This window comes from Luteibacter jiangsuensis, from assembly GCF_011742555.1.
GTDB classification, from domain to species: Bacteria; Pseudomonadota; Gammaproteobacteria; order Xanthomonadales; family Rhodanobacteraceae; genus Luteibacter; species Luteibacter jiangsuensis.
The window spans coordinates 114,150-157,663 of record NZ_JAAQQR010000009.1 but is presented as its reverse complement, the minus strand read 5'-3'; the positions used below and the strand labels follow the sequence as shown (position 1 = coordinate 157,663).

At 65.8% G+C, this 43,514-nt stretch carries 37 protein-coding genes (1 of these 37 only partly in view); 24 read left to right on the top strand and 13 right to left on the bottom strand.

The genetic code is table 11. The features are described 5' to 3' along the window. Positions 1-354: 354 nt before the first annotated feature. From fliN to HBF26_RS16805, 20 genes are all read left to right on the top strand, one after another. Positions 355-693, top strand: a complete 339-nt coding sequence (gene fliN / locus HBF26_RS16900; RefSeq protein WP_167129087.1) for a flagellar motor switch protein FliN — start codon at positions 355-357, stop codon at positions 691-693. A 5-nt stretch (positions 694-698) separates the two neighbouring features. Continuing rightward, positions 699-1,109, top strand: coding sequence for a flagellar biosynthetic protein FliO (fliO, locus tag HBF26_RS16895; RefSeq protein WP_240151399.1), 411 nt, complete (start codon positions 699-701; stop codon positions 1,107-1,109). Positions 1,110-1,234: 125 nt separating this feature from the next. Beyond that, positions 1,235-1,972 carry a flagellar type III secretion system pore protein FliP gene (gene fliP / locus HBF26_RS16890; protein ID WP_240151404.1) on the top strand — a complete coding sequence of 246 codons (738 nt, stop codon included), beginning with the start codon at positions 1,235-1,237 and terminating at the stop codon, positions 1,970-1,972. After that, complete coding sequence (gene fliQ / locus HBF26_RS16885; protein ID WP_167129083.1) at positions 1,969-2,238, top strand: flagellar biosynthesis protein FliQ; 270 nt, start codon at positions 1,969-1,971, stop codon at positions 2,236-2,238. The genes fliP and fliQ overlap by 4 nt, the downstream gene beginning before the upstream one ends. Beyond that, a complete protein-coding gene (gene fliR, locus HBF26_RS16880) occupies positions 2,238-3,005 on the top strand; it encodes a flagellar biosynthetic protein FliR (RefSeq protein ID WP_240151398.1) in 768 nt (255 codons plus the stop codon). The genes fliQ and fliR overlap by 1 nt, the downstream gene beginning before the upstream one ends. Before the next feature lie 4 nt (positions 3,006-3,009). Then, positions 3,010-4,152 (top strand): flagellar biosynthesis protein FlhB, encoded by a 1,143-nt coding sequence (flhB, locus tag HBF26_RS16875; RefSeq protein ID WP_167129080.1) that lies wholly within the window; start codon positions 3,010-3,012, stop codon positions 4,150-4,152. A 2-nt stretch (positions 4,153-4,154) separates the two neighbouring features. Beyond that, positions 4,155-6,266 (top strand): flagellar biosynthesis protein FlhA, encoded by a 2,112-nt coding sequence (gene flhA / locus HBF26_RS16870; RefSeq protein WP_167129078.1) that lies wholly within the window; start codon positions 4,155-4,157, stop codon positions 6,264-6,266. A gap of 90 nt (positions 6,267-6,356) precedes the next feature. Beyond that, on the top strand, positions 6,357-7,688 hold the full coding sequence (gene flhF, locus HBF26_RS16865) for a flagellar biosynthesis GTPase FlhF (protein ID WP_167129076.1): 1,332 nt from the start codon (positions 6,357-6,359) through the stop codon (positions 7,686-7,688). 47 nt (positions 7,689-7,735) lie between these two features. Next, a complete protein-coding gene (locus HBF26_RS16860; RefSeq protein WP_167129074.1) occupies positions 7,736-8,611 on the top strand; it encodes a P-loop NTPase in 876 nt (291 codons plus the stop codon). Then, positions 8,608-9,339 carry an RNA polymerase sigma factor FliA gene (locus HBF26_RS16855; protein WP_167129072.1) on the top strand — a complete coding sequence of 244 codons (732 nt, stop codon included), beginning with the start codon at positions 8,608-8,610 and terminating at the stop codon, positions 9,337-9,339. Before HBF26_RS16860 ends, HBF26_RS16855 begins: the two co-directional genes overlap by 4 nt. A gap of 31 nt (positions 9,340-9,370) precedes the next feature. Next, positions 9,371-9,772: a chemotaxis response regulator CheY gene (gene cheY, locus HBF26_RS16850; protein WP_167025309.1), complete on the top strand. Its 402-nt coding sequence runs from the start codon at positions 9,371-9,373 to the stop codon at positions 9,770-9,772. Between the two features lie 9 nt (positions 9,773-9,781). After that, positions 9,782-10,423 (top strand): protein phosphatase CheZ, encoded by a 642-nt coding sequence (locus HBF26_RS16845; protein WP_167129071.1) that lies wholly within the window; start codon positions 9,782-9,784, stop codon positions 10,421-10,423. Between the two features lie 7 nt (positions 10,424-10,430). Further along, on the top strand, positions 10,431-12,491 hold the full coding sequence (locus HBF26_RS16840) for a chemotaxis protein CheA (RefSeq protein ID WP_167129069.1): 2,061 nt from the start codon (positions 10,431-10,433) through the stop codon (positions 12,489-12,491). Between the two features lies 1 nt (position 12,492). Then, the gene (locus HBF26_RS16835) at positions 12,493-13,233 is read left to right on the top strand and encodes a flagellar motor protein (protein WP_167129068.1); all 741 of its coding nucleotides are present in this window, start codon (positions 12,493-12,495) and stop codon (positions 13,231-13,233) included. Then, positions 13,230-14,231 (top strand): flagellar motor protein MotD, encoded by a 1,002-nt coding sequence (gene motD, locus HBF26_RS16830; protein WP_167129066.1) that lies wholly within the window; start codon positions 13,230-13,232, stop codon positions 14,229-14,231. The genes HBF26_RS16835 and motD overlap by 4 nt, the downstream gene beginning before the upstream one ends. Continuing rightward, positions 14,231-15,019, top strand: coding sequence for a ParA family protein (locus HBF26_RS16825; RefSeq protein WP_167129064.1), 789 nt, complete (start codon positions 14,231-14,233; stop codon positions 15,017-15,019). Before motD ends, HBF26_RS16825 begins: the two co-directional genes overlap by 1 nt. Continuing rightward, positions 15,019-15,594: a chemotaxis protein CheW gene (locus tag HBF26_RS16820; protein ID WP_167129063.1), complete on the top strand. Its 576-nt coding sequence runs from the start codon at positions 15,019-15,021 to the stop codon at positions 15,592-15,594. The genes HBF26_RS16825 and HBF26_RS16820 overlap by 1 nt, the downstream gene beginning before the upstream one ends. After that, on the top strand, positions 15,591-16,040 hold the full coding sequence (locus HBF26_RS16815; protein WP_167129061.1) for a chemotaxis protein CheW: 450 nt from the start codon (positions 15,591-15,593) through the stop codon (positions 16,038-16,040). The genes HBF26_RS16820 and HBF26_RS16815 overlap by 4 nt, the downstream gene beginning before the upstream one ends. A gap of 69 nt (positions 16,041-16,109) precedes the next feature. Continuing rightward, entirely contained in the window at positions 16,110-16,520 is a 411-nt protein-coding gene (locus HBF26_RS16810) for a DUF2802 domain-containing protein (RefSeq protein WP_167129060.1), read from the top strand. A gap of 59 nt (positions 16,521-16,579) precedes the next feature. Then, positions 16,580-17,116 (top strand): YaeQ family protein, encoded by a 537-nt coding sequence (locus HBF26_RS16805; RefSeq protein WP_167129058.1) that lies wholly within the window; start codon positions 16,580-16,582, stop codon positions 17,114-17,116. Positions 17,117-17,137: 21 nt separating this feature from the next. Here HBF26_RS16805 and HBF26_RS16800 read toward each other — a convergent pair whose 3' ends face one another. From HBF26_RS16800 to HBF26_RS16760, 9 genes are all read right to left on the bottom strand, one after another. After that, complete coding sequence (locus HBF26_RS16800) at positions 17,138-17,779, bottom strand: TMEM175 family protein (RefSeq protein ID WP_167129056.1); 642 nt, start codon at positions 17,777-17,779, stop codon at positions 17,138-17,140. 30 nt (positions 17,780-17,809) lie between these two features. Continuing rightward, on the bottom strand, positions 17,810-18,142 hold the full coding sequence (locus HBF26_RS19965; RefSeq protein ID WP_425483008.1) for a lipid-A-disaccharide synthase N-terminal domain-containing protein: 333 nt from the start codon (positions 18,140-18,142) through the stop codon (positions 17,810-17,812). Between the two features lie 800 nt (positions 18,143-18,942). Beyond that, complete coding sequence (locus tag HBF26_RS16790; RefSeq protein ID WP_167129052.1) at positions 18,943-21,087, bottom strand: cysteine peptidase family C39 domain-containing protein; 2,145 nt, start codon at positions 21,085-21,087, stop codon at positions 18,943-18,945. Beyond that, positions 21,084-22,355 carry an HlyD family secretion protein gene (locus tag HBF26_RS16785; protein ID WP_167129050.1) on the bottom strand — a complete coding sequence of 424 codons (1,272 nt, stop codon included), beginning with the start codon at positions 22,353-22,355 and terminating at the stop codon, positions 21,084-21,086. Before HBF26_RS16785 ends, HBF26_RS16790 begins: the two co-directional genes overlap by 4 nt. 166 nt (positions 22,356-22,521) lie before the next feature. After that, positions 22,522-22,743, bottom strand: coding sequence for a Blp family class II bacteriocin (locus HBF26_RS16780; protein WP_167129048.1), 222 nt, complete (start codon positions 22,741-22,743; stop codon positions 22,522-22,524). Positions 22,744-22,965: 222 nt separating this feature from the next. Beyond that, positions 22,966-26,712: a translocation/assembly module TamB domain-containing protein gene (locus tag HBF26_RS16775; protein WP_167129046.1), complete on the bottom strand. Its 3,747-nt coding sequence runs from the start codon at positions 26,710-26,712 to the stop codon at positions 22,966-22,968. An 11-nt stretch (positions 26,713-26,723) separates the two neighbouring features. Next, on the bottom strand, positions 26,724-28,490 hold the full coding sequence (locus HBF26_RS16770) for an autotransporter assembly complex protein TamA (RefSeq protein ID WP_167129045.1): 1,767 nt from the start codon (positions 28,488-28,490) through the stop codon (positions 26,724-26,726). Positions 28,491-28,634: 144 nt separating this feature from the next. Further along, positions 28,635-31,235 (bottom strand): glycosyltransferase, encoded by a 2,601-nt coding sequence (locus HBF26_RS16765; protein WP_167129043.1) that lies wholly within the window; start codon positions 31,233-31,235, stop codon positions 28,635-28,637. Positions 31,236-31,460: 225 nt separating this feature from the next. Then, positions 31,461-31,928: a Dps family protein gene (locus tag HBF26_RS16760; protein ID WP_167129041.1), complete on the bottom strand. Its 468-nt coding sequence runs from the start codon at positions 31,926-31,928 to the stop codon at positions 31,461-31,463. Positions 31,929-32,039: 111 nt separating this feature from the next. Here HBF26_RS16760 and hrpA point away from each other — a divergent pair, with 111 nt between their 5' ends. Together hrpA and HBF26_RS16750 are read left to right on the top strand one after the other, a co-directional pair. Further along, the gene (hrpA, locus tag HBF26_RS16755) at positions 32,040-35,966 is read left to right on the top strand and encodes an ATP-dependent RNA helicase HrpA (protein ID WP_167129039.1); all 3,927 of its coding nucleotides are present in this window, start codon (positions 32,040-32,042) and stop codon (positions 35,964-35,966) included. Then, a complete protein-coding gene (locus HBF26_RS16750) occupies positions 35,963-38,065 on the top strand; it encodes a bifunctional (p)ppGpp synthetase/guanosine-3',5'-bis(diphosphate) 3'-pyrophosphohydrolase (RefSeq protein ID WP_167129037.1) in 2,103 nt (700 codons plus the stop codon). Before hrpA ends, HBF26_RS16750 begins: the two co-directional genes overlap by 4 nt. A 101-nt stretch (positions 38,066-38,166) precedes the next feature. On the opposite strand, the gene HBF26_RS16745 is transcribed toward HBF26_RS16750, so the two are convergent. After that, a complete protein-coding gene (locus tag HBF26_RS16745) occupies positions 38,167-38,742 on the bottom strand; it encodes a YggT family protein (RefSeq protein WP_167129035.1) in 576 nt (191 codons plus the stop codon). Next, a complete protein-coding gene (gene proC, locus HBF26_RS16740; protein WP_167129033.1) occupies positions 38,739-39,563 on the bottom strand; it encodes a pyrroline-5-carboxylate reductase in 825 nt (274 codons plus the stop codon). The genes HBF26_RS16745 and proC overlap by 4 nt, the downstream gene beginning before the upstream one ends. 122 nt (positions 39,564-39,685) lie before the next feature. Here proC and HBF26_RS16735 point away from each other — a divergent pair, with 122 nt between their 5' ends. Together HBF26_RS16735 and HBF26_RS16730 are read left to right on the top strand one after the other, a co-directional pair. Further along, a complete protein-coding gene (locus HBF26_RS16735) occupies positions 39,686-40,723 on the top strand; it encodes a type IV pilus twitching motility protein PilT (protein ID WP_167129031.1) in 1,038 nt (345 codons plus the stop codon). 163 nt (positions 40,724-40,886) lie between these two features. Continuing rightward, positions 40,887-42,050, top strand: coding sequence for a PilT/PilU family type 4a pilus ATPase (locus tag HBF26_RS16730; RefSeq protein ID WP_167129029.1), 1,164 nt, complete (start codon positions 40,887-40,889; stop codon positions 42,048-42,050). A 67-nt stretch (positions 42,051-42,117) separates the two neighbouring features. Here the strand turns inward: HBF26_RS16730 and HBF26_RS16725 are convergent, their stop codons facing one another. Together HBF26_RS16725 and HBF26_RS16720 are read right to left on the bottom strand one after the other, a co-directional pair. Further along, on the bottom strand, positions 42,118-42,483 hold the full coding sequence (locus tag HBF26_RS16725; protein WP_167129027.1) for a BON domain-containing protein: 366 nt from the start codon (positions 42,481-42,483) through the stop codon (positions 42,118-42,120). A 210-nt stretch (positions 42,484-42,693) separates the two neighbouring features. Beyond that, positions 42,694-43,514 carry the end of a hypothetical protein gene (locus HBF26_RS16720; protein ID WP_167129025.1) on the bottom strand. Its footprint extends 928 nt past the window's final position, so only the last 821 of its 1,749 coding nucleotides appear in the window; its start codon lies beyond the right edge, outside the window; it ends in the stop codon at positions 42,694-42,696.

Below are 43,514 nucleotides of genomic sequence, written 5' to 3'. Positions count from 1 at the left end.
GGAGTGCGGCGGCCCTAGCTCCCACACGTGCTCGCAGCACCGCCGCTAAAACGGCTTGCCGCACTCCGCTCTCACCTCAAGCCTACCCCGACGCAAAGACACAAGCCGCTTCAGCGGCGATCCGCCGTCAGGCGGCACACCCGCGGGACTGTCAATGCCCCGTCACGGTGACTAACTGCCGTCGAGCGTCAGGTTTCCGTCTGACCTCCCGCGTCACTTCCCGTCCCCCTTCCTGCCTCCCTTTCCAAGTGGTTGATGCGACGTGAATTTGCCGTCGTCATGCGAAGGGAAATCCATGGCACGCGGCTTGCTTCATAGGCTTCGCACCTGGCAACGCCCCTTATTGGAACGGACATGAACGAACCCACCACCCTCGAAGATCCGGATACCGGCACCGACGCCTCGCTGGCATCCTCTATCGGCCTCGGCAGCGAAGTGAACCTCGACGTCATCCTGGACGTACCGGTCACCATGGCCATGGAAGTCGGCCGCACCAAGATCAGCATCCGCAACCTGCTGCAACTCAACCAGGGGTCGGTGGTCGAACTCGACCGCGCCGCCGGCGAACCCCTCGATGTCTTCGTCAACGGCACCCTGGTCGCCCATGGCGAGGTGGTCGTCATCAACGAGAAATTCGGTATCCGGCTGACCGACGTGATCAGCCCGGCCGAGCGCGTCCGCAAGCTGCGGTGATTCCCATGCGCCGTATCGCCGCCGTCCTCGCGGGCGGCTTCCTTCCCTGCGCCCTGATGGCAGCCCCGGCCGCCGCTCCGGCCGTCGATTCCGGGGCGGAGCTGTTTCGCGTGCTGGTCAGCCTGCTGGGCGTGGTCGCCCTGATCTTTTTCGTGGGCTGGCTGAGCCGTCGGGCCCAGGCGCGCGTGCGTCCGGGCGGCAGGAAGATCCGCGTCGTGGAGTCGATGCCCGTCGGCATCAAGGAAAAGATCATGCTGCTCGAAGTGGGCGGCACGCAGCTCCTCGTCGGTGCCTCGCCGACCGGCGGACTGCGTACGCTGCATGTGCTGGATACGCCCGTGAAGGACGATCCGACCGCTCCGGCCCAGCCGACGATCGGCGGCTTTCGCGACGTGCTGTCGCAGTGGAGACGTTGATGAAGCACCGGTCCTCCAGGTTACAGCGCCGTCGTTCCCGCGAAGGCGGGAACCCAGCGACTTCATCGGCGGGGCGGAAGTCGCCGGGCTCCTGCCTTCGCAGGGGCGACAAGTGGGTGACGCTTCTGTTTTTCCTGCTTTTGTTCCTGTTTCCCGTAGCCGCTTTCGCCGCCGATCCCGTCCAGCCGGGCATCCCGGTGCTGAACGTGCAGCCGGGGGCCAACGGCGGCCAGACCTGGTCGCTGTCGATCCAGATGCTGGCGCTGATGACGGCGCTGACGGCGCTGCCGGCGATCCTGCTGATGATGACGTCGTTCACGCGCATCGTCATCGTGCTGGGCTTCCTGCGCCAGGCACTCGGCACGAACAGCACGCCGCCGAATCAGGTGATCCTCGGCCTGTCGCTGTTCCTCACCCTGTTCGTGATGACGCCTGTGCTCAACAAGGCTTATGACGCGGGCATCAAGCCGTACATGGACGGCCAGATGAGCGTGCAGGACGCCCTGCCGCTGGCCGCCGCGCCGTTCCGCCACTTCATGCTGGAACAGACCCGCGAGCCGGACCTCCAGCTGTTCACGAAGCTGGCCGGCGAACAGCCCTACGCCGACAAGGACGCGGTGCCCTACCGGGTGGCGCTGCCCGCGTTTGTTACCAGCGAGCTGAAGACCGCCTTCCAGATGGGCTTCCTGCTCTTCATTCCCTTCCTCATCATCGACCTTGTCGTGGCCTCGGTGCTGATGTCGATGGGCATGATGATGGTCTCGCCGATGATCATCTCGCTGCCGTTCAAGATCATGCTGTTCGTGCTCGTCGACGGGTGGACGCTGCTGCTGGGCACTCTTGCCGGGAGCTTCTTCCAGTGACGCCGGAATCGGTCATCGGATTCGGCCAGCAGGCCCTGCACATCGCCATGCTGATCGGCGCGCCGCTGCTCCTCACGGCGCTGGCCGTGGGCCTGATCATCGGCATGGTGCAGGCGGCCACCCAGATCAACGAACAGACGCTGAGCTTCATTCCGAAGCTCATCTCCATGGCCCTCGTGATGATCATCACCGGCCCCTGGATGCTGCGCACGCTGGTGGAATTCACCCGCACGCTCATCGAGAGCCTGCCCCAGGCGGTGCGTTGATGCCGCTCGACCTCGGCCAGCTCGAAGCCTGGGTCGGCAGTGCATGCTGGGCGTTGTCCCGCATCGCCGGGTTGCTGCTCGTGGCACCGGTGCTTGGCGCGACCACCATTCCGGCGCGCATCCGCATCGGTCTGGCATTGCTGCTCACGATGGCGCTGGCGCCGTTGGCGCCGCTGGACATCCGCCCTCTGTCGGCACAGGGCGTGGCCACGCTGGCGCAGCAGATCCTGGTGGGCGCGTCGCTCGGGTTCATCCTGAAGCTCGTGTTCGAGGCCGTGGCGTTCGGCGGCCAGATCGTGTCGCAGGCGATGAGCCTCGGCTTCGCGGAAACGGTGAATCCCGGCGTCGGCGGCACCACGCCGGTGCTCAGCCAGTTCTACATGATGCTCGTGACCCTTCTGTTCCTGGTGATGAACGGGCACCTGCAACTCATCTCGTTGCTCGCCGACAGCTTTCGCACACTGCCGGTGGGCGAGCAGGGCGTCGGTGCGGACGGTGTGTGGGGCGTGCTCGGCTTCGCCGGCCACCTCTTTACCGGCGCCGTGCGCGTGGCTTTGCCCGCGCTGACGGCCACGCTGGTGGTGAACCTCGGGTTCGGTGCCATCAGCCGTTCGGCCCCCTCCATGAACCTGTTCGCGGTGGGTTTCCCCATCACGATCTGCCTGGGCCTGCTGGCCGTGTGGCTGGCGTTGCGCGCCCTGCCGGGTGCGTTCGATTCGCTGCAGACCGACGCGTGGGAAACCATGCGCGGCCTTATCGGGAGGTAGCGCCATGAGCGAGACCGATAAGGAAGACCGCACCGAAGCCCCTAGTGACAAACGCCTCCGCGAAGCCCGCGAGAAGGGCGATCTGCCGCGCTCGCGCGATCTTTCCACCGCGGTGGTGGTGCTCTCGGGCGTGGCCACGATCATCGCCTCGCGCGAGCAGATGGCCGTGCACGCCGCCAACATCATGCACGTGGGGCTGCGCTACTCGCGCGACGACCTGTTCGCCGCGAACGGCCTCACCCATGCGTTCATGACGGCCGCGGTGGAGGCCCTGAAGCTGCTGGGCCCAGTGTTCGCCGTGACCATGGTGGCCGCAATCGCGGCACCCGCCTTGATGGGCGGGCTCAATTTCTCGGGCCAGGCGCTGATACCCAAGTTCGACCGCCTCGATCCGATCAAGGGCTTTTCCCGCCTGGTATCGATGAACGGGCTGGTGGAGCTGGGCAAGTCGCTGCTCAAGCTGATCCTGATCGGTGGCGCGCTGGTGTGGTTCCTGCGCCGCTCCACCCTGGAGATGTACACGGCCGGTACCGGCCCCGTCGCCAACGGCATCGCCCACGCGCTGGGCATCCTCGGTCATGCCTCGCTCGTCTTCGCCTGCGCCCTTGGCGCCATCGCCCTCGTCGATGCGCCGTGGCAGAAGTTCAGCTTCACCAAGAAGATGAAAATGACCAAGCAGGAAGTGAAGGACGAGCACAAGGAGAACGAGGGCAGTCCCGAGCTGAAGTCGAAAATCCGTCAGATGCAGCATCAGATGGCGCGGCGCCGGATGATGGAAGACGTTCCGACGGCGGACGTGATCGTGACCAATCCCACCCATTTCGCGGTGGCCCTGAAATACGACGAAGACCGCATGGGCGCGCCGCGCGTGGTGGCCAAGGGCGTAGACGTGATCGCCCAGCAGATCCGCGACGTGGCGGGCGGTGCGAAGGTTCCGGTGGTCGAAGCCCCGCCGTTGGCACGCGCCTTGTATCACACGACGGAAATCGGACGCGAAATCCCCTCGGCGCTCTATATCGCCGTGGCCCAGATCCTGGCCTACGTGTTCCGGCTGAAGCAGGCGATCGCCATGGGCGACCTCCCTCCCGATCTCCCGAAGCAGGACATCGACCCTGATCTCATGGGTCCTTACCGGATGGACAACTGACGATGGCAGCCAGCACCACCACCCTCATGGGTACGTTCCGCCAGATCGGCCGCCGCGGCATCGCGGCGCCGCTGGCGATGCTGATCATGCTCGGCATGATGATGCTGCCCCTGCCGCCCTTCGTGCTGGACCTGCTTTTCACGTTCAACATCGCGCTGTCGCTGGTGATCCTGCTGGCGACGATGTACGTACTGCGTCCCCTGGAACTGGCGTCGTTCCCGACGGTGGTGCTGTTCGCTACCTTGCTCCGTCTGGCGTTGAACATCGCGTCCACCCGCGTGGTGCTGCTGCACGGCCACAACGGGCCGGGCGCGGCCGGCAAGGTCATCGAGGCCTTCGGCGAGTTCGTGATCGGCGGCAACTTCGCCGTCGGCTTCGTGGTGTTCGCCATCCTCACCATCATCAACTTCGTGGTGGTGACCAAGGGCGCCACCCGCGTGTCGGAAGTGACCGCCCGCTTCACCCTGGACGCCATGCCCGGCAAGCAGATGGCCATCGATGCCGACCTCAACGCCGGCCTGCTGACGCAGGAGCAGGCTCGCGAGCGGCGCCAGGAAGTGCGCGAGGAAGCGGATTTCTACGGCTCGATGGACGGTGCGTCGAAGTTCGTGCGCGGCGACGCCACTGCGGGCATGCTCATCCTCGCCATCAACATCATCGGCGGCTTTTTCATCGGGATGCTGCAGCACGGCCTCTCCGCTGCCGAAGCCGCCCGCACGTACACCCTGCTGACCATCGGCGACGGCCTTGTCGCCCAGGTGCCGGGTCTCATGCTTTCCATCGCCACCGCGGTGATCGTCACCCGCGTGTCGAAGTCGCAGGAGATGGGCAAGCACGTGATGGGGCAGCTGTTCGGCCAGCCGAAGGCGCTGGCTGTCGCGGCGGCCGTGCTGGGCACGATGGGGCTCATTCCCGGCATGCCGAACCTGCCGTTCCTCATCCTGGCTGCGATCGCCGGCTTCGGTGCGTGGAAGCTGCACCAGAACCAGCTGCTCGCGGCGGCGGGCCCGGCGGCCGGTGCCGGTGCCCCCGGCACGGAACTGGCGCTGGAGTCCGCGCCGCCCGCCGAGCGCCTGGAACTGTCGTGGGAAGACGTGGCCCAGGTGGACACCATCGGCCTGGAAGTGGGCTACCGGCTCATCCCGCTCGTGGACAAGGCCCAGGGTGGCGAACTCATGGCGCGCATCAAGTCCGTGCGCCGCAAGCTGTCGCAGGAGCTGGGCTTCCTGGTGCCGTCCGTGCACATCCGCGACAACCTCGACCTGGCGCCGCACGGCTACCGCATCTCGCTGATGGGTGTGCCCATGGGCGAGGCGGAGATCCACACCGAGCGCATGCTCGCGATCGATCCGGGCCGCGTGCACGGCACGATCAACGGCATCGCCACCCGCGATCCGGCATTCGGCCTCGACGCCGTGTGGATCGAGCCCGGCCTGCGCGAGCACGCGCAGACGCTGGGTTATACCGTGGTGGATCCGGCCACCGTGATCGCCACGCACCTCTCGCACATCCTGCAGAACCATGCGCACGAGCTCATCGGTCACCAGGACGTGCAGCAGCTGCTCGACCGCCTGGCCCAGCAGACGCCCAAGCTGGTGGAAGACCTGGTGCCGAAGCGCCTGTCGCTGGGCGTCGTGGTCAAGGTGTTGCAGAACCTGCTGGCCGAGCGCGTGCCCATCCGCAATTTCCGCGGCATCGTCGAGTCGCTGGCCGAGCATGCGGGCCAGAGCCAGGACCCGGGCGTCCTCGCCGCCGCCGTGCGCGTCACCCTCGGCCGGCAGATCGTGCAGGAAATCGCCGGTCTCGGCACGGAAGTGCCCGTCATTACTTTGGCGCCGGAACTCGAACAGATCCTGCTGCAGTCGCTGCAAGGCGGCGGCCCTGCCGGCGCGGCGGTCGAACCGGGGCTGGCGGATCGTCTTCAGCAGAGCGTGGCCGACGCTGCGCGTCGCCAGGAAGCGGCGGGCGAACCCGCGGTGTTGCTGGTGTCGCCGGCGCTTCGTCCGTGGCTTTCACGCTTCACGCGTCATGTGGCCCAAAACCTGCATGTACTTGCGTACAACGAGGTTCCGGACAACCGACGCGTCAAGCTGGTGACGGCCCTCGGGCGGTAAGCAAAAAGACCACGCGCCGATCGGGCGCGGAACCAACAGGCAAGCGGCGTCACGGGATGAGGGCGCCAGGACGAGGGAAGGATAGAAACGATGAAAATCAAGCGATTCGTTGCGCCGGACATGCGCCAGGCCATGCGCCAGGTGAGGGACGAGCAGGGTCCGGACGCCGTGATCCTCTCCACCCGCCGGCTCGATGACGGCATCGAGATCATTGCCGCCCTCGATTACGACGAAGCACTGGTGCGCGAGGCGGGTTTCGGCTTCGACCAGCCGAAGCGCGACGAGTCGCCGATGCGCGCCGTGCGCGACGAGGCCGAGCGTGCCGCCCGCATCGATCAGGCGCGTGCCGCGACGGCCGCCGCCGTGGAACGCGCGACGAAGTCGGGCGCGCCCGCCGCCGCGAACGCACCGCAGCGCCAGTCGAGCGCGGCGCTGGCCGCCAGCGTGGCCGACGTGGTTCGCGCCGCCACCGTCATGCCCAACAACGACGCCGCCGTGAACGGCGTACGCGCCGAGATCAACAATCTGCGCGAGATGCTCGAAGTCCAGCTTTCCACGCTCGCCTGGAACCAGATGGACCGCGAACAGCCGCTGCGCGCCCGCGTGCTGCGCGAGATGACCCGCCTTGGCATCGACGGCGACGTGGCGCGTGCACTGTGCGCCGAGCTGCCGCCCGGCATGACCTCCGACCAGGCGCGCTACCTCCCGTTGGGCCTGCTCTCGCGCAACATCCGCACGAGCGGCCGTAATTTCGACACGGTGGGTGGCGGCGTCACCGCGCTCGTGGGTACCACGGGCGTCGGCAAGACCACCACGATCGCCAAGCTCGCCGCGCGCGCCGTGCTGCGCCATGGGGCGTCGAACGTGGCACTCATCAGCGCCGACCAGTACCGCATCGGCGCCGGTGCCCAGCTCGAACACTACGGGCGCCTGCTCGGCGTTCGCGTGTTCAACGCGCACGACGCCACCAGCCTGCGCAACGTGCTGCTTCAGCTGCGCGGCCGGCACACCGTGCTGGTGGACACGGCCGGACTGGCCGGCAACGATCCCAAGCTGCAGCAGCAATTCGATACCTTGCGCGCCACGTCGGACGTGCGCGTGTGCCTGGTGCTGGCAGCCAATGCGCAGGCCCAGGCCATCGACGGCGCCATTCGCGCGTATGCGCCGCTGGCGCCGCAGAGCGCCATCCTCACCAAGCTCGACGAGGCACCGCTGATCGGCGGCGCACTCTCGGCCCTGATCCGCCACGACATGCCGCTGGACTACACGACGGACGGGCAGCGCGTGCCCGAGGACATCGCCACGGCGGACGCGCGCAAGCTGGTCTGCCTGGCCGCGCAGCTGCTGAAGCAGCGCAACGAAGAACCCGACGACGCCGTGCTGGCCGAACGTTTCGGCACGGCGACCCCGGCCCTGGCCTGACGGCCCCACGGAACACAGACAGAAACATACGGGCAGTGACTTCCTTCATGAGCACACACGTCGATTCCACGCAGGCCGCCGGTCTCAACTGGCTCGCCGATCGTCGCCCCACCCGCAGCATCGCGATCGCGGGCGGAAAGGGCGGCGTCGGCAAGACCACGGTGGCGGTCAACCTCGGCATGGCGCTCGCGATGGGCGGCCGTGACGTCCTCCTCCTGGACGCGGACCTCGCCATGGCGAACATCGACGTCCTGCTCGGCCTGCAGCCCACGCGCCACCTGGGCCACATGCTGGAAGGCGAATGCCGCATCGAGGACCTGATCCTCGAGGCCGCCCATGGACTCAAAGTGATCCCGGCCACCTCGGGCACGCGGCGCATGGCGCAGCTGCCGAACATCGAGCACGCCGCCGTCATCCGGGCGTTCGACGAATACCCCCTGGCCCCCGAATACCTGATCGTGGACACCGCCGCCGGCATTTCCGACAGCGTGTCGATGTTCGCGGCGGCCTCGGACGAGGTGGTGGTGGTGGTCTGCGACGAGCCGGCCTCGCTCACCGATGCCTACGCGCTGATCAAGGTCATGAGCCGCGAATTCGCGATCAACCGCTTCCGCATCGTGGCGAACATGGTTCGCCACGCCCAGGAGGGCCGCCAGCTGTTCGAGAAGCTGTCCCGGGTGACCAACCGCTTCCTCGACGTATCCCTGGATTTCATGGGCATGGTTCCGCACGACGAATACCTGCGCCAGGCCATCCGCCGCCAGTCGGCCGTGGTCGACGCCTGGCCGAGCAGCCGGTCCGCGGTCGGATTCAAGAATCTGGCCAGGTCGGTCGATACATGGGGTGAACCCGAGCCCCGGGCACAGGGCCGCATCGGCTTCTTCGCCGAACGGTCCCATCTGGGGGGAGGGCTGCCACTGTGAGCGTTGCGACCGAATATCTCGAGATCACGCGTATCCCGGCGGATCAACTGGTTAAGACCCACGCGCCGCTGGTGCGCCGTATCGCCTATCACCTGATGGGTCGGCTGCCGCCAAGCGTGGATGCGAACGACCTCATGCAGGCCGGAATGATCGGACTGCTCGAGGCCGCAAGAAATTACTCGCCGACTCGCGCGGCCAGCTTCGAAACCTATGCGGGCATCCGCATACGTGGCGCCATGCTGGACGAACTGCGCAAGACGGACTGGACCCCGCGCTCCGTCCACCGGAAGTTGCGCGAGGTCGCGGAGGTGACAAGGCAGATAGAAAACGAGACGGGTGGCGACGCCGAAGACGCGGAAGTGATGAAGCGCCTGGGCATCGACGCCATGGAATACAACCAGATCCTGGCGGACGCCGCGAGCGCGCGGTTGCTGAGCCTGACGGCGCCGGAAGGCGACGAGGGCGCGGCGATCGACGTGGCCGATCCGGACGCCGCGGGTCCGGACGGCATATTCGAGCAGGAAGGCCTGCGGGACGCGCTGGCGCAGTCGATCGACGGTCTGCCCGAGCGCGAAAAACTGGTCATGTCGCTGTACTACGATGAAGAGCTCAACCTGAAGGAAATCGGTGCGGTGCTGGGTGTGAGCGAATCCCGGGTGTGCCAGATCCATGGCCAGGCCCTCATTCGTCTCCGTGCACGCATGTCGGGTTGGAAAGACAAGCATTGACGAACGCGCAGCAGCAAGGCGGAGAGAAGTTTTGGACAAGAACATGAAGATCCTCGTGGTGGACGATTTCTCCACCATGCGACGCATCGTCAGGAACCTCCTGGTGGAACTGGGTTTCACCAACACCCTGATCCAGGAGGCCGAGGACGGCAACGCCGCGCTGGCATTGCTCCGTGCGCAACCGATCGACCTCGTGGTCACGGACTGGAACATGCCGAACATGACCGGCATCGACCTGCTCCGCGCCATCCGCGCCGACGCAGCCCTGAAGTCGCTGCCCGTGCTGATGGTCACGGCGGAAAACAATCGCGACCAGATCATCGCCGCCGCGCAGAGCGGCGTGAACGGCTACGTCGTCAAGCCGTTCACGGCGGTCACGCTGAAGGAAAAACTCGACAAGATCTTCGAACGACTCGCCGCGGCCGCGGGCTAAGGAACGACCATGAACACCATGCTTTCCACCGGCCACGACGTGGCACCCGAACTGCGCGAACTGCTCGACGCGGACGATCCGGTCGCCATCGAACAGGCCCTGGACAAGCTGTTGCGCACCCGCGAACAGCACCTCTTCCTCGCGCTCGGCCACCTCGCGCGCGATCTGCACGAGTCCGCGCGTCGCCTCGCAGCCGACATTTCGCACGACGGCGTGCCCGGCAACATGAGCGATGCGCGCAAGCACCTGCGCGACGTGCTGGAGATGAGCTCGCAGGCCGCGCACCGTACGCTCGACTTCAGCGAGAAGCTGCGTCCGCAAGCCCAGGCACTGGCCCGCCAGGCCGACGAGGTGCTGGTGCTCGACCACGCCGATCCCGCTTTCGCCGCCAATGCGACGGCCCTGGCCGTGCGCGTGGGCGACTTCGCGCAAAGCTGCGACATCGGCTTCGGTGAGATGGTGGAAGCCCAGTCGTGGCAAGACCTCTCCGGTCAGCGCGTCGCCCAGGTGGAAGCGTTCATGGCCAAGGTCGAATCCTCGCTCGTGGAACTCGTGCGTCTCACCGGTTCGCTGGCGGGCGGCGCGGCACCGGCCGCCGAGAAGGTCAGCCAGGACGAGGTGGATCGCCTCCTCAGCGAATTCGGCTTCTGAGCACCCTATGAGCGTGGAGCTGGACAACGAGCTGCTCAATGTCTTCCTGATCGAGGCACGCGAACTGCTCGAGAGCCTGGGCGAGCAGCTCGTGGATCTCGAGTCGTCGCCGGAAGACACCGACCTGCTGAACGCGGTGTTTCGCGCGTTCCACACGGTGAAGGGCGGGGCGGGTTTCCTGGGCCTCAACCCGATGGTCGAGTTGTGCCACCGCGCCGAAGACCTCCTGAACGAGGCGCGTAACGGCGCCATCGTGCTCAACGCGGGCTTCATGGACGCGTTGCTGGAGTCGCTCGACCTCCTCAACGACATGATGCGCGCGGCCGACGGCGGCTTGCCGATCGACCCGGCGCCGCGCTCGCTGCTCGACCGCCTGCTCATTCCGGGCCGCGCGGCGTCGGCGCCCCCGGTGGCGCTTGCCGCGCCGGTGGCCGCTCCCGTCGCCAGCGAAACGCGTTCGCGTCCGTACGATCCCATCGAAGACGAATTCGAAGCGATGCTCGACGCCGCGCGCAGCGAGCGCGAGCCCGCGCCGGCGTCGTCCGGAACGATCTCCGACGACGAATTCGAGGCACTGCTCGATTCTCTCTACGGTACAGGTGCGCCGGGTGCCGAGCCCGAGGCACCCGCTGCCGCCACGCCCGTGGCGGCGGCAGCGCCGGTGCCCGCCGCGCCCGATGCCGGCGGCATCAGCGACGACGAGTTCGAAGCACTGCTCGACAGCCTGCACGGCACGGCCGCGCCCGGCGCCAGCGGGGCGGGTGTCGCTGCGTCCACGCCCGCTCCGCCGCCGGCTCCCGCTCCGGCTCCGGCTCCGGTCGTCGAGACGCCACAGGTGGCGGCCACATCGAAACCCGCCGCCGCGACCTCGGGCGAGAAGCGACAGGCGTCCACTGCCGAAACCACCGTCCGCGTCGACACGCATCGTCTCGACGGCCTCGTCGACGCCGCCGGCGAACTGGTCCTGGTACGCAACCGCCTGACCAACCTCGCGCCGCGCGGCACGAACGATCCGATGGAACGTGCCATCGGCGAACTGGAACGCGTGGCCGAAGACCTGCAGAACGCCGTGCTGCGCATGCGCATGCAGCCGGTGGGCAAACTGTTCTCGCGCTTCCCGCGCATCGTCCGCGATCTTGCCCGTCAGCTCGGCAAGGACATCGAGCTGGTCACCGAAGGTGAAGATACCGACATCGACCGGACCGTGGTGGAGGCCCTGGCCGACCCGCTGGTGCACTTGCTCCGCAACGCGGTGGACCACGGCATCGAGATGCCCGACGTGCGCGTCAGCGAGGGCAAACCCCGCGGCGGCACCGTCCGGCTGGCCGCCGGCCAGTTCGGCGATCGCATCGTCATCACGGTCACCGACGACGGCAAGGGCATGGACCCGGAAGTCCTGCGCCGCAAGGCCGTCGAGAAGGGCCTGATGGACGCGGAACAGGCCGCGCGCCTCGACGAGCGCGAGTGCTACGAAATCGTGTTCCGCCCGGGCTTCTCCACGGCGAGCCAGGTTTCCGACATCTCCGGACGCGGCGTCGGCATGGACGTCGTCAAGACCAAGATCGTGGAACTCGGCGGCACGCTTTCCATCGATTCGCGCGTGGGCCATGGCAGCACGGTGCGGCTGTCCGTGCCGCTCACGCTCGCCATCCTGCGCGTACTCATGGTGCGGGTGGGCAACCGCCTGCTGTCGCTGCCGCTGTCGAACGTGGCCGAGGTTTTCGAGCTGGTGCCAGGGCAGATCCAGGAACTGGACGGCCGCATCGTTGCCTCGCACCGCCAGCGCGCACTACCCCTTGCCGACCTCGGCCGATGGGCGGGCGCGGCGGGGAAGGGCGGCCACGTCGTCGTCGTGCAGATCGGCCACCAGACCCTCGGTTGCCTCGTCGACGAGGTGCTCGGCCGCGAAGACGTCATGGCCAAGCCACTCGGTCCGTTCCTCAAGCACGTGCCCGGTGTCGCCGGCGCCACGATCACCGGCGACGGCCGCATCTCGCTCGTGCTCGACCTTGCAGGCCTGGCCGACGACGGCGGTCAGGTGCTGCCCAGCCTGAGGATGGCTGTCTGACATGGATATCGTGAGCGTCGTCGGAACGATCCTGGCCTTCGTGGTCATCATCCTGGGCACGATCCTCAAGGGATCGAGCCTCGACGCCCTGTGGAATCCCGCCGCGTTCGTCATCGTTTTTGTCGGTACGTTCGCGGCGCTGCTCGTGCAGACGCCGGGCGCGGTGCTCAAGCGTGCGTGGAGCATGCTGCCCTGGGTGTACCGTCCGCCGGACATCGAATCCGAAAACCTCGTCAGCCGCATCATCGGTTGGAGCGAGATCTCGCGGCGCACCGGCCTGCTGGGCCTGGAGCCCGCCATCGAGCGCGAAACGGATCCCTTCATTCGCAAGGGGCTGCAACTGCTCGTGGACGGCACCGAGCCCGACGCCATGCGCTCGGTGCTCGAGGTGGAAGTCTTCGCGCGCGAACACACCGACATCGAAGCCGCCAAGGTGTTCGAAAACGCGGGGGCCTATTCGCCCACCATGGGCATCATCGGCGCCGTGATGGGCCTGATGTCGGTCATGCAGAACCTGGCCGATCCGAGCAAGCTCGGCCACGGCATCGCCGCGGCGTTCGTTGCCACCATCTATGGCATCGGTCTCGCCAACCTGCTGGCCCTGCCCATGGCGTCGCGCCTCAAGGGGCTTGCGCGCCGCCGTTCGCAGATGCGCGAGATCCTCGTCGAGGGCCTGGTTTCCATTGCCCAGGGTGACAACCCGCGGCACATCGAAAGCAAGCTGCAGGGGTTCCTGTCGTGAAGCGGCGTCACCACGAGGAGCACATCAACCACGAGCGCTGGGCGATCCCGTATGGGGATCTCATCACGCTGCTGCTTGCGTTGTTCGTGGTGATGTACGCGGTGTCGGCCGTGAACGAGTCCAAGTTCCGCGTCATGGCCCAGTCCATCAACGAAGCCTTCAACGGCACCGGCAAGGTGATCGAGCCGATTCGCGAGGCGACGCCCGCGGCGCAGGTGCCACTGCCGAACCAGTCGCGCGCGCCCACGGCGGCGCCCATCGCCAAGATCGACGTGCCCATTCCCCCGCGCAACCTGCCGTTGCCCGGTCACGAAGGCGCGGCGCCCGTGCGGCAGGAAAGCGCCAGCATCAATACCGCCCCTGCGGCGAACACCTCCATCGGCAAGACGGAGGATGCCAGCCTCAGCCAGATTTCCGACGAAGTGCAGCGCGCGATGAAGCCGCTCATCGACAAGAGCCTGGTGAGCGTACGGCAGACGCCCGACTGGCTCGAGATCGAAGTGCGCACGGACATCCTGTTCCCCGTTGGCGTCGCGAAGCTGCAGGCGCCCGCAGAAGACGTGCTGCGCAAGCTCGCCGGCATCCTCGCGCCGTTTCCGAACGCCATGCGTATCGAGGGCTATACCGACAACACGCCCATCGCCACGACCACTTTCCCGTCCAATTGGGAACTGTCGGCCGCCCGTGCGGCCACCGTGGCACGGCTGCTTACGTTGAGCGGCGTCGATCCGCATCGGGTGGGCATCATCGGCTGGGGCGAGTTCCGCCCGACCGCGAACAACGCCACCGAAGACGGACGCAACCGGAATCGCCGGGTGCTCATCGTGGTGATGAGCGACAAGGCCGCACCTGCCCGCTTCTACAGCGACGCCGACCGCGTCGATCTGGCGGCGAAGCCCGCTGCGCCGGGCTCGGCAGCGCCGGTCGACGCCAGCCGGGGCATGGCGGCACCGACGGCCGGTGCGGCGCGTTTCGCTCCCGTCGCGGAGGCCCGCTGATGCGCGTCTGGGCGGTCTCCAACCAGAAGGGTGGCGTAGGAAAGACGACGACCACGGTCGCGCTCGGCAGCCTGCTTGCCCAGGCCGGTCGGCGGACGCTGCTCGTCGACATGGACCCGCACGCCTCGCTGTCCGGCTACGTCGGCGTCGAAAGCGGCGCGCATGGCAGCGTCTACGATCTCTTCGGCGTGGGCGGGAATCCGCTGCCGGTGCGCACGCTCGTGCACGCCACCCGATGGGATGACCTCAGCGTGCTGCCGGCGTCGGCGGCGATGATCACCCTGGATCGTCAACTCGGCACACGGCCCGGCATGGGCCTCGTGCTGAGCCAGGCGCTCGCGGAACTCGCACCGGATTTCGACCATGTGCTGCTCGACTGTCCGCCGACGCTCGGGGTGCTGATGGTCAACGCCCTGGCCGCCAGCGACCGCTTGCTCGTGCCCACGCAGACGGAGGCGCTGGCCCTTGCCGGTCTGGAGCGCATGTTGCGCAGCCTGTCCATGATCGAGCGGTCGCGCGGCAAGCCGTTGCCGCGCACGATCGTGCCGACGCTGTACGACGCGCGCACGCATGCCTCCCGCGCGTGCCTGGCGCAATTGCGCGAGCAATATGGCGACGGCGTGAGCCAGGCCGTCATTCCCACCGACACGCAGATTCGCGAAGCGAGCGCCGCGGGCGTTCCCCTTGCATCGTGGCCCGCGGCGCGCCGCGGCGGCCTCGCGTATCGTCAGCTGCTCGACGAACTGCTGGCGCTGCCTGTCGCTTCGGTGACGGACGCGGCTGCGTGATGCGTGCCATGCAAGACGCCGAACAGATCGTCGCCGATTACCTTGCCGAGCTCCTGACGCCGGCGATGCGCCCCGCCACGAAGGCGCCGGCCGCCGAGGTTACCGTGGTGGCCTTCCAGCCCGGACGTAACGCGCCTGCGCCGGTGCCGGTGCGCGATGCGGCGTGCCGCTACCTGCTGTGCGTGGCGGCGGGCGTGAAGCTGGCGGTGCCGATGGCCGACGTGACTCATGTGATACCGATGCCGCCGCTCAGCCCGCCGAATTCGAGCAATCCCATCTGTCTGGGGCGCTGGCGGCATCCTGGCGGCGAGGCGCGCGTCGCCGACCTCGCGGCGATCCTCTCGCCCGACCTCAGCGGTTCGCCGGTGACGACGCTGGTGATCCTGCGCGATCGCACGTGGGCACTGGCCTGCGTGGTCGACGAAGAGTCGGTCGAACTCCTGCCGGACGCGATCCAGTGGCGCCTTGGCGCCACGACACGCCCATGGCTGGCCGGCATGTCCCCCGAACCCAAGTGCGGCGTGGTCGATACCACGGCGCTGATCGAATGGCTGGAAAAGGAGCTGGGCCCATGACCCCAACCCAACTCGATGGCCAGGGCGCCTGGCTCGGCTTCTCCCTAAAGGGACAGCGCTACGCCGTGTCCCTGGGTAGCGTGCGCGAAGTGATCCGCCCCGGCGACATCACCCCGGTCCCCGGTGCTCCTGAGGACGTGCTCGGCATCGTGAACCTGCGCGGCCAGATCGTGCCGGTGCTCGACGGCCGGCGCCGCTTCGGCCTGGAAGGCGGCGTGGACGAAGGGGCGGAAGACTCGCGCCGCGTCATCGTGTTCGACGACAACGGCAGCGTGGTCGGCATGCGGATCGACGTCATCGGCGACATGCTCAGCTTCGACGCCGACGACGTGGCCCCACCGCCGCCGGGACGCGCCGAACGCCGCGACGATCCCGTCAGCGGCGTGATTACCCGCGACGACGGGTTCATCGCGCTGGTGGACGTGCAGAAGCTCTGCCGGGCCTAGGCGCATCGCCCCTGTCCTCAGGCAAGGCTATTGCGTTACCGTGTCCCGCGAACCAACGGAACCTCACGCATGAACGCTGCCATCGGATACGTGCTGATCGCCCTCGCGGTCCTCAACCTCGTCGGCCTGCTGCTCCTGTTCCGCCGCCTCGGCAACGCGACGTACCCGGCGTCCCAGAAGGAACCGGCGGCCCCTGCCACCGCGGCTCCCGCCCAGGCGCCGTCCGAGCCCGCGGTCTCCGCCGATGCACTGGCCAACATGCTTCGCCGGCTCGATCATCGCCTGGGAGACATCGAGGATCAGGTGAAGCGCAGCCCCTCCGTCGCGGTATCGAGCGATCAGGGCGCGACCACCGACCGTGCGCTCGCACTGGCCCAGCGCCTCGCGCGTCAGGGGTCCACGCCGCAGAACATCGCGGAAACGTGCGGCATTTCCCTCACCGAAGCAGAGCTGCTGCATCGTCTGCACGCGCCTCGTTGATCGGCTGACTGTTTCCTCGTGTACGCTCTGCGGTTGACAGAGATCACGAGCGGTACCCCATGGCACTCAAATCCACGGTCTTCAAGGCCGAGCTGCAGGTCAGCGACATGGACCGGCATTACTACCAGTCGCACGCGTTGACCATCGCCCAGCATCCGTCGGAAACGGACGACCGGATGATGGTGCGGGTGCTCGCGTTCGCCTTGAATGCCGACGATGCGCTCGTTTTCGGCAAGGGAATCAGTTCCGATGACGAACCGGATCTCTGGCGCAAGGAGCTGACCGGCGAGGTCGATCTGTGGATCGAGATCGGTCAACCGGACGAGCAGCGCATCCGGCGTGCGGCCGGCCGCGCGAATAGGGTGATCGTCTACAGCTACAGCGGACGCAGCGCGGAGGTCTGGTGGAAGAAGACGGCAGCTGCCGTGGCCCGCACGAAGAACGTTTCCGTCGTCGACATCGCACCTGCCACCGTCGAAGCCCTCGCGGCACTTACGCAACGCACGATGCAGATCCAGTTCATGGTGCAGGATGGCCACGCCCAGGTGATCAGCGGCGAGACCGTCGTGCCGGTGGAATTGACGACGCTGGCCTAGCGGCGCGGCGCCGTGCGCTGCTTATTCCGCTTCGGTCGCGGTCACAGGCTCGACCGAAACGGGCTTGGTCATGCGTGTGACCAGGAGCACGATCAGCGGCATGAGCATCAACGGAAGGTTGCTGGGGCCGGGCCACCAGGTGGCCAGTATCCCCGACAGCAGGGCCATGGCGGGCAGGGCCAGGGCCCGGCGGCGCAGAACGAGGATCATCTCCTCCGATACCCCTTCCTTGATGAAGGGAGGGCGGAGCACACGCTTCACGAGGCGATACTGAAGCAACCCGGCCACCAGCAAGGTGCCCGTGTAGAACCATTCCGGTACGCGTTCCGTGGGGTGTTCGCTCATCAATGCCGACGAGAACGGCATGAACGCGATGGCCATGAGCAGGAACAGGTTGGGCCACACGATGGCCGGATCGTAACGGCGAAGAAGTCCGAACACGCGGTGGTGGGCAGCCCAGAGGGCACCCACGACAACGAAGCTCAGGATGAACCCCACAAAATGCGGCGTGAGGTTGAGAAGCGCGATCAACCACGCTTCATTACTGCTGTCGGCCGGATGCGGCACGTGGATCTCGATCACCAGCAAGGTGATGGCGATGGCGAACACCGCGTCCGAAAAGAACGTCAGCCGTTCGAGCTGCTGATCCTGCGCGTGCGACATACGGTATCCCCCCTCTTATCCCCTCGCGAATCATCGCGCGAGCCGGCGCCCAGGGGAAGAGGTGGCCGGAGCCAAGCCTGCAATTCGGTTCCGCCGCTTATGCAGGAGCCAAAGGTTCCGGCCATGGAGAAAGGGCAGCGCCGCCTGGCCCAAGATGATCGGAAGCTTATCGAGGTGTATGGCGTATATCAGCGAGACGAGGCTTCCCCAGAAGCTGAGGTGCCAGAAGAGCGGCGGGACGGCCAGGCGTCCCTTGTGCTCGGAATAAAGCCATTGAACGAAGAACCGGGAACCAAATAGTGCGGTTCCGGCGAGCCCAACAGCTGTCCATGCAACGGAGTCCTTGTACAACCAGGGCGCCACGGACTCAAGGCAGGATTGCAGTAGCGTCGCCAATGAACTGTTCCCCTTGGATAACAGCACAAGAGTGGGGCGGGCGTAGCAGCCCGCCTCACTCTCCTTACATTCCTGACCTGAAGAAATTTCGAAGCCAGCGGTCCGCCCAGCTTCCCTCGACCTGCCCGTCGCCAGGAATGCACTTCATGACTCTACCGCCAGCGACACAGGTGATCTCATCCGACGACAAAACGCGCATATATTGCTCCGCTTGTTTGGGCGGGACAGTTTTGTATGCGGGGATCGTCACGGCTGTAGGCGAAACGCGCTGTGGCGCGTCCGGCCTCACCTTTCTTTCGGTCAATTTCCTACAACGTCGCACCACGCCAATGCGATCAGAACAAGGATGAATGCAACGCTGATCGCCTTCAGCACTGGAGACTTAGCCAGCACGCAACCCAGGCTTCCAACGCCGATCAGGGCGATCCATAGGTGACTGGACATGGTCTATTCGCAAAAATACGCACCTGCGGTGGCGCCCAGGGTACCCCCGATGCCGAATCCGCTGATTCCTCCCGCTGGACCGGTAGTCCCGAAACCGATGGCGCTGCCGAGTAACGCGCCGCCTAGGGTGAAGCCGGCAACACACCGGTTGTAGCTGCCGTTCCCGAGGAAGATGGGCCTCAGGCCGCCAGATATTTGGGAAATCTCGTTAGCGCTCAATTCGTACATGACTTTCCTTCCTTGAATTGCGTGGCCGTAGCGATCAGCCTGCCGGTGGCCACTTCCGGCAGCGGTAGAAGCGAGGTGGCAACATTCCCACCGGCTCAACTCGATTGCACCGGTCGGAGTTCCACAAATTGGCCGTCGACCAGCGAAAAAACACGGTCAGCAGCACGAACTGTCTCCGGGCGATGAGCGATCGTGATGCGGGTCATCTTCAATTCCTTCAGATGCGCCGCCACTTCGCTTTCCGTGATCAGGTCGAGATGGCTCGTCGCCTCGTCCAAGACGAGCACCGATGGTTTTCGATAAAGGGCGCGAGCAAGGACGATGCGTTGCTTCTGTCCTCCCGAGAGTACAGACCCCATGTCGCCGACGAGGGTGCGGTAGCCCATTGGCATATTGCAGATATCGTCGTGAATTCTGGCAAGTGACGCAGCGGCGTAGATGTCGTTCATGGCTGCCGAGGCGTCGAAGAAGCAGATGTTGTCGGCAATAGTTCCAGAGAAAAGGTGATCGTCCTGGAGGACAACGCCTGTTCGCTCGCGGAAAGACGACTTGCCAAGGTGGGCGAGATCGATACCTCCCACGCGCACGCTTCCCTCGCAAGGGTCGATGAGTCCGAGAAGAAGACGAAGTGCTGTGGTCTTACCTGCGCCCGAAGCGCCGACGATGGCGACGCACTCGCCGGGTTCAATGGACAGCGATGCATTCCGCAGTATCCACGGCGAGTTGCCTGAGTACCGGTAACTTATGTTGTCGAATCGAAGGGACGGAGCATGCTCCGGGCCCTGATACGATCCGACCATGTTGGGCTCCTCGGGGGAAAGAATGACGTCGGCCACGCGTTCCCCTTGAATCTTCAGAAGCCGCAACTGGATCAAGTAGTCGATGAGCGCATTCGCCCGGTGGGCGAACTGGTCGGCATACGCCGAGAGCGCCATGAGCATCCCTGCGGTCATCTGTCCGCGCATCGCGAATGAAGCCCCTGCCCACAGGATGATTACTCGCTGGGATCCCGAGAGGGTGCTACTGGTGGCTTCGAACAGGATGCCTAGCTTGTCGCTTCGGAACTGCTGTGTCTGGACGGAGGCAGTCTTGTTGGCATGGAGAGCGGACCTGATGGAGGTCTTGTTATTGAGGCGGATCGTGCGGACGCCTCTGATGCACTCGACGAGATCCGTTCGTTGAGATGCTGTGGCCTCGATCTGATCTATGCTGACCTCGCGGAGGCGTCGATATATCGAGAGGCGAATGACGGCGTAGAGAAGGGTCCCGCAGCACACGACCGCCGCGAGCGGAGGGCTGTACAAGATTAGGAGCACGAGGGTGGCGACGCCAATCATGCCGTCCATCAATGCACCCACCAATTGACCGGTGACGGCCTGCTGGATGCCGTGGATGGCATCTACCCTGGATACAACGTCCCCTACATGGCGGCGCTCGAAGTAACCTTGCTGGAGTCGGAGCAGGCGATCGAAAAGGACGCCTGTCCAACGCATGCCTCCGTGCGCCCGTAGCCACGCCACGGACCAGCTGCGGCATGCCGAGATGGCCGACGTGATCAGTGTCAGGAGGATGAAGCTGATGCCAACGAGCGTGAGCAGGTCATAGTCGCCGTTGGCAAGAACCTGGTCCACGACGATTTGCACAAGCTGGGGCATAAGGAGGGCGAGAACCTCCAGGGCCAGAGAAAAGCCAAGGATCGACCCCAGCGACGAGGCATAGCCGTTCAAGAGACGAAACATCGTCCTCAAGCGGATCGCCGGCTCTATCTTCAAGCTCGCGAACTGATTGCCAGGCACTGCCTCCATGGCGATGCCGGTGAAAAACCGCGACACTTCACTTAGCGGAAGGCGCCTACGGCCCGCAGCCGGATCGTGAATGATCGCGTGCTTACGAGACACCTTGAGAAGCACGACGAAGTGATCCAGTCGCCAATGCAGTATGCACGGTGTATGGAGTTGCTCGAGTTCCCCCATTTCGAGGCGTAAGGGCCTGCAACGCAGGCCGCGCTCTCCCGCTATGCCCATGAGGTCGTTCAGGCTGGCGCCTCGCGAAGAGAGTTCCGCTCGCTCGCGCAGGTCGCGTAACGACACGTGGTGACCATGATGGCCGAGGATCATGGCGATGCAGGCCAGACCGCATTCGGCCTGTTCAGCTTGTCGAATGACGGGGGTGCGTTTCGCGACTCCCAGTCGGTTTGCCAGCGTCCAGGGGGTGGACAGATACTCCTTGTTGGCTTTCACGGTGACGATGCCTGGCTTTCCATGCGCTTGTTCATCGCCATGAGGGGCTCGAACATCCATTCGACGAGTTTTCGGCGATCGAGCAGGAGGTCCGCCGTGACTTCCATGCCGGCCTTCAGCTGCTCTTCCTTGCCGTAAACAGTCAAGCTCTGGCGTGGGACCTCTAACTCAACGCGATACACGGGTTCTCCTTCCCCGCGGCCAGTCGAAAGAGCTACACCCTGAGCCTCGATGGCGGATCCCGGGACGCGAGAAACATGGCCCCGATGCAAGCCAAACTTTTCGTAGGGGAAGGGGCGGTAACGAATGGCGACGGGTGTGCCGTGCTTGACGAAGCCGATGGCCCGGCTGTCGACGAGGATTCGCGCAACGAGGTCCGCACCATCGGGAACAAGCGTGGCAAGGGTTTCGGGGGGCGACGTGCTGCTTCCTTCCGTGACGAAGATATTTGTCACTTCGCCATCAAACGGTGCGTTGACCAGCAAGGAGCGCTCGGCCTCTGTTTGTAGGATGGCCTGTTCCACATTCGATAGCCTGTCCTTCACCAGGCTAAGCTTCTCCGAGCGGTCGTCGGAAAGACGCTTCAGTCGGGACGCCAGTGTGGACTCCATTTGTCTTGCGTCGTCGTACTGTGCCGAAAGGGACTCAAGCTCCGACCTTGCCTGAAGGAGTTCCGATTCCTTCTCCTTGTACTGAAGCGACGAGACGTATCCCTTCTCGAGGAGTGGCGATAATCGGTCGAACAGGTCCTGCTTGATCGCGATCTTCCGGGCCTGCAACGACCGTTGGGTGGCGATTCGGTTCACTCTGGACTGCGCGGTGTGAATTTCGCCCGTCAGCGAACGTGCATGCTCCTGGAATGACTTTTCCACAGTCGATAGGTCTGCGCCAATCCGCTCCTTGTCATCGAGCAGCTGCCGTAGTCTCGCTATGCTCCCGTCGCCATGCCGTTCGGTATCCAGATCCGCGGCCAGGGAAAGCAGGGGTGTGCCGGACGTAACCCGTGTACCGGGCAAGACGTGGATCTTCACCACTTTGCCTGGCCGCGGTGAACGGAGTTGAACCACGCCGTTTCGCGGCTCAAGAATGCCTTTCACCGACACTCGGCGCGTATATGAACCAATACATATCCACGCGACGAGGCTGACGGTGACGCCGACCGCCAGCCACGCTGCAATCCTTTGCGCATTCGGCGGACTTACGGCAACTCCGAAATCCGAGGATCTCAGGTTGTCGAGGGCTTCCTGCCTGTAGAGATTTGCCGTCATGGTGTTATGTGGCGATTGGCATCTAGCTTGCGTGGAGAAGCCCGAACATTCTGGCTATCGATATAGAGACCATTATCAATATGGTCGCTACTTGTATCGATCGAGTTCTACTCACGATTCCGATCAACCCGGAAATCGTGAGAAGGAGTGACCATATGTCGACCATTTAGTTGGAGAAGAATGATGAACAGAACATCTGTCCCACTGAGGCGCCAACCATGCCGCCAATCTGAGCGCCGGCGCCGGCCCCTACGCCGAATCCCGCACTTCCCCCGAAAACTGCACCGGCTCCAGCGAAAAGGAGAGTCGTGCCGCCGACGCAGAAATCAATTCGGTTTATCAAACCGCCGTTCACTTGGACCGATTCTTGGGTAGTGAGCTCGCGCATTGATTGTTCCTTTCCATGGCTGCACTAGCGTGCGGAAATGCTATTGAAGCACTAGGCGAGGGTTCGGGAACGCGGGCGATGACGAGTGGTTGCGTAAGGGAATGCCGGCGCTGCGTGACATATGACGCCAGAAATAAGTCCGCCTCGCCGCCCGCTAGCGTTCTCTCCGATCGAGAAAATTCAGTTTGGTAGTCCGCAAGAGGTTCCGCCCGGACGGTTCGATTACCTCTCCAGCCGATAATTCAAGCTAGCTCGACTGAAGTCGGTGGCGTTCTGCGCCTCGAAGTTCCAGCGGCGGCTGAGGAGGTAGCGGAGGGTGATGACCTGGCCGGGATCGAAGAGGCCCACGCCATAGCTGAGATAAAGGCGTGGGGAAAGGTATTTGCCGACCGTGAAGGCCGAGGTGCCGCCGAGGGCGTCGTTGTTGCTGACGCCGATATCGTCCACGCCGATCTTCGAGCCCACGCTCTTCGCCAGGAGGTCGCCGGCGGCGGAGCCGAGTGCCTGAGCGGCGGCGCCGACCATGTTGCCTTCGCCACCTTTTACTTGTGACAGGGGTTTGCCGGTGACGAGGTAGGAGAGGGCGTCGGACTGTTCCATCACCGGATTGGAGAACACCGTGAGGATCGGGCGGCGCGCCGTGCCCGAGACGTAGAGGCCCACCTTCTGGCCTTCGTCGATGGTGGCATTCGGATTGAGCGTACGCGCGGCGCGGATGTTGATGCCAGGGTTGTCGATGGGTGTGCTGGCGAACAGCAACTGGCCCTGCTCGATGCGCAGGTCCTGTCCGTAGGCCTTGTACGTACCGTCGACACCAATCTGTCCCTGGCCCGTGGTGGCACGGCCGGGGCGCTCGCGTATGTCGAGCTGGCCAGTGATCCGGCCGTCGATGCCGAACCCCACAAGGTGCACCTTGTTGCCCAGGTCAACACGGATGTCGGCGCTGATCGGTGCGGATTCCTCGGCGGCCTCGCGCTGTTTGTCGTCGACGACGACCACGTCGGGCGAGGCTCGGGTGGCGCCCGCGCCGGGCAGCTTCTCCACGTTGATATCGGCCATGTCGACGTTGAGCTTTCCGCCGACGGTCATGCCCTTGGCGTCCTGCACGATGGTGAGGTTCGGCGAAATCACGGCTTTTGCCGCGGGGATGTCAACCGCGGTGAACTTCGAACCTTCGATGCCCAGGCGCATCTGGGCGCCCTTGCCGAGAGCGGCGTTGCCCTTGATCGACAATGTGCCCTCACCGGAACGGACGGTGCCGTCGACGAGGTAGTTCTTCGCGTCCGCGGTGTCGATGCTGATGCGGCCATCTTTCAGCTTCAGGCCGGCGCTGGGCACTTCGGCCGCGAAGCCCGCAACCACGGCCTGCCCGGTGACGGCCGGGGCCGCGACCGTGCCGCCGAGATTGAAGTTGGCGTCGAGAGCGCCCTTCACTTCGGCCAGTTCCGCCGTGAACAATTCGATGACCGACAGGTTCTTCAGGTGGAGCGACACGTTGCCGCCCAGCGCCTGCTGCGCCCCGCTGACGGACACGTTGCCGTCGAGCGTGCCGCCGTCGTTGAGCGACGCACGAAGCGTCACCCGCTGGTTCGCCGGCGAGAGTTGCGCGTTGGCGGACAGGTTGTCGTACACAACCAGCGGACGATCCATGCGGTCGGCGTAGGCCACGGAGCCGTGCGCGGAGGTGATGTTGGCCTGTCCCGACAGGGCGCCTGCCGCCGTGCGTCGCATGCTGCCGTCGCCCTCGAGGATGCCTTCCGCGCGCATGGGGCTGTTGGAGGCTTCGGCGACGGTCATCAGCAGTGCGAGGGGGACACGCCGCAGGCGATAGCTCGCGTCGAGGTTGCCGGCCTTGTCCTGTTTTGCCGCCACGCAGAGGATGGGGTCGCCTGCGGTCAGGCATAGCTCGCCGACGCTCGCGGCGCCGTCGTTCCAGGCGAGTTGGGAAGGATTCTGCAGGCGCCAGGGCGGGATGCCCTGGTAATCGATGTCGAGTGCCGACAGGGTGCCGTTCCACGCGCCGTTCTTCATCGAACCGGACAGGCGCAGGTCGGCGGACAGCGGCCGCCCTTTTGCGTCCACGCTCAACTGGTGCCGCTGCTCGTCGCCGTTCGCGGCGACGACGACGCGATCGAACACGAGGCCGCCACTGACCACCCGGTTGCCCGCCACATCGAGCTTGCCGCCGGGTGCGCTGATGTCGGGAATGTCCGCGTCGACCGTGAGCGCGTCGATCTTCTGGTCGGCGTAGACGATGGCGCTGCCCCGCAGGTTGGCTTTCACCGCCAGTTTCGGCAGGTTGCCTTTCGCCGTGATGTCGCCGGTCACGCGGCCGCCCGCGTCGGGCAGCCAATCGCCCAGCGACGCGATGGCGAGCTTCAGCGTGGCGTCGTTCGCCGTGTCGCCGCGCGCGTCGAGGCGGATGGTGCTTCCCCCGGAGGCGAGGTCGAGCTGGCCGTTGATCACCTCGTGCGGTTTCAGGGTGAGCTTGCCGCTGCCGCGCACGGGGCGCTTGCGCAGGCTGCCGTCGAGCTTGCGCAGGTCGAGCGTGCCGAGCGGCTCGTCGTGCTCCATGCGCCCCTCGGTGGTCAGGTCGATGTTCAGCGCGCCGTTCCAGTCGGCAAGCAATTGCCCGGGATCGAACTGGTCGCCCTTCACGTTCAGCGTCCACGCCAGCGCGGGTTGCAGGTTGAGGACACCTTGCGCGGTAAGGTTGCCCTTCGGCTGCTTCAGCTGCACGTTGTGCAGGGTAATGAGATCGGGCTTGCCGTCGACGTCGAGGGCGAATTTGCCGGTCTGCCCGGGAGGACCGATGTCGACATCGCCTTCGGCGTGGTAGGCCTCCGCGCTGCCCTTGAAGGCGAGTTTTCCGGTGCTCGCGAGATCCTGCCCGGCGATATTCTCGGGAACGAGCACGTCCTTCCACGCGAGCGCGAGGTCGGCCGACACAGGTTGCGCCGCGATATCCACCGTGCCCTTCGCGGTGAGCGATCCCTTTACCTGGGGCGAGCCGACCGTGAGTTCGCGCAGCGTGAGGCGCTTGTATTCGTGGTCGAAGACGGCATCGACGGGCGACAGACGCACACGATAATCGTTGAGATCGACGTCGCCGGACAGCCTGGCACCGTAGCGATCGCCGCTTCCCTGCAACGCGAGGCCGAGGGAGTCGAGCGCGCCTTCGCCGAGCAGGGGCGTGGGATCGAAGCGGGGCGCGTCGATCTTCGCGTTCCAGGCGTAGTCGCCGCTCTGCACCAGGTTCGCGTCCACCTGGGCCAGGAAGGGCAGGGTGAGCCTGACGACGGTATGTGCCTTCGCACCGTCGCTGTGCGCTTCGATGTTGCCTGCGTAGTCCACGTCGCCGACTTTCCAGCGGAAGGTGGCCTTGCCGTCGCCGCGGTAGCCCTTGCCGACGGCAAGCGTGCCGCCGAGATCTGCCTGTCCGTCCGGCGCGCGAAGCGCCAGCGATTTCACCACGATGCCGTCGCTGGTCCACGACCCGGAAAGGTCGAGCGAGTTCGACTCGAACAAGGGCTTGCCGTCCTGCACGACGCGAACGTGGCCGATCTTCACCGCGTCGAGCACGATATCGAGCGGCGGTTCGAGCGTGAACGGTTCCGACGGTTGCGTTTCCGGCTCGGGAGGGCCGAGGGCCACGTCGATGCCGTCGGCGGAGAGGTTGTACACGTGCGCGCGCTTGCGCAGGAGCGAGGCGAACGAGAAGTCGACATGCGCGGCGGCGATGCGCACATCCATGCCCTTGCCGTCCCTGTAGCGGACGCCCTTGAGATCGAGCGGCCCCGCCAGCTTGCCTTCCGCATGTGCCACGGTGAGCGCGTTATCCGTAAAGCCCTGTGCGCGAGCCAGGGCAAAGCGCAGCCCCGACGCCGTGCCCAGGAGCCACGCCAGGAACATCGCGAGCACGAGTACAAGCATGCCGACGGCCGCGCCGACGCGAATCGTCCATTTCATGCCGTTACTGCTCATAGGTCTGGCCCGATGACGACGTGCAGGTGGACGCCGTGCTCGTTCTTGTCGCCGACGGGCACCGCCACGTCGACGCGAATCATCCCCACCGGCGATAGCCAGCGTACGCCCAGGCCGGCGCCCACGCGAGGGCTGTAATCGGTGCCGGTGAACGCGTTACCGGCATCCACGAAGGCCGCCATGCCCCAGTTGCGGGTGAAGTAGTGCTCCACCTCGGTGCTGCCGACCAGCAGGCCTTCGCCGCCGATCACCCGGCCGTACACATTGCGTGGTCCGATGCTCTCGAAGTCGTAACCGCGCACGGAGCGGTCGCCGCCGGCGAAGAAGCGCAGCTGCGGTGGCAGCGCGCTGAAGTCGCTTGTCCAGATCTTGCCCGCGCTGCCACGCAGGATCAGCCGGTTGCTGCCCCAGAACGAGCGGATCCATTTCACGTCGCCGATGAGCTGCGAGAAGCTCGCATCGGAGAGGAGCGGCCCCGCCGTCGTGCGGCCGGTGAGCGTGAGCGACCAGCCACGGCGCACGAAAGTGGGGTTGTCGCCGCTCTTCCGCGCAAGCGTGATTTCCGGATAGAGCAGTGTGCTGCGTCCGCGCTCGAGCCCTTCGGCGTTGTCGCCTTCGCCGCCGCGCTTGCCCACGGTGAAGGTGCCGGACAGCGCATTGATGCCGATGGTGCGTTGCCAGCCATGCCACAGCCGCGTCTCGTTGGCCACGAGTTGCAGCGTGCGCGACTTGGACGTGACCGTGTTGGCGTCGCGGAAGTTCGCGCCGAAGTTGAAGCTGCGCTGGTTGGGCCCCGGCATGGGAATCTGGTACAGGGTGGACAGGGTCTTCAGTCGCTGCGCCACCACCAGCTCGTTCTTCCACTTGTGGCCGCGGTCGTTGACCCAGCGTTTCTCGATGCCGCCGCGCAGGCCTGGACCCGTGTCGGTGCCGAAGAAGGGCCCACCGGTGTAGATCGTGCGTTTTGCCGGCGCCAGTTCCACATCGATGTCGATCGTGCCTTCCTTCGCGTTGTCGGTGTCGGGGATGACGTTGACCACGGCGAAGTAGTCGGCGCCGTTCAACGCCTGCTGCAGTTCCAGCAGCTGGCCTTGCGAGAAATAGTCCCCGCTCTTGAAAGGCACGTAACGGTCGAGAAAACCGTCGCGGAACTGGGAGTTCTTGAAGCGCACATGCCCGTAGCGATAGCGCGGACCCGCCTCCCATTTCAGCCTGACGACCGCACTGTGCTCCGCGCGGTTGACCTCCACCACATGCGTTACCAGCCGCGCGTCCAGGAAGCCGGTGGCGGTGAGTGCACCGCTGACCGCGTCGCGCGCGCCCTCGTATGCACCGTCGTTCATCGGCTTGTCCTTCAGGTTTTCCACGCCGCGCAACGTGCGGCGCACCGAAGGTACCTTTGCGGCACTGTCGGTAACCTCGGCCTGGACCGACGTCACCTTCACCGGCATGCCGGGCACCACATGCAGGGTCACCTCCCAATCGGTGCCCACCTGTTTCAGATCGCCCGTGGCGGTGGCCTCGTAGTAACCGTAGGGCCGCAGTGCGGCCTGCACTTCATCGGGGGCATTTTCGTAGAGGCGGCGAACCTGCGCGGCGGTGACGGCGCGTTGGCTGTACTGGCTCAGTTCGACACCGGCAACCACCGCGCCGCGGAGATTTTCGTCCACGCCATCGACGCGGAGCACGACACCCGCATGGGCGGCCGTGGGAAGGAGGAACCACGGCAGAAGCAGCAGTCCATGGCGTCTGTTTAGGCGCATGAGCGTCCCGTTCCGTTCGTGATTCAAGGCCGGGGTACGGCCGCGCGAGAGGCGGCGCGCTCAGCCTCTTACGTCAGGTCTTGGCGTAACTTACCGCGCGAGGCGTGCAAGGTCGATACACGAATGTGAACGGACGGCGCGCGATTAGCCCGCCTCGTCTCCGGAACGGTGCGCGATCCAGGCGCCGATCAAGGCAGAGACGTACGGAATCGACTGCGCCGCGAGGATGAACATCCATAGTTCACTCTCGACGTAGCTCGTGCCGTAGTGCAGCGCCATGCCCACGATCGCGCAGAGCAGCGCGATGGCCATGAGACCTTCCTCACGCACGGGCGCGAAGGCGGCGAAACTGCTGCCGCCCATGCGACGGCTCTTGGCCGTCACCACGAACGCTGTCTTTTCCCGGGTCAGGCCATGCAGGATGCCTCGCGCGATGGCGTGCGAGAGCCCCATGCTGGCCACCGACGCCATGATGGTGTCGTACCAGCCGCATGGGACGCGCGCCCGGTACAGCACCACGCCGAAGATCGCCTTCGCGAAGAAGAAGCCGATGACGGGAATCAGGAACAGCTGCATGGGGAGGTTGAAATATTCCGGCGCATAGATCATGCCGGCGGTCCAAAGCAGGCCCATCATCGTGAAGATGAAGTGCAAGGCGTCGGCGAACCAGCTGAACCAGCCCGTGAGGAAGTGGAAGCGCTGGCCTGCCGAAAGCGGGCCCTTGCGCGTCATCCAGCTCCAGCGACCCTTGAGGATCTGCATGGCGCCGAACGCCCAGCGGTAACGCTGGCTCTTGTACGCCTTGAAGTCGGCCGGGGTGAGTCCCTTGCCCATGAGTTCGTCGACGTAAACCAGTTCGTAGCCCGCATGCATCAGGCGCAGCCCGAGCTCGGCATCCTCGCAGATGGTCCATTCCGACCAGCCGCCGGTGCCTTCCAGCGCCGACCGCCGCACCATGGTCATGGTGCCGTGCTGGATGATCGCGTTCCGTTCGTTGCGATGGTGCATGCCGATGCGGAAGAAGCCGTCGTACTCCCAGGCCGTCATGCGGCGGAAGCGGTTCTTCTCGAAGTCGCGGTGCGCCTGCGGGCACTGCACCACGGCCACCTTCGCGTCGTGGAAGTAGCCCGTGAGCGCGGAGAGCCAGTCTTCGCGCACCACGTAGTCGGCGTCGATGACCGCCACCACCTCGGCGCGTTCGTCCGTGGCCGTGAGGCCGAAGTTCAGCGCACCGGCCTTGTAGCCCGGCCAGGGTTCCAGGTGGAAGAAGCGGAACTTCGGACCCAGCTGCTTGCAGTATTCCTCCACCGGCTTCCACACCGCCGGGTCCTTGGTGTTGTTGTCCAGCACCAGGACCTCGAAATTCTCGTAATCGAGGGCTGCGAGCGAATCCAGGGTGATCTGCACCATCTCCGGCGGCTCGTTGTGGCACGCCAGGTGGATGGACACGAACGGCTGTTTCTCCACCGGGTCCGGCGGCAACATGCCCGCGTATCGCACCCAGCTGCGCCGCCAGAGCACCTCGGTGAACTCGAATCCATTGATCAGGAGGATGCCGAGAATGGCGATCTGCGCCGGGAACAGCAGGATCAGCATCGCCCAGTCGAAGGGGCCGAGGTAGAAATTGAAGGGCAGGGTGGCCGACCAGACGATCAGGCCGCAGGCGAGCTGGATGAGCGCCATGAAGAACAGACGGCCCGTCAGCTTGAAGCGACTGAAGCGGATGCCGAACCACAGCATGGGGAAGAAGGCCAGCAGCGAGGCGGCGAACGCCTTCCAGGGCCAGCCCACGTCTTCCGTCACCGGGCCGGTGAAGGGGAACTTCAGCTGGCGGTCGGCGTTGAACATGCCCCAGTAGGCGCCGGTGCGGCCCTCGCCCAGGTTTTCCTTCCAGGGCTGGTCGATGGCCTCGAGGACGTAATAGTCGTCGATGCCGTTGGCCTTGGCCTGGTTGAAGAAGGTGCGCAGGAAGATCGCCTCGTTCGAGACGCTGGGGTAGGCGTACTTGTAGCGGTCGCCGTTCGAGGGCCAGCCGATCTCGCCGATGGCCACGTGCATGCCGGGGAACCGCGCCTGCAGGGCCTTGTAGCTCTGGACGGAGTCGTTGACGCCGGCGCGCGCCTCGATGCCGTTCCAGTAGGGGAACAGGTGGACCGTGATGAAATCGACGTGCTCGGCCAGCTCCGGGTTCTGCATCCAGATGTGGAACGGCTCGGCGATGGACACCGGCTGGTGCACGGCGGCGCGCACGCGGTCCAGGTAGGCCATCATCTGTTCGGGCTTCAGGTCTCCGCGGAAGAGAACCTCGTTACCCACGATCACGCGGCTGATGGTCTTCGGGTAGCGGTGGGCCTGCGCGATCAGCCCGGCGATCTCTCGCTCGTTGTTCTCGAGCCGGGCGTCGATCAGGGCGCCGGCCATCACATCCAGGCCTTCCTTGTCGGCGAGGCGAATGACCTGGGGGTTCTCCAGGATCGAGTAGGTGCGGATGCGCGGCGAATAGCGCTTGATCAGGCGCAGATCGCCATCGATCTCGGAATCCGTGGAAACGTCGCCCTTGATCGGGTTCTGGTAGCGCTGGTAGGCCGTGAACGCGAAGCCGGGCACGGGCCCGTGCCAGTCGTCGGGGCCATTGGGCAGGTTGGCGACGAGCCAGAGCCCGAAATTCAGCGCTGCCACGAGGATCGCGAGGATCAACGCGGCGAGGATCGGATGGCTTCGTTCGGTCGTGGCGGCAGCGCTCAAAACAGTCCCCGGACCGATCGGCCCCCGAGTGGTATCGATGAGGTAACCCGGGGAGCTTAACGAACGGGGAGAAACTGCTCAACGGACCGGAGGCTCCCCGGTCAGCAGGGGTTGTAGGAGCGCGCCCTGCGCGCGACCGCTTTTCGCGGCCATATTCAAGCTGGCGCGCCAGATCGCAGGCCCGGCGAAAAGCGGTCGCGCGCAGGGCGCGCTCCTACGGAGGGCTTATTTCAGCAGCGAACGCAGCATCCAGGCCGTCTTCTCGTGATCCTTCAGGCGGCCCGTGACCATGTCCGCGGTGCCCTCGTCGCCCACGGCCTCGGCGGCCTTGATCGTGTCGCGCGACGTGGCGGCGGCGATCTCGTGGCCTTCCACCAGCTGGGCGACCATCTCCTTCCATTCCGGCACGCCCGCTTCTTCCTTGATCGAGGTGAGCTTGGCGAACTGGCTGTAGGAGCCCGGCGCGAAGATATCCAGAATACGGATGCGCTCGGCCACTTCGTCGGCGGCGAGCCACAGGGCGTTGTACTGGGTCTCGAACATCGCGTGCAGGCTGTTGAACTGCGGGCCGGTGACGTTCCAGTGGAAGTTGTGCGTCTTCAGGTACAGGGAGTAGGTGTCCGCGAGAAGGCGGGCAAGCTGCTTGGCGACGGCTTCCCTGTCTTTCTTGGCGATACCGATGTCGATGGCCATGGGGTGTCTCCTGTCTTCTGTCTAGGAATGAAATTCTAACGAGGCGTACGAAGGGCGTGAAATGGAACCTTCTGATGCCCTCGATAGGCACACGCTATTATTGGGGTTCCCATGAGTACCTCCACAAGCCCCTCGCGACCCGCCGCTCCAGACCCGCGCCTCCGTGAATTGCGCGACGCGCTGACGCGGGTTGCCAGCCGCGATTTCGGGCGCCTCCTCGGCCGCTGGCGCACGCTGTCGCGCAAGCCGGATGCCGCCCGGCTGGCGACCCTGGCCGCGGATATCGCGGCGTCGGCCGCCCGGCGCGCCGCGCGCGTCGCCGCCAAGCCGGTCGTCGCCGTCGATGCCTCGTTGCCCATCGCGGCGCGGGCCGACGACATCGTGAAGCTGATCCGTGAGCACCAGGTCGTGGTGATCGCCGGCGAAACGGGTTCCGGCAAGACCACGCAGCTGCCCAAGCTCTGTCTGGCGGCAGGACGCGGCGAGGCGGGCATGATCGGTTGCACCCAGCCGCGCCGCCTTGCGGCGCGTTCGGTGGCCACCCGCGTGGCCGAGGAGCTTGGCACGCCCCTCGGCGAGAAGGTGGGTTTCCAGGTGCGTTTCACCGAGAAGGTGTCCGACCAGGCCCTGGTGAAATTCATGACCGACGGCATCCTGCTGGCTGAGACCCAGTCCGATCCCTGGCTTTCGTCCTACGACACCATCATCATCGACGAGGCGCACGAACGCAGCCTCAACATCGATTTCCTCCTGGGTTACCTGAAGCGCCTCGCGGCGCGCCGGCCGGAGCTGAAGATCGTGGTCACGTCGGCCACCATCGACACCGAGCGATTCGCCGCGCATTTCGGCGGAGCGCCCGTGGTCGCGGTCGAAGGCCGCACGTATCCGGTCGAGGTTCGCTACCGGCCGCCCGGCGAGCGCGTCGAAGGCAACGTCGCCCAGCAGGTGGCGGACACCATGGACGAGATCACCCGAGAAGACCCGCGCGGCGACGTGCTGGTTTTCCTGCCCGGCGAACGCGAGATTCGTGATGCGCACCTGCTGCTTTCGCGGCGGCAGTACCGCGAAACGGAAGTGCTCGCCCTCTACGCGCGCCTGTCGGCGGCCGAACAGGATCGCGTCTTCCGGCCGGGACCGAAACGACGCATCGTGCTCGCCACCAATGTGGCCGAAACCTCCCTCACGGTGCCGCGCATCCGCTACGTGGTCGATTCCGGTACGGCGCGCGTGAAGCGCTACAGCCAGCGCGGCCAGCTCGAACGCCTGCACATCGAACCGATTTCCCAGGCCGCTGCCAACCAGCGCAAGGGCCGCTGCGGCCGCGTGGGGCCGGGCATCTGCTACCGGCTCTACGAGGAGTCCGATTTCGCGCTGCGGCCGGAATACACCGATCCCGAACTGCTGCGCTCGTCGCTCGCCAACGTGATCCTGCGCATGCTGGCGCTCGACCTGGGCGAGGTCGAGGACTTTCCGTTCCTCGAGGCACCCGACCCGCGCGTGGTCGCCGACGGATACCGGCGCCTGGCCGAAATCGGCGCCATCGACGACGGCCGCCGTCTCACGGATATCGGCCGCACCGTCGCGCGGCTGCCCATCGACGTGCAGCTGGCACGCATGCTGGTCGAGGCGCGGCGGATCGGCAGCCTCGGCGAACTCGTCACCATCGTCGCGTTTCTCAGCATCCAGGACCCCCGCGAGCGACCGCCGGATGCCCGCGGGCAGGCCGATGCGGCGCATGCCCAGTTCGCCGACCCGAAGTCCGACTTCGTCGGCGTGCTGAACCTGTGGCGCGCCTATCTCTCGGCGGCGGAAGAGCTCACCTCCTCGAAGCTGCGCGACTGGTGCTCGCGGCATTTCCTGAGCTTCATGCGCATGCGCGAATGGCGCGAACTGCATCGGCAGCTCGTGCTCGTGACGAGGGACATCGGCTGGGAAGCATCCTCCCGCGCCGAAGCGGCGCCCGCAGGCGCGCGCCCTGCGCGTGACGCCAACGATGCGCTGTTCGAGGCCATCCACCGCAGCCTGCTGGCCGGATTGCCGACCCAGGTGGGGCACAAGGACGAGAAGGGCATATACCGGGGCACCCGCGAGCGACGCTTCCAGGTCTTCCCGGGCTCGGCGCTGGCGAAGGCTCCGCCGGCGTGGCTCTTCGCGGCCCAGATCCTCGATATCGGTGGCCGCATCTGGGCCATGATGTGCGCCCGGGTCGAGCCCGCGTGGATCGAAAGCCAGGCCAGTCATCTCGTGCGCGCCACGGCGCGCGACGCGCACTGGTCGCGCAAGCGCGGCACCGTGGTGGCCTACGAACAGGTCACCCTGTTCGGTCTGGTGCTGGTGGAGCGCCGCCCTGTCACGTTCCAGCGTCAGGATCCGAAGCTCGCCCACGCCATCTTCGTGCGCGAGGCCCTGGTGCGAGCCGACCTCGACAGCCGCGCCGATTTCGTGCGCGCCAATGCGCGTGTACTCGAACAGGCGCACGATATCGAGGCCAAGCAGCGCCGGGCGGGCCTGCTCCGGTCCGACGACGACCTCGCCGCGTTCTTCGCTGGAAAACTTCCCGAGAGCGTCGCCGATACCCGGGCCCTGGATGCGTGGTACCGCAAGGCGGCACCCGCGGAGCAGGCGGCGCTGCGCTGGACATTGGCGGATGTGATGGACACCGGGGCCGGCCTCGACCCGAAGGCCTTTCCCGCCTCGCTCGACATCGGGCAGCACCAGTACCGCCTCGAATACCGTTTCGTGCCCGGCGATCCCGCCGACGGCGTCACGATCCACGTGCCGCTGGCTTTCCTCAATGCGCTGCCCGCCGCCCGAGGCGAATGGCTCGTCGGTGGCCTGCTGGCGGACAAGGTGGCCGAACTCATCCGCGCGTTGCCGAAGGCATTGCGCCGCAACTTCGTACCGGCGCCCGACTTCGCGCGGGCTTTCGTGGAAGCGGAGGCACCGCGCGACCAGCCCCTCGCGGCCGCGCTGGCTGCGTTCCTGAAGCGCGCCACGGGCGTCGAGGTGGACGCTGCGGCTTTCGCCGATGCGGAACTGCCCGCGCACCTGCTCATGCGCTACCGGGTGCATGACGAAAATGGCCGCACGGTGGCCGAGGGGCGCGATCTGACCTCGATCCGCGCGCAGTGGGAAGGCAAGGCGCGAGAAGCGTTCTCGCGCAAGACCGACGTCGAACTCACCCGCGAAGGCATCGTGGCATGGGATTTCGAATCCATTCCTCGCGAGGTGCGGTCGGAGGGCGGCCTTACCGCGTACCCGGCACTGGTGGACCTCGGCGAGGCCGTGGCCCTGCGTGTCTTCGAGCGCGCCGACGAGGCCGCAGAAGCACATGTGGGAGGCGTCGAGCGCCTGCTTCGGCAAGCGCTCGCGCCGGAATTCAAGCGCGCGCGGCGCCAGTTGCCGATCGGGAACGCGCTCTCGCTGAAGTACGCGCCGCTGGGGAGCATCGACGGACTTCGCGTCGACCTCGTGGAAGCTGGCTTTGCCGATCTCCTGCTCGATCGCCGGCTGGATGCGCGCACCCAGGCCGACTTCGAGGCCCTGCGCACCGACCTTGCGCGTGAACTGTTCGGCGCGGCCATGGCGCGGCAGAAGCTTGCCGAGCCGATCATCCAGGCCCAGGCCGAACTCAAGCCATGGATGGAGCCGCCGCTGATCGGATTCGCGAAGGCCAGCTACGACGACCTGCGCGAACAGCTCGCGGCGCTGCTGCAGCCGGGCTTCCTGCGCGAATTGCCGCGTGACCGGCTGGCGCACTATCCGCGATACCTCCGCGCGATGCGCCTGCGTGCGGAACGCCTGCGACAGGACCCCGCACGCGACCAGTCGCGCATGCTCCAGGTGCTGCCTTACTGGCGCGCCTTGCTCAACGCGAACGGCACCGCGCTCGACGACACGGTGTGGCAGGAACTGCGCTGGCTGCTCGAGGAGTGGCGCGTGTCGCTGTTCGCCCAGGAACTGAAGACGGCCGAGCCGGTGTCGGCCAAGCGCCTGGCGCGCGCCCTCGAAACCGCGCAGGCGGAGGAAGGCCGATGAGCGAGCGCGCAGCCGATGCGAAGCCACAGCCGATGCCGCTGACCGAGCACGCGCGCGAGGCATGCGCGCGGTTGCCCGTGGCGGCGCGCGCCGAGGGCGAGACGATCATCGAACTCCTGCGGCTCCTGGGCTGCGACGACGAGACCTGCGCCTCGGCCCTCTGGTTTTCGCTCGAGCGCGGCCTGCCCGGCGCGACCGAAGAGGCCGCCAGGACCTGGAAACCGTCGCTGCGCCGGCTGATCGACGGGCAGGGCGAGGCCGAGAAAGTCTGGGCCCTGCACGCGCAGCGTGGCCCCGGCAGCGGCGCGGAGGGCCTGCGCAGGTTGCTGCTGGCGATCATTCGCGACCTGCGCGTCGTTTTCGTATTGCTGGCGAGGCAACTCGCGGCGATGCGTACGGCGATGGCGCTGCCCGATCACGAGCGGCGCGAACTGGCCCAACTCACGTCCGATATACACGCTCCGCTGGCCAACCGCCTCGGTATCTGGCAGCTGAAGTGGGAATTGGAGGACCTGGCGTTCCGTTACCTGGAGCCGGACACCTATCGCCGCATCGCGCGCCTGCTCGACGAGCGGCGTGCCGACCGCGAGCGCTTCATCGCCACCAGCCTTGCCGAGTTGCGCGCGGCGCTCGACGGTGCCGGCATTCGTGCCGACCTTGCGGGCCGCCCGAAGCACATCTTCTCCATCTGGAAAAAGATGAAGAAGAAAGGCCTGGAATTCTCCGATCTCTACGATATCCGCGCCGTGCGTATCCTGGTCGACAACGTGGCCGACTGCTACGCGGCCCTGGGCCTGGTGCACAGCCTCTGGCCGCACCTGCCGGGCGAATTCGACGATTACGTGGCGCGGCCCAAGGGCAACGGTTATCGATCGCTGCACACGGCAGTGATCGGGCCGGAAGGAAAGGTCCTCGAAGTGCAGATCCGCACGCACGAGATGCACCGTGCGAACGAGCTGGGCGTGGCGGCGCACTGGCGATACAAGGAGGGCGGCGGCGCCGATGCGGAGTTCGAGGCGAAGATCGCCTGGATGCGCAAGCTGCTCGAGCCGCGCGGCGAAGACGAGGCCGAACTGGCCGCGGGGTTCGAAACCGAACTCATGGAAGACCGCGTGTACGTGCTGTCGCCGAAGGGCGAGGTCATCGACATGCCGCGCGGGGCCACGGTGCTCGATTTCGCGTACCACATCCACACCGAGGTGGGACATCGCTGCCGCGGCGCGAAGGTGAACGGGCGCATCGTGCCGTTGACCACACAGCCGCGTAGTGGCGATCGCGTGGAGATCCTCACCGCGAAGATGTCGGAGCCCAGCCGCGACTGGCTCTCCACCCACCACGGATACCTGTACACGTCGCGGGCTCGGGAAAAGGTGCGCGCGTGGTTCCGGCGCGAGGCGCACGAGGCGAACATCCTGGCAGGCAAGGCGTCGCTGGAAAAGGAACTGCGACGGCTGGCCCTGGATGACGTGGATCTGGCCAAGCTGGCCACGCACTTCCGACTGAAGAACGTGGACGAACTCTACGTGACCGTGGCGCTGGGCGAGGTCTCGCTCGGGCAGATCGCCCGCGCGTTGCAGGAGCCCGCGGAGCCCGAGATCACGCAATCGGGCAATCCCGTGGCGTCGCGCGCCGCCCAGCACGACCGTGGCGCGTTGTCGATCGAGGGCGTGGGCAACCTGCTCACGACCTTGGCGCGTTGCTGCCAGCCGCTTCCGGGCGATCCGGTGCGCGGTTTCATCACCCGGGGGCGCGGCGTGTCGGTGCACCGCGCGGACTGCGCATCGCTGGCCCGCCTGGCCCGGCGCGATCCCGACCGCGTGATCGAGGTCGGCTGGGGCAGGGTGGACGTGCAGAGTTACGAGGTGGACGTGGAACTGCGCGGTTACGACCGCAAGGGCCTGCAGAAGGACGTGGCCACCACGATCAACAACGTGGGGCCGCACATCGTGGCCTCGTCCAGCCGCGTGCATGTGCGCACGGGCGAGGTGGAGATGCGTTTCACGCTACGCGTGAAGGACTACGAGCAGCTGTCCACACTGCTGGGGCGGCTGAGTGCACTGCCCAACGTGACGGATGCGCGGAGACTGGGCGGAAGGTGATCTGAGACCATTGTGGGAGCCGCTTCAGCGGCGATCCCGCGGCAGCGGGCAAGCCTGCCGCGAGCACCTTATCGCCGCTGAAGCGGCTCCCACACAGATCATTAGGCCCCGAGGAGGAGCCTCATGCCCCAGTCCGACAAGGGCTGCACGATTAGGATGCGCGCAAGGAAAAGGCCGAGCAGCACCGCTGTGGGCGAGAAATCGAGTCCGCCGATTGTGAGCCTGCCGCGCAGCGGCCGCACCAGGGGCTCGGCCAGGCTGGAGACCAGCCGCGCCACGGGGTGGTAGCGGTCGGTGGAAAGCATGCTCATCAGCGACCAGACGAAGACCAGAACGATCCAGGTCAGCAGGAAGAAGTCGAGGGTTTCGGCGATGCCGGCCACCAGGATGCCCAGCGGCGACGGAGCCACGCCCGCCAGCGCCGCCAACAGCAGCATCTTCAGGCATTCGAGCGCCAGCACGATCAGCAGCGCGGCCGTGTTCACCCGGCGGATGTTGGGCAAGGCCTTGCGCAGTGGACGCAGCACCGGGTTGGTGAACCGGTAGAGGAACTGGCAGATCGGGTTGTGGAAATCCGCGCGGCAAGCCTCGGCCAGCAGCCGCAGGACGAACAGGGTGACGACGGCTCCGAAAGCGAACTGGAGGATCAGTGCGCCGGCATTGGTCAGGTAATTCACGTCTTGGATTCCATGTCTTCGGAAAGTTCGATCCCGCGTCGCCGGGCGGCGTCGACGGCGCGTGCGACGATCTCGTTGAAATGATCGCCGCGAAAACTGTCCAGCGCCGCTTGCGTGGTGCCGTGCGGCGAGGTCACCCTCTGCCGTAGTGTGGCGGCCGATTCGCCGCTTTCCACGAGCATGCGGCCGGCACCGAAGGCCGTCTGCACGGCCAGGGCACGGGCCGTCTCGCGGGACAGGCCGTGCGAAAACGCGGCGTTTTCCAGCGCTTCCACCATGAGGAAAAAGTAGGCGGGACCGGAGCCCGACAGCGCCGTGACCACGTCGAGTTGCTCTTCTTCCGGCACCCAGACGGTGAGGCCGGCGGCATCGAGCACGTGCTGGGCCTCTGCCCGCTGCGGTGCGCTGACCCGCCCGTTGGCGTAGAGGGCGGTGGCGCCGGCCCCATACATGGCGGGCGTGTTGGGCATGCAACGCACCACGGGCAGGGTGGTGTCGAGCCAGCGCTCGATCTGGTGGACGCGGATGCCCGCGGCGATGGATATCACCAGGGGGCGGTATTTCTGCACGGCCGGCCGGAGCCCGCGGCACACCTCGGCCAGCATCTGCGGTTTCACGGCCAGGACGAGGATGGAGGCGCCCTCGGCGGCGTCCAGGTTGTCCGTGTACGTGGCCACCCCGTATTCGCGCGAAAGCTCGTGCAGGGCTTCCGCGCGCGGCTCCGCCACCGCGATGCCGCCCGGCTGCGCGCCGTGGCGGATCAGCCCGGCGATCAGCGCGGTGGCCATGTTGCCTCCGCCGATGAAGGCGATCCGATTCATGGGGTGACTCCGTAGGCGACCTCGTTCACAACGCGAAAGGATATATGGAGATGCGGCCGGTGTGTCCCTTGTAGCCGACCCCCGGGCATGGTTACCTATGCCCACCAAGAAAGGGGACCCCAATGGATATCGCCGAACTCCTTGCCTTCTCCGTGAAGAACAAGGCCTCCGACCTGCACCTCTCCGCGGGTCTGCCGCCGATGATCCGCGTCGACGGCGACGTCCGGCGCATCAATATTCCGCCCCTCGAGCACAAGCAGGTCCATTCGCTGATCTACGACATCATGTCGGACAAGCAGCGGCGCGATTACGAGGAATTCCTCGAAGTCGACTTCTCCTTCGAGATTCCCGGCCTGGCCCGCTTCCGTGTCAACGCGTTCAACCACAACCGCGGCGCCGGCGGCGTGTTCCGTACCATTCCCTCGGAAGTGCTGACCCTGGAAGACCTCGGCGCGCCGAAGATCTTCCGCGAACTGATCGAGCAGCCGCAGGGCCTGATCCTGGTGACGGGCCCCACGGGTTCCGGCAAGTCGACCACGCTGGCGGCCATGGTTGACCACGTGAACAAGAACGAATACGGGCACATCCTCACGGTCGAGGACCCGATCGAATTCGTGCACACCTCGCAGAAGTGCCTGGTGAACCAGCGCGAGGTCCATCGCGATACGCACGGCTTCAACGAGGCATTGCGCTCGGCCCTGCGCGAAGATCCCGATTACATCCTGGTCGGCGAGCTTCGCGATCTGGAGACCATTCGCCTCGCGCTCACCGCCGCGGAAACCGGCCACCTGGTTTTCGGCACCCTGCACACCTCGTCGGCGGCGAAAACCATCGACCGCATCATCGACGTGTTCCCGGCTGGCGAGAAGCCCATGGTCCGTTCGATGCTCTCCGAATCGCTCCGTGCCGTCATCTCGCAGTCGCTGCTCAAGAAGGTGGGCGGCGGTCGCACGGCGGCACACGAGATCATGGTGGGTATCCCCGCCATCCGTAACCTGATCCGCGAAGACAAGGTGGCGCAGATGTACTCGGCCATCCAGACCGGCCAGCAGTACGGCATGCAGACCCTCGACCAGAACCTCGCCGACCTGGTGAAGCGCGGCCTCATCACCCGGCAGGAAGCCTCCACCTATGCCAAGAACAAGGAAGGGTTCCGGTAGGGGCGTGAGTCGGCCCTTACGGGCCTGTGAGTCGCGGCCGGTGGCCGCTGGGAAGAGTAAGCTGAGATCAAGGAGAAGGGTTGGCGGGCTTTGCTTACGGTTCACGCTTCACGATAGCCCCGGCGTAGCCGGGGCCAACTTACGCAATTTTACGGACCCTCCCATGAGCGACTTCGATTTCACCTCCTTCCTCAAGCTGATGGTGCACAAGCAGGCCTCCGACCTGTTCATCACCGCCGGTGTCGCTCCTTCCATGAAGGTGCAGGGGCGCATCGTGCCCATCACGCAGAGCCCGTTGTCGGCGCAGCAGTCGCGCGACATGGTGCTGAACGTGATGACGCCCGCCCAGCGCGAGGAGTTCGAGAAAACCCACGAGTGCCAGTTTGCGATCAGCGCCTCGGGCATCGGGCGGTTCCGCGTGTCGTGCTTCTACCAGCGCAACTGCGTGGGCATGGTGCTGCGCCGTATCGAATCGAAGATTCCCACGCCAGAAGAACTGAGCCTGCCGCCGATCATCAAGCAGCTGGCGATGACCAAGCGCGGCATCATCATCTTCGTCGGCGGCACGGGTACCGGTAAGTCGACCTCGCTGGCGTCGATGATCGGCTACCGCAACCAGAACTCCACGGGCCACATCATCACCATCGAAGACCCGATCGAGTACGTGCACAAGCACGAAGGTTGCATCATCACCCAGCGCGAACTCGGCATCGATACCGACAGCTGGGAAAATGCCTTGAAGAACACCCTGCGCCAGGCGCCGGACGTGATCATGATCGGCGAAGTACGTACGCGCGAGACGATGGAACACGCCATCAACTTCTCGGAAACGGGCCACCTGTGTCTGTGCACGCTGCATGCGAACAACGCCAACCAGGCGCTCGACCGCATCCTGCATTTCTTCCCCGAAGACCGCCGCCAGCAGCTCTTCATGGATCTTTCCCTCAATCTGAAGGGCATCGTGGCGCAGCAGCTCATTCCCACGCCGGACGGCAAGGCCCGTCGCGTGGCAGTGGAAGTCCTGCTCGGCACGCCGCTTGCGCAGGACTACATCCGCCAAGGCGAGATCCACAAGCTGAAGGAACTGATGCGCGATTCGAACCAGCTCGGCATGCGCACGTTCGACCAGAGCCTGGTGGAGCTCTATCACGCAGGCGAAATCTCGTACGAGGACGCGCTGCGCCACGCGGACAGTTCCAACGAGGTGCGCCTTCGCATCAAGCTGGCCCAGGGCGGCGACGCGCACACGCTGTCGCAGGGCCTGGAAGGCGTGGAGATCGACAAGGGCAACGACCGCGATTCCTTCGGCGGCATGCTGCATCGTTGAGGTAATCCACCCACAAAAAAGAAAAGGGAGCCGCGAGGCTCCCTTTTCATTCGCCCTTCGAAAGGGCTTACTTGGCCGCAGCCGAGACAGTCAGGCCGCTGGCGTCGACGCTCTTCACGCCCTTCACGCTCTTGGCAACATGCTCGGCCTTGCTCTTCTCGGCGGCGGTCGCCACGGTGCCGGTCAGGGTGACCATGCCGTCCTTGGTATCCACCGAGATGTCGGTGGCCTTCACGTTTTTCGTCGTGGCGAACTCGGACTTGACCTTCGTGGTGATCCAGGCGTCGTCCGCCTTGCCGGCGACGGTCTGGTTGTCGCCCTTCGACATGGCCGCCGAGGAGTCCTGCGCGTACACCTGAGCGAAGGGAACCGTGCCGAGACCGGCAACGAGAGCGGCAGCGAACAGGGCCTTACGGAGGTTGGCGTGGTTCATGGGTGACTCCTTGTTTTCGCACTGAATGGGTCTGGCGATGGCGCCACGCACTGTGGCTGCCGGTTCGCGGGGCTCATGGAAACAGTGCAACCGTGAACGATTCGTGCCGGGAAATCCGGGCCGTTCAGGATCGTCAAGAAGGCTCCACAAACAAAAAGTGGGAAGCGCGCGACCGCGCTTCCCACCTCGTTGTGCCTGCAGTGGAACGGTTTACTTGTATTCGACGGCGCCGGACATCACGAGGCCTTTCTCGTCCACGTGCGCCTCGCCAGACACCTGCACGATGCGGGCTGCCTGCGCCTTCATGGCTTCGAACTGCATTTTCGAACGCTCTGCAGCCGATGCCTGGGCGGCCTGGTCGTCCGGTGCGCCGTCGGCGCCCGCGACTTCCGCCATGGAACTGGCGTAGGCCTGCGCCTTGTCCGCCATGACGTCGACCCATGCGCGATACATGTCGCCATTGAGGTGCAGGCGGCTGATGCGGCCCGCGTCGCCAATGGCGCCCATGAGCATTTCGTCCAGCTTGCCGTCCTCACCCTGGCCGAGGCCCACCGCGATGGCCTGGCCATTCATGGCGGCCCAGCCGGGCATGCCGAGCATGCCGGTGATGTTCTGCGGCAGCGGGGCGGGCTTGCCGTCGCCGGCCAGCTTGAAGTCGCCACCGAGCATGGCCTGGCCCATCGCGAGCAGGCCGGCCGGGTTGCGCGTGGCAAGCAGCACGCGGCCCGTGATGGCAGGCATCTGCTGACCGGCGGCGGCCGGCTTGAAGGAGTCCAGCACGATGCGCACGCCACGCACGTCGCCGAGCGGCGGAATGGCAGCCTGCTGCATCGTGGAGCCCAGCTTGGCGAAGCCATCGTTCATGCTTACGAAGGCCGGGCATTCGAACGGCTTGGCAGCGACGGCATCGGCCTGCGCCGTGAAGAACGTACGGATCTGTTCGACCGGCAGCGCGACGCTGATGTCGAACGGACCATTGGCGTCGTTGCCCAGGCCCGGAACCTCGACCTTGAGCCCGGAGAATGCCTTGA

Excerpts from the sequence above, each read along its gene's own strand:
- HBF26_RS16810 (WP_167129060.1), top strand. The coding sequence starts at position 16,110 with ATGAACGCTGCCATCGGATACGTGCTGATCGCCCTCGCGGTCCTCAAC.
- HBF26_RS16760 (WP_167129041.1), bottom strand. The coding sequence starts at position 31,928 with ATGGCCATCGACATCGGTATCGCCAAGAAAGACAGGGAAGCCGTCGCC.
- fliN (WP_167129087.1), top strand. The coding sequence starts at position 355 with ATGAACGAACCCACCACCCTCGAAGATCCGGATACCGGCACCGACGCC.
- proC (WP_167129033.1), bottom strand. The coding sequence starts at position 39,563 with ATGAATCGGATCGCCTTCATCGGCGGAGGCAACATGGCCACCGCGCTG.
- HBF26_RS16815 (WP_167129061.1), top strand. The coding sequence starts at position 15,591 with ATGACCCCAACCCAACTCGATGGCCAGGGCGCCTGGCTCGGCTTCTCC.
- HBF26_RS16770 (WP_167129045.1), bottom strand. The coding sequence starts at position 28,490 with ATGCGCCTAAACAGACGCCATGGACTGCTGCTTCTGCCGTGGTTCCTC.
- HBF26_RS16750 (WP_167129037.1), top strand. The coding sequence starts at position 35,963 with ATGAGCGAGCGCGCAGCCGATGCGAAGCCACAGCCGATGCCGCTGACC.
- HBF26_RS16840 (WP_167129069.1), top strand. The coding sequence starts at position 10,431 with ATGAGCGTGGAGCTGGACAACGAGCTGCTCAATGTCTTCCTGATCGAG.
- HBF26_RS16805 (WP_167129058.1), top strand. The coding sequence starts at position 16,580 with ATGGCACTCAAATCCACGGTCTTCAAGGCCGAGCTGCAGGTCAGCGAC.
- HBF26_RS16775 (WP_167129046.1), bottom strand. The coding sequence starts at position 26,712 with ATGAAATGGACGATTCGCGTCGGCGCGGCCGTCGGCATGCTTGTACTC.
- HBF26_RS16785 (WP_167129050.1), bottom strand. The coding sequence starts at position 22,355 with ATGACGGCAAATCTCTACAGGCAGGAAGCCCTCGACAACCTGAGATCC.
- flhA (WP_167129078.1), top strand. The coding sequence starts at position 4,155 with ATGGCAGCCAGCACCACCACCCTCATGGGTACGTTCCGCCAGATCGGC.
- HBF26_RS16780 (WP_167129048.1), bottom strand. The coding sequence starts at position 22,743 with ATGCGCGAGCTCACTACCCAAGAATCGGTCCAAGTGAACGGCGGTTTG.
- HBF26_RS16825 (WP_167129064.1), top strand. The coding sequence starts at position 14,231 with ATGCGCGTCTGGGCGGTCTCCAACCAGAAGGGTGGCGTAGGAAAGACG.
- HBF26_RS16725 (WP_167129027.1), bottom strand. The coding sequence starts at position 42,483 with ATGAACCACGCCAACCTCCGTAAGGCCCTGTTCGCTGCCGCTCTCGTT.
- flhB (WP_167129080.1), top strand. The coding sequence starts at position 3,010 with ATGAGCGAGACCGATAAGGAAGACCGCACCGAAGCCCCTAGTGACAAA.
- HBF26_RS16820 (WP_167129063.1), top strand. The coding sequence starts at position 15,019 with ATGCGTGCCATGCAAGACGCCGAACAGATCGTCGCCGATTACCTTGCC.
- hrpA (WP_167129039.1), top strand. The coding sequence starts at position 32,040 with ATGAGTACCTCCACAAGCCCCTCGCGACCCGCCGCTCCAGACCCGCGC.
- HBF26_RS16835 (WP_167129068.1), top strand. The coding sequence starts at position 12,493 with ATGGATATCGTGAGCGTCGTCGGAACGATCCTGGCCTTCGTGGTCATC.
- fliO (WP_240151399.1), top strand. The coding sequence starts at position 699 with ATGCGCCGTATCGCCGCCGTCCTCGCGGGCGGCTTCCTTCCCTGCGCC.
- HBF26_RS16800 (WP_167129056.1), bottom strand. The coding sequence starts at position 17,779 with ATGTCGCACGCGCAGGATCAGCAGCTCGAACGGCTGACGTTCTTTTCG.
- HBF26_RS16860 (WP_167129074.1), top strand. The coding sequence starts at position 7,736 with ATGAGCACACACGTCGATTCCACGCAGGCCGCCGGTCTCAACTGGCTC.
- HBF26_RS16735 (WP_167129031.1), top strand. The coding sequence starts at position 39,686 with ATGGATATCGCCGAACTCCTTGCCTTCTCCGTGAAGAACAAGGCCTCC.
- fliR (WP_240151398.1), top strand. The coding sequence starts at position 2,238 with ATGCCGCTCGACCTCGGCCAGCTCGAAGCCTGGGTCGGCAGTGCATGC.
- HBF26_RS16845 (WP_167129071.1), top strand. The coding sequence starts at position 9,782 with ATGAACACCATGCTTTCCACCGGCCACGACGTGGCACCCGAACTGCGC.
- HBF26_RS16730 (WP_167129029.1), top strand. The coding sequence starts at position 40,887 with ATGAGCGACTTCGATTTCACCTCCTTCCTCAAGCTGATGGTGCACAAG.
- flhF (WP_167129076.1), top strand. The coding sequence starts at position 6,357 with ATGAAAATCAAGCGATTCGTTGCGCCGGACATGCGCCAGGCCATGCGC.